General features: G+C 67.7%; 42 protein-coding genes. 31 read left to right on the top strand and 11 right to left on the bottom strand.

Going from position 1 to position 45,785, the window contains the following annotated elements; genetic code table 11:
* The 6 genes from gspK to AC6LKD_RS22465 form a co-directional block, all read right to left on the bottom strand.
* On the bottom strand, positions 1 to 516 hold a 516-nt coding region (gene gspK, locus AC6LKD_RS22490; RefSeq protein ID WP_498117498.1), incomplete at its 3' end, for a type II secretion system minor pseudopilin GspK.
* Positions 513 to 1,118 carry a PulJ/GspJ family protein gene (locus AC6LKD_RS22485; protein WP_498117497.1) on the bottom strand — a complete coding sequence of 202 codons (606 nt, stop codon included), beginning with the start codon at positions 1,116 to 1,118 and terminating at the stop codon, positions 513 to 515. The genes AC6LKD_RS22485 and gspK, both read right to left, overlap by 4 nt.
* 2 nt (positions 1,119 to 1,120) lie before the next feature.
* Entirely contained in the window at positions 1,121 to 1,522 is a 402-nt protein-coding gene (gspI, locus tag AC6LKD_RS22480; RefSeq protein ID WP_492275618.1) for a type II secretion system minor pseudopilin GspI, read from the bottom strand.
* A complete protein-coding gene (gene gspH / locus AC6LKD_RS22475; protein WP_492275619.1) occupies positions 1,509 to 1,997 on the bottom strand; it encodes a type II secretion system minor pseudopilin GspH in 489 nt (162 codons plus the stop codon). The genes gspI and gspH overlap by 14 nt, the downstream gene beginning before the upstream one ends.
* Positions 1,969 to 2,397 carry a type II secretion system major pseudopilin GspG gene (gspG, locus tag AC6LKD_RS22470; protein WP_013393308.1) on the bottom strand — a complete coding sequence of 143 codons (429 nt, stop codon included), beginning with the start codon at positions 2,395 to 2,397 and terminating at the stop codon, positions 1,969 to 1,971. Before gspG ends, gspH begins: the two co-directional genes overlap by 29 nt.
* Positions 2,398 to 2,530: 133 nt before the next feature.
* Positions 2,531 to 2,965 (bottom strand): hypothetical protein, encoded by a 435-nt coding sequence (locus AC6LKD_RS22465; RefSeq protein WP_498117496.1) that lies wholly within the window; start codon positions 2,963 to 2,965, stop codon positions 2,531 to 2,533.
* A 195-nt stretch (positions 2,966 to 3,160) separates the two neighbouring features.
* Between AC6LKD_RS22465 and AC6LKD_RS22460 the strand changes: the two genes are divergently transcribed.
* From AC6LKD_RS22460 to AC6LKD_RS22445, 4 genes are all read left to right on the top strand, one after another.
* On the top strand, positions 3,161 to 5,107 hold the full coding sequence (locus AC6LKD_RS22460; RefSeq protein WP_498117495.1) for a PhoX family protein: 1,947 nt from the start codon (positions 3,161 to 3,163) through the stop codon (positions 5,105 to 5,107).
* A gap of 185 nt (positions 5,108 to 5,292) precedes the next feature.
* Complete coding sequence (locus tag AC6LKD_RS22455) at positions 5,293 to 7,299, top strand: alkaline phosphatase family protein (RefSeq protein ID WP_498117494.1); 2,007 nt, start codon at positions 5,293 to 5,295, stop codon at positions 7,297 to 7,299.
* Positions 7,300 to 7,317: 18 nt separating this feature from the next.
* The gene (locus AC6LKD_RS22450) at positions 7,318 to 7,500 is read left to right on the top strand and encodes a hypothetical protein (RefSeq protein ID WP_013393312.1); all 183 of its coding nucleotides are present in this window, start codon (positions 7,318 to 7,320) and stop codon (positions 7,498 to 7,500) included.
* Between the two features lie 35 nt (positions 7,501 to 7,535).
* The gene (locus AC6LKD_RS22445; protein ID WP_013393313.1) at positions 7,536 to 9,707 is read left to right on the top strand and encodes a phosphocholine-specific phospholipase C; all 2,172 of its coding nucleotides are present in this window, start codon (positions 7,536 to 7,538) and stop codon (positions 9,705 to 9,707) included.
* Positions 9,708 to 9,710: 3 nt separating this feature from the next.
* Here AC6LKD_RS22445 and AC6LKD_RS22440 read toward each other — a convergent pair whose 3' ends face one another.
* Complete coding sequence (locus AC6LKD_RS22440) at positions 9,711 to 10,613, bottom strand: LysR family transcriptional regulator (RefSeq protein WP_013393314.1); 903 nt, start codon at positions 10,611 to 10,613, stop codon at positions 9,711 to 9,713.
* Between the two features lie 93 nt (positions 10,614 to 10,706).
* On the opposite strand from AC6LKD_RS22440, the gene ggt reads away from it, so the two are divergent.
* The 5 genes from ggt to AC6LKD_RS22415 all read left to right on the top strand — a co-directional run bounded on the left by ggt (position 10,707) and on the right by AC6LKD_RS22415 (position 17,720).
* Positions 10,707 to 12,335: a gamma-glutamyltransferase gene (ggt, locus tag AC6LKD_RS22435; RefSeq protein ID WP_492275621.1), complete on the top strand. Its 1,629-nt coding sequence runs from the start codon at positions 10,707 to 10,709 to the stop codon at positions 12,333 to 12,335.
* 36 nt (positions 12,336 to 12,371) lie between these two features.
* Entirely contained in the window at positions 12,372 to 13,883 is a 1,512-nt protein-coding gene (locus AC6LKD_RS22430; protein WP_498117493.1) for an ABC transporter substrate-binding protein, read from the top strand.
* A gap of 140 nt (positions 13,884 to 14,023) precedes the next feature.
* On the top strand, positions 14,024 to 14,968 hold the full coding sequence (locus tag AC6LKD_RS22425; protein ID WP_013393317.1) for an ABC transporter permease: 945 nt from the start codon (positions 14,024 to 14,026) through the stop codon (positions 14,966 to 14,968).
* Positions 14,965 to 15,843, top strand: coding sequence for an ABC transporter permease (locus AC6LKD_RS22420; protein WP_013393318.1), 879 nt, complete (start codon positions 14,965 to 14,967; stop codon positions 15,841 to 15,843). The genes AC6LKD_RS22425 and AC6LKD_RS22420 overlap by 4 nt, the downstream gene beginning before the upstream one ends.
* A 17-nt stretch (positions 15,844 to 15,860) precedes the next feature.
* Positions 15,861 to 17,720 carry a dipeptide ABC transporter ATP-binding protein gene (locus AC6LKD_RS22415; protein WP_041653435.1) on the top strand — a complete coding sequence of 620 codons (1,860 nt, stop codon included), beginning with the start codon at positions 15,861 to 15,863 and terminating at the stop codon, positions 17,718 to 17,720.
* An 80-nt stretch (positions 17,721 to 17,800) separates the two neighbouring features.
* Here AC6LKD_RS22415 and AC6LKD_RS22410 read toward each other — a convergent pair whose 3' ends face one another.
* Positions 17,801 to 18,478 carry a LysE family translocator gene (locus AC6LKD_RS22410; RefSeq protein WP_498117491.1) on the bottom strand — a complete coding sequence of 226 codons (678 nt, stop codon included), beginning with the start codon at positions 18,476 to 18,478 and terminating at the stop codon, positions 17,801 to 17,803.
* 151 nt (positions 18,479 to 18,629) lie between these two features.
* Between AC6LKD_RS22410 and AC6LKD_RS22405 the strand changes: the two genes are divergently transcribed.
* The 4 genes from AC6LKD_RS22405 (at position 18,630) to AC6LKD_RS22390 (ending at position 23,442) form a co-directional block, all read left to right on the top strand.
* On the top strand, positions 18,630 to 19,166 hold the full coding sequence (locus tag AC6LKD_RS22405; protein ID WP_498117490.1) for a YaeQ family protein: 537 nt from the start codon (positions 18,630 to 18,632) through the stop codon (positions 19,164 to 19,166).
* Between the two features lie 185 nt (positions 19,167 to 19,351).
* Positions 19,352 to 19,807, top strand: coding sequence for an RNA polymerase sigma factor (locus AC6LKD_RS22400; RefSeq protein ID WP_498117489.1), 456 nt, complete (start codon positions 19,352 to 19,354; stop codon positions 19,805 to 19,807).
* 34 nt (positions 19,808 to 19,841) lie between these two features.
* A complete protein-coding gene (locus AC6LKD_RS22395; RefSeq protein ID WP_498117488.1) occupies positions 19,842 to 20,828 on the top strand; it encodes a FecR family protein in 987 nt (328 codons plus the stop codon).
* 121 nt (positions 20,829 to 20,949) lie between these two features.
* Entirely contained in the window at positions 20,950 to 23,442 is a 2,493-nt protein-coding gene (locus AC6LKD_RS22390; RefSeq protein WP_498117487.1) for a TonB-dependent siderophore receptor, read from the top strand.
* Positions 23,443 to 23,533: 91 nt separating this feature from the next.
* On the opposite strand, the gene AC6LKD_RS22385 is transcribed toward AC6LKD_RS22390, so the two are convergent.
* Positions 23,534 to 24,640, bottom strand: a complete 1,107-nt coding sequence (locus AC6LKD_RS22385) for a hypothetical protein (protein ID WP_498117486.1) — start codon at positions 24,638 to 24,640, stop codon at positions 23,534 to 23,536.
* On the bottom strand, positions 24,633 to 25,274 hold the full coding sequence (locus tag AC6LKD_RS22380; protein WP_498117484.1) for a hypothetical protein: 642 nt from the start codon (positions 25,272 to 25,274) through the stop codon (positions 24,633 to 24,635). The genes AC6LKD_RS22385 and AC6LKD_RS22380 overlap by 8 nt, the downstream gene beginning before the upstream one ends.
* Positions 25,275 to 25,391: 117 nt before the next feature.
* On the opposite strand from AC6LKD_RS22380, the gene AC6LKD_RS22375 reads away from it, so the two are divergent.
* The 14 genes from AC6LKD_RS22375 to AC6LKD_RS22310 all read left to right on the top strand — a co-directional run bounded on the left by AC6LKD_RS22375 (position 25,392) and on the right by AC6LKD_RS22310 (position 40,866).
* Positions 25,392 to 27,104, top strand: a complete 1,713-nt coding sequence (locus AC6LKD_RS22375; protein WP_498117483.1) for a GGDEF domain-containing protein — start codon at positions 25,392 to 25,394, stop codon at positions 27,102 to 27,104.
* A gap of 62 nt (positions 27,105 to 27,166) precedes the next feature.
* Complete coding sequence (locus AC6LKD_RS22370) at positions 27,167 to 27,964, top strand: GntR family transcriptional regulator (RefSeq protein ID WP_207466564.1); 798 nt, start codon at positions 27,167 to 27,169, stop codon at positions 27,962 to 27,964.
* 17 nt (positions 27,965 to 27,981) lie between these two features.
* Positions 27,982 to 29,187 (top strand): ABC transporter substrate-binding protein, encoded by a 1,206-nt coding sequence (locus tag AC6LKD_RS22365; RefSeq protein WP_013393326.1) that lies wholly within the window; start codon positions 27,982 to 27,984, stop codon positions 29,185 to 29,187.
* Between the two features lie 2 nt (positions 29,188 to 29,189).
* Positions 29,190 to 30,062, top strand: a complete 873-nt coding sequence (locus AC6LKD_RS22360) for a branched-chain amino acid ABC transporter permease (RefSeq protein WP_059374344.1) — start codon at positions 29,190 to 29,192, stop codon at positions 30,060 to 30,062.
* 2 nt (positions 30,063 to 30,064) lie between these two features.
* Positions 30,065 to 31,036: a branched-chain amino acid ABC transporter permease gene (locus AC6LKD_RS22355; RefSeq protein ID WP_207466563.1), complete on the top strand. Its 972-nt coding sequence runs from the start codon at positions 30,065 to 30,067 to the stop codon at positions 31,034 to 31,036.
* Positions 31,029 to 31,784: an ABC transporter ATP-binding protein gene (locus tag AC6LKD_RS22350; RefSeq protein ID WP_498117482.1), complete on the top strand. Its 756-nt coding sequence runs from the start codon at positions 31,029 to 31,031 to the stop codon at positions 31,782 to 31,784. Before AC6LKD_RS22355 ends, AC6LKD_RS22350 begins: the two co-directional genes overlap by 8 nt.
* Positions 31,781 to 32,491 (top strand): ABC transporter ATP-binding protein, encoded by a 711-nt coding sequence (locus tag AC6LKD_RS22345; protein WP_498117481.1) that lies wholly within the window; start codon positions 31,781 to 31,783, stop codon positions 32,489 to 32,491. The genes AC6LKD_RS22350 and AC6LKD_RS22345 overlap by 4 nt, the downstream gene beginning before the upstream one ends.
* A gap of 2 nt (positions 32,492 to 32,493) precedes the next feature.
* A complete protein-coding gene (locus AC6LKD_RS22340; protein WP_498117480.1) occupies positions 32,494 to 33,762 on the top strand; it encodes a 3-isopropylmalate dehydratase large subunit in 1,269 nt (422 codons plus the stop codon).
* Entirely contained in the window at positions 33,759 to 34,259 is a 501-nt protein-coding gene (locus tag AC6LKD_RS22335; RefSeq protein WP_498117479.1) for a LeuD/DmdB family oxidoreductase small subunit, read from the top strand. The genes AC6LKD_RS22340 and AC6LKD_RS22335 overlap by 4 nt, the downstream gene beginning before the upstream one ends.
* Before the next feature lie 10 nt (positions 34,260 to 34,269).
* Positions 34,270 to 35,940, top strand: a complete 1,671-nt coding sequence (locus AC6LKD_RS22330) for a hydantoinase B/oxoprolinase family protein (protein ID WP_498117477.1) — start codon at positions 34,270 to 34,272, stop codon at positions 35,938 to 35,940.
* Positions 35,937 to 37,985, top strand: a complete 2,049-nt coding sequence (locus AC6LKD_RS22325; protein ID WP_498117476.1) for a hydantoinase/oxoprolinase family protein — start codon at positions 35,937 to 35,939, stop codon at positions 37,983 to 37,985. The genes AC6LKD_RS22330 and AC6LKD_RS22325 overlap by 4 nt, the downstream gene beginning before the upstream one ends.
* Positions 37,986 to 37,994: 9 nt before the next feature.
* The gene (locus tag AC6LKD_RS22320; RefSeq protein ID WP_498117474.1) at positions 37,995 to 38,603 is read left to right on the top strand and encodes a cysteine hydrolase family protein; all 609 of its coding nucleotides are present in this window, start codon (positions 37,995 to 37,997) and stop codon (positions 38,601 to 38,603) included.
* Positions 38,600 to 39,997 carry an FAD-dependent oxidoreductase gene (locus AC6LKD_RS22315; protein ID WP_498117473.1) on the top strand — a complete coding sequence of 466 codons (1,398 nt, stop codon included), beginning with the start codon at positions 38,600 to 38,602 and terminating at the stop codon, positions 39,995 to 39,997. The genes AC6LKD_RS22320 and AC6LKD_RS22315 overlap by 4 nt, the downstream gene beginning before the upstream one ends.
* 8 nt (positions 39,998 to 40,005) lie before the next feature.
* Positions 40,006 to 40,866: an isocitrate lyase/PEP mutase family protein gene (locus tag AC6LKD_RS22310; RefSeq protein ID WP_013393337.1), complete on the top strand. Its 861-nt coding sequence runs from the start codon at positions 40,006 to 40,008 to the stop codon at positions 40,864 to 40,866.
* Positions 40,867 to 40,876: 10 nt separating this feature from the next.
* Here AC6LKD_RS22310 and AC6LKD_RS22305 read toward each other — a convergent pair whose 3' ends face one another.
* Entirely contained in the window at positions 40,877 to 41,497 is a 621-nt protein-coding gene (locus AC6LKD_RS22305; RefSeq protein ID WP_013393338.1) for a chorismate--pyruvate lyase family protein, read from the bottom strand.
* A 289-nt stretch (positions 41,498 to 41,786) separates the two neighbouring features.
* Between AC6LKD_RS22305 and AC6LKD_RS22300 the strand changes: the two genes are divergently transcribed.
* The 4 genes from AC6LKD_RS22300 to AC6LKD_RS22285 all read left to right on the top strand — a co-directional run.
* Positions 41,787 to 42,677, top strand: coding sequence for a nitrilase family protein (locus AC6LKD_RS22300; protein ID WP_013393339.1), 891 nt, complete (start codon positions 41,787 to 41,789; stop codon positions 42,675 to 42,677).
* Between the two features lie 39 nt (positions 42,678 to 42,716).
* Entirely contained in the window at positions 42,717 to 43,883 is a 1,167-nt protein-coding gene (locus AC6LKD_RS22295; protein WP_013393340.1) for a substrate-binding protein, read from the top strand.
* A 53-nt stretch (positions 43,884 to 43,936) separates the two neighbouring features.
* Positions 43,937 to 44,770 (top strand): branched-chain amino acid ABC transporter permease, encoded by an 834-nt coding sequence (locus tag AC6LKD_RS22290; RefSeq protein ID WP_013393341.1) that lies wholly within the window; start codon positions 43,937 to 43,939, stop codon positions 44,768 to 44,770.
* Positions 44,763 to 45,785: branched-chain amino acid ABC transporter permease (locus tag AC6LKD_RS22285; RefSeq protein ID WP_498117472.1), on the top strand; the 1,023-nt coding region annotated here is incomplete at its 3' end. The genes AC6LKD_RS22290 and AC6LKD_RS22285, both read left to right, overlap by 8 nt.

Genomic DNA, 45,785 nt, shown 5'->3' with positions numbered 1-45,785 from the left:
CCCCGGCGGCGCCGAGGGCGCATCCGCCGGGGGCGCCACGGGCTGCGCGGCCGCCATGATCTCGACCATGCGCGCGGCCAGCGTGTCCGGCAACTGCAGCGTGCTCAGCAGCCGACGCAGCACCAGTTCCTGCTCGGGCTGCGGCACGCCATTGTTCGCCAGGTTGTAGAGGTTGTACTTGCCTTGCTCGTCCTGCACGCGGCCGGAGAACACGGCGACGCGCTCGTCGCCGGGCCGCTCGATGCGGGTGTCCAGCACCGGGGTGGCCCAGATCTGGTCGCCGCGGGTGGTCGATTCGCGCTTGCCGTGGTCGCGCACGATCAGGCGGGCCCAGTCTATGCCGCCCGCCAGCATCGCGCGCGCCTGGACCCGCGCCATCTCGTTTTCCACGCGCCGCGTGCTGGCGGTCTGGCGCTGGAACAGCCCGGTGGTCAAGGCCGCGACGATGGCGACGATGATGAGCGCGCTGACCACGGCGGCGCCGCGTTCGCGTCCGGTCGGGCGAGCCGGGCTCATGGCAGCTCCAGCATGCGGGTGTAGCGCTCTGGGACGGCGGGCGCGCCGCGCTCCAGCGCGATCTCCAGGCCGCTGGGAGAGGCGGCCAGGCTGGCTTCGCCATCCACCCAGCCGGTCCCCGGCACCCAGGCGCGCAGCTTCAGGGCCCGCGTGCCGGGCAGCAGCAGGATGCCGTCGCCCGCGGCCGGCAGCGGACTGCGCGCCGCCGACGGCCCGCTGGCGCGCCACAGGCCGTCCTTGCGCACCTGCCATTGCACGCGCTGCCACAGGCCGTTGCCGTCGGGATCGGGGCGCAGGATCTCGAACACCGGGCCGCCGCTGGCGCGCCGCAGCAGGCGCAGGCCGCTGGTGTAGGCCTGCGCGTCCAGGCCCGCCGGGTCGAAGCCGGGGCCGGTGTAGGACAGTTCGACATCGCGCGCCATCTGGCCCAGCGTGCGGACGATGGCATCGATGTCCTCGGCCTGTTGCTCGATGCGGTCGCGGGCGCCGGACACGCTGGCCAGGCCGCGCCAGGCCATCAGGCTGACCAGCGCCATCAGCGCCAGGGCCACCAGCACTTCGATCAGCGTGAAGCCGGCTTGGGATCGGGGAGGGCGGCGCATGGCTATCGCAGACTGGACAGCAGGCCGTCGAGCTGCAACAGCACGGTGTCCGCCTGAGGACCGGCGGCATGGCGCACCTTGACCGATACCTGGCGGAAGCTGCGGTTCATCGAATTCGTAAACTCCATCTCGCATTGCAGGGCCCGGCCGCCTTGCGGACAGGGCGCGCTGCGCGTGCCCGCGCGCGGCAGGGTCTGCTCCAGCCGTAGCTGGGTCAGCGCGTTCTGCGCGGCCAGCAGCGCCAGCGTCTTGTCCTGCAGGGCGCGGTTGTTCTCCGCCATGATTCCGGTCGCGCGCAGGGCGGCGCCCATGGCGACGGCGATGATGGCCAGGGCCACCAGCACTTCGATCAGCGTGAATCCGCGCTGCCGATCAGGCGGGCGGGGCGGCCTATTGAATTTCATAGCGGCCCGCGGCGTCGCGCTGCAAAGTGACGCGGGCATCGCCCGCGCTCAACGTCAGCGTGATGGGCGCGGCGACCCATTCCGTGTTGAACACCAGAGGCCGGTCCGGATCGAGCCGCAGCGCTACCGGCGCAGCCGACCACGCTTGCGGACGCAGCACCTCGTCGCGTTCCAGTCGGTCCGGCGGCAGGGGTCGGTCTTCCTCGGCGCTCAGGCCCGGCAGCCGTCCCTGGCGTTCGAAGGACCAGCCTTGGCCGTTGGCCAGCCAGCGGATGGCGCGGCCGTCGCTGCGCGCTTCGCTCTGGGCCACGGTGAAGGCGTCGGCCAGGCGCTGGGCGTCGCCGCGCAGCCTGTTTTCGCCGCGGCCCACCGACAGGCTCACCATGCTGGCCGCGATCGCCACGATCACCAGTACCACCAGGACTTCGACCAGCGTGAAGCCGCGCTCAGAGTTCCCAGGAACCGATGTCGGCATCGCCGCTTTCTCCGCCGGGCTTGTTGTCGGCGCCGAACGAGAACACATCGATATCGCCTTTGACGCCAGGGCTCAGGTATTGATAGGGATGGCCCCAGGGATCGTTGGGCAACTTGTCCAGGTAGCCGCGCCAGTTGGTCGCGCCGTCGGGTTTCTGCACCAGCGCGCGCAAGCCCTGCGCGGTGTTGGGGTAGCGGCCGTTGTCCAGGCGATACAGCTTCAGCGCCTGCATGATGCCGGCGATGTCCTGGCGCGCGGCGACCTGGCGGGCCTGGTCGGGGCGGTCCAGCACGCGGGGCACGATCAGCGCCGCCAGTATCCCCATGATCACAATCACCACCATGATCTCGATCAGGGTGAAACCTTGCTGGCGGGCAAGCCCGCGCGGTAGCTGACGCACTTGATGACTCCGGTCTTTCAGTAGAAGCGGAGGATTGTGGACATGAAATATGACAGCAATACTCACGGCGCCGCCAAATCCGCGCAGGCGCGTGCCGCGCGCACGGCATGCATTGCCGCGGGCGCGGCGATGCCTATTTTTCGCGCGATATGCCGGCAGGCGCGGGCAGGGCGGCCGGGGCGGGCAGGCGGCTGGCGCGCCCGGCCTGTTCCACCGTCACCGCGTCCGCGGCGACCTCGCGCAGCACGATGCCGGGGGCCACTTCGCCGCCCCTGCGCCAGGCCAGCGGCGGGCCGCCGTCGATGCTGAGCACGGCGGCGCCGTCGGCGCCTGCGGCGATCACGCCCAGCACGGTGATCTGCGTGCGCATGGCCTCGTCCTTGCCGAACCACAACGCGACCGGCGTGTTGTCCGCGGCGCGCGGCGCAGCTGCCGAGACCGCGGGAGGCAAGGCGCCAGCCTTCGGCGCGAGCAGGATCGACGCCCACACGCCCAGGCCGGCGGCCAAGGCCAACACGGCAAGTACGCGGAACGCGGCGGGCAGGGTCGGGCGCAGGGACAGGGGCATGGAACGAGTAGGGCGGGTTGCGACGCGGCCGACTATAGCGTTGCTACATGACAGGCTTGCGATGGCCTGCGGCATCCGCGCAGGCCTCGGCAGCCGCGGATGCCTGTCATCGTTCGTACATGCCCCGTGTCTAGCATGCCCTCAAGTCCGGATGCCCAAGCCGGGCAGACCTCCTCTCCAACAGGGAACACCCGCATGCAAGACCAGAACCAAGCCAATCGCCGCCGACTCCTGAAAATGCTGGGAGGCGCGCCGATGCTGCCGATCGGCGGCGTCAGCCTGGCCGCGCTGCTGGCCGGCTGTAATTCCAGCGATGATGACGATGACGACAGCGCGCCGCCCGTCACGCCGGTCACTTTCAAGTCCGCCGCCTTCACCTCCATGGCCGCGCCTTCGCTGTCCCAGCCGGAATTGATGGCGCGCACCACGGTCGCCTCGGCGCTGGAACTGACCTTCAGCGACGGCTCCAAACGCAGCGTCGAATTGGGCTACGAGCCTTTCTTCATGACGGGCGACCCCGTGCCGGACGGCAAGGGCGGCAACGTCATCGCCGGTGGCTACTACAACCTGGCGGGCGCGCCCATCGTCGACAACTCGGTGCCCGCCAAGGCGCGGCAGTTCTTCTCGAACTGTCCGGACGGCATGTCGCTGCTGTCCCTGTCGGAGCCGACCAAGGTGGCAGGCGTGGCCGGCAACGCGCTGTACGCGGTGGTGCAGTTCGAATACCAGTCCATGGACCAGGCCGGCAAGGACATGTATGGCCTGCTGCCGTCGCAGATCGCGGTGCTGACGCTGTCGCAGGACCCCAATACGGGCAAGCTCAGCCTGGTCAAGTACCACACCGTGGACACCTCGTCGGTGCACGGCCTGTGGATCACCTGTGGGGCCAGCCTGTCGCCCTGGAACACCCACCTGTCCAGCGAAGAGTATGAGCCCGACGCCACCACGGCCAAGGCTTCGACCTCGTTCCAGGCCTATAGCCAGAATCTCTACGGCGATCCGGCCAAGGCCAATCCGTACCACTACGGCCACATGCCCGAAGTCACCGTCAACCCGGACGGCACCGGCACCATCAAGAAGCACTATTGCATGGGCCGCATCTCGCATGAACTGGTGCAGGTCATGCCCGACCAGCGCACCGCGCTGATGGGCGACGACGCCACCAACGGCGGCCTGTTCATGTTCGTGGCCGACCGCAAGGCCGATCTTTCTTCCGGCACGCTGTATGTCGCCAAATGGACGCAGACTTCGGGTACTGGCCCGGGCGCCGGCACGCTGAGCTGGATCAAGCTGGGCCACGCCACCAGCGCCGAAGTGCAGGCGCTGGCCGACCAGTTGAGCGCCGCCGACATCATGGACGTGCGCACGACGGATCCGCTGGATGCCGCCTTCACCAAGATCCGCTATTCGGGCAAGGACAACTGGGTCAAGCTGCAGCCCGGCCGCAACGTGGCCGGGGCCTTCCTGGAAACCCACCGCTATGCCGCCATGGTCGGCGGCACGCTGGCCTTCTCCAAGATGGAAGGCACTACCGTCAACGTCAAGGACAAGATCGCTTACAGCGCGATGTCGCGCGTGGACAGTTCGATGACCGATGGCCTGTCTCCCGGCTTCAAGGTCGAAGGCCCGGCGGCCGGCGCGGTCTACCAGCTACATATGAAGGAAGGCCAGGTCGACACCGAGGGCAAGGCGATCGACAGCGCCTGGGTGCCGGTGGACATGGCGGCAGTGCCGGAACTGGTAGGCGTAGTGCTGGCGGCGCGCGACGCGCTGGGCAACACCCACGCCGCCGACAAAGTCTCCAACCCCGACAACCTCAAGTTCTCGGAGAAGCTGCGCACGCTGTTCGTGGGCGAGGACAGCGGCGGCCATGTCAACAACTTCCTGTGGGCCTACAACGTCGACACCAAGCAGCTGTCGCGCCTGCTGTCTTGCCCGGTGGCCGCGGAATCGACCGGCTTGCAGGCGGTGGACGAGATCAACGGCTGGACCTACATCACCAGCAACTTCCAGCACGCGGCCGACTGGCAAAGCGTGCACTCGGTGGTGCGGTCGACGCTGGAGCCCTTGGTCAAGGCCAACTACAAGGACGGCTTCGGCGCGTCGGTGGGCTATCTGACCGGCGTCAAGATCGGCGCCTAGGCCCGCGGCCTGCCTCTCGCCGCGGGGCGGCTTCCTTCGGGCAGCCGCCTTTTTTTGCGCATTCCGCGCAAAAGAATCCTGATCCGTCGATCAGGCTTTCTTCTCTTCGCTTCACGGGGCTTTCACCTTTGCTGGCCATCATGTGCCCCAGCGTAAAACCCTGTTCATGACAAGAGAAGAGAAGCATGCAAGCATTGAATTGGAGAAGATGGTGCGCGGCCTTGCTGGCGACCAGCGCCCTCGCGGGCTGCGGCGGTAGCGACGATGACGACGACACCGAAGCCCCGCCGACCCAGCCGCCGGTGACCCAGCCGGATCCGACGCCCGCCGACAAGGTGCTGTTCATCGGCGTCGACGGCCTGACCTACGACGCCATGCGTCGGGGTGTTGCCGACAAGTCCCTGCCGAACATGGCGCAACTCAACGCCACGCGCGCCTGGACCGGCGGCGTGACGGACGCGCCCACGCAGCAGCCGACGTTGCTGGCGCCGGGCTGGGCGACCTTGTTGACGGGCCAATGGGCCGACCAGCACGGCGTGCGCTACAGCGTGCAGGGCGAGACGCTGCAAACGCCGACCCTGTTCCAGCGCGTCAAGCAGGCGCGTCCCGAGGCGCGCAGCGCTGCCGCCTTCAATTCGACGGTGCTGGCCGGGCTCATCGCGGGCCAGCGCGACGCAGGCTATCTGCAATCGCTGACCGACTGTGCCGGCGCGGACGATTGCGTCGCCGCCCAGGCGCGCGACCGCATTACCGAAGGCTATGACGTGGTGGTGGCGCAGTTCGGCGCGCCGGAACGCGTGGCCTCGGAGAACGGCTTCGGCTCGGCCTATGACGGCGCGATCCGCCAGGCCGACGCGGCCATCGGCGTGCTGGCCAAGCAGATCGCCGATCGCAAGGCTGAGCACCCGGGCGAAAAGTGGCTGGTGATCGTGGCTTCCAGCCATGGCCTGGGCAAGACCGGCGCCAGCGATGGCCGTCCCATGTCCTCGAACAAGACCATCCTGCTGGCCGCGAACCAGCCCGCGCTGCTGGGCGGCAGCGCCGACGATGCTTCGTTCGACGGCTTGTGGGACAACAACTGGTACGCGCTGCCCAGCGCGGCCGACGTGGCGCCGACGGTGCTGGGCCACCTGAAAGCGTTGCCGGCCGCCGCCAACTACGACATGGCGGGCACCTCGCTGGCCGGCAAGCTGGCGCTGCGCCACACCGCCGCCCGTACCTCGACCGACAACAAGAGCGTGACCTTGAGCTGGGTGCGCGTGGGCGAACCCGCCGGCGACATCGTGATCAGCCGCGACGGCGCGGAAATCGCGCGCGTGCCCGGCACGGCCGCCGAGTACGTCGACAAGGGCTTCAAGTTCGAGACCGAAGGCGTGCACACGCTGAACTACAGCGTCGCTGTCGGCAACGCGGTCAGCGCCGCGCGCACAACGGTGGCCTACACCAAGCCGCTGCCGCTGCTGGCTTCGCTGCGCACCGGCCTGACGATGCTGTTCCCGTTCGAAGGCAATATGACCGACGTCGCCGCGGGCGGCGGGGCCATCACGCCGTTCGACGGCACGCAGACGCCGGCCTACGCCGATACGGGCGTGTTCGGCAAGATGTTCAAGAACGACCGCAGCGCGGCGGCCCTGGGCGGCTTCAAGCTGGACTACCCGGCAGGCATGCTGGACGCGGCCCAGGCCTTCACCATCGGCTTCTGGTACCAGTCCGACGGCACCGCCAACGACCGTTCCATCCTGGGCAACAAGGACTACAACTCGGGCGGCAACCCCGGCATCACCATCGCGCAATGGGCGGGCCCGGTGCTGTACTTCAACCTGGCCGGCGGCGGCTCGCGGGTCGACATCAACAACGTCAAGTTCACGCCGAACAAGCCCGTGTATGTCGCGATGACCGTGAACAAGACGGCCAAGACCCTGACGGCTTCCGTCTACGACAGCGAGCTGGGCTTCTCGCAGCGCACCATCGGCACCGGCTCGGTCGACCTGACCAAGATCGCCGGCGTCTACGGGCCGCACATCGGCCTGAATGAAGACGGACGCGGCACCTATGGCGTCTGCTGCGCCGGCACCAAGGGTCCCTACACGATGTATTTCGACGACCTGGCCTACTGGTCGCGCGCGCTCACCGAAGCTGAAGTGAAGTCGCTCGCCCTGTCTGGCAAGTCCGTTTCCGAACTGTTTCCCTGATGTACCGAGGATAAAAAAATGAGCATGTCCATGATCTTGCGCGGTTTCCTGCGCCTGGGCGCGGTGCTGATGCTGAGCGCCACGCTGGCCGCCTGCGGCGGCGATGACGGCGACAGCGACGGCGGCAAAGACCCCGGCACCGGCCAGCCCGAAACGCCGAAGCCCGAGCCGACCAAACCCGAATTGCGTTGCGCGCCCTGAGCCGCGCGCCCACCCGATCCATAGGAATAGAATCCGTGACGTTCGATAAAGACCAGGTCCACGCCGGCAAGCGCCGCTTCTTGCGCAACGCGGCCGCCTCGACCGCGGGCCTGACCGCGCTGTCCATGTTCCCGCCGGCCATCCGCCGCGCGCTGGCCATCCCCGCCAACAATCGCACCGGCACCATCAACGACGTCGAGCATGTGGTCATCCTGATGCAGGAAAACCGCTCCTTCGACATGTACTTCGGCACGTTCAAGGGCGTGCGCGGCTTCGGCGACCGCATCACCATCCCTCTGCCCGAAAAGCGCTCGGTCTGGGAGCAGAGCAACGGCACCCGCGTGGTGATGCCGTATCACCTGGACAGCACCCAGGGCAACGCCCAGCGCGTGGCCGGCACGCCGCACGACTACGTGGACGCGCAGATGGCCTGGGACGGCGGCCGCATGGACCACTGGCCGCGCTACAAGCAGAACCAGTCCATGGGCTACTACAAGAAGAAGGAGGTCGAGTTCCAGTTCGCGCTGGCCGAAGCCTTCACGCTGTGCGATGCCTACCATTGTTCGACCCACGGCGGCACCAACACCAACCGCCTGTTCCACTGGACCGGCACCAACGATCCGCTGTCCTTGGGCAACGGCCCCTCGACCCGCAACCAGTGGGACAGCCTGGGCGCCTCGTCCACCGGCTGGACCTGGAAAACCTATCCGGAGCGCCTGCAGGAAGCGGGCGTCAGCTGGAAGGTCTACCAGAACCTGCCCGAGAACTTCGGCGACAACCCGCTGGCCGGCTTCAAGCAGTACCGCCGCGCCAACGAACTGGCCGGCAACGGCGCCAACGGCGCGCCGTATCCGGCCTGGACGCCTTCGATGGACGGCGCCAACCCGCTGTACAAGGGCACGGCCAACACCATGCCCGACGGCGGCTTCCTGAAGGCGCTGCGCGAAGACGCGGTCAACGGCACGCTGCCGCAGGTGTCGTGGATCGTGGCTCCCGCCACGTATTCGGAGCACCCCGGCCCGTCCAGCCCGATCCAGGGCGCCTGGTACATCCAGGAAACGCTGGACGCGCTGACGGCCAACCCCGAGGTCTGGAGCAAGACCGTGCTCCTGATCAACTTCGACGAGAACGACGGCTACTTCGACCACCTGCCGCCGCCCGCCGCGCCCTCGCTGAATGCGGACGGTTCTATGGCCGGCGCCTCCACCGTCAACACCGATCTGGAGCGCCATACCCACGCCTCCGCCCAGGACGCCGCCGACGACCGCGTCTACGGTCCCGGCCCGCGCGTACCCATGTATGTGGTGTCGCCGTGGAGCCGCGGCGGCTGGGTCAATTCCCAGGCCTTCGATCACACCTCGGTGCTGCGTTTCCTGGAAGCCCGCTTCGGCGTGGCCGAAGACAACATCAGCCCCTGGCGCCGCGCGGTGCTGGGCGACCTGACCTCGGCCTTCAACTTCGCCACGCCCAACAACGAGAAGCTGCCCGACCTGAATCTGCTGACCCGCGCGGGCTCGGACAGCGAGCGCAGCGCGCAGGAAGCGCTGAAAGCCGTGCCGCTGCCGGATCCCAGCACCCAGGCCAAGCCGGTGCAGGAGCAGGGCGTGCGCTATTCCCGCGCCTTGCCCTACGAGCTGCACACCAGCGGCCGTGCCCAGCCCGACACGGGCGCCATGCGCCTGGTGTTTTCCAACACGGGCAAGCAGGCGGCGGTGTTCCACGTCTATGACCGCCTGCATCTGGACCGCTTGCCGCGCCGCTACACGGTGGAGCCGGACAAGCAGCTGGAAGGCAGCTGGGACACAGCGGCCGACGGCGGCAAGTACGACCTGTGGGTGCTGGGTCCCAACGGCTACCACCGCCATTTCGCGGGCGACCTGGCCCTGGCCCGCACGTCGGCGCTGGCGCCGGAGATCCGCGTCTGCTACGAAATCGCCAAGGGCGACGTCTACGTCAGCTTCATCAATGGCGGCAAGGCTCCCTGCACCTTCGAAGTCGCGCCCAACGCCTACTACGCCAACCACGAGCGCTGGAAGTTCACGGTGCCCGCGGGCGGCCAGGTCGAACAGCACTGGGCGCTGGAAGGCAGCCAGGGCTGGTACGACTTCACCGTGCGCCTGGCCGAAGACCCGGCCTACCTGCGCCGCTTTGCCGGCCGCGTCGAAACCGGCCGCGCCTCGGTGACGGACCCGGCGATGGCGCAGTAAGCCTCAGGCGGCGGTCTGCGGTTCGCGCGCCTGGAAGGCCTGGGCGCACGCTTCGCAGATCGCCGCCGTGATGCCCTGGCGCGCATGCTCGCGCCGCTCCAGCATGCCGATGGCGCGCGACATCGGCCCCAGGTCCTGCGGCAGGGTGAGAATCCGCAGTTCCGGGCTGTGCTGCCAATTGGAGCCGTTGATCAGCGGCAGCAGCGTCACGCCGACCTCCTGGCGCACCAGCTCGACCAGCGTCTCGATGGCGTTGAGTTCCAGGAATTCGTTCAGCGGCACGCCCAGCCGCCGCAGCAGCCGGTCGATCTGCAGGCCGGTGCGCTGGGTGCGGTCAAAGCGCAGGAAGGGGTTCTGCGCCAGCACCTGGCGCGCGTCCGCGCCGGGCGCCGAGCGCGGCGCGATCACCACCAGTTGCTCTTCATATAGTGCGGTCCAGCGCGTGCTGGCCATTTTGCGTCCGGCTTCCACCAGGAAGGCCGCGTCCAGCTCGCCGTCCTCGACCTTGCCCGCCAGCTCGCTGGCCTTGCCCGACAGGATGCGCACGTCCAGCTTGGGGTGCTGCTTCTTCATGCCGGACACCACCTTGGACAGGGTGCCCATGCAGGACACGATGCTGCCCACGGAGACCGATCCGGCCAGTTCGCCGGGCACCGTGCGCGGCAGCCGCATGCGGTCGTAAAGATCCAGCAAGTGCTTGATTTCCGGCAGCAATTCCCGGCCGGCGGCGTTCAGGATGGCGAGCCGGCCGCTACGGTCGAAGAGCTCGCGGCCCAGTTCCGCTTCCAGGGAACGCATCTGGAAGCTGACGGCGGCCTGGGTCAGCGCCACCTGTTCGGCCGCTTCCGAGAAGGAACCGTGGTGCGCGACCGCCAGGAAAGTGCGCAGAAAGCGGATGGTACTCACAAAAATCTCTTTTATGACGGAACAAAATTTCAAATTGATTTAATTAAAGCACGGGAGTAACTTCGGCCGCTTACCCGTTATGAGACTAGCGCCATGAAATCCTTCGACTGGGGCAACCCGTATCCTTCCGTCCGCATTCCGCTGTTCGCCCGCAATGTGGTGTCCACGTCGCACCCGCTGGCGGCGCAAGCGGGGCTGCGCATGTTGCTCAAGGGCGGTAACGCCGTGGACGCCGCCATCGCCGCGGCCGCCACCATCGTCCTGGTCGAACCCGTATCCTGCGGCCTGGGCGGCGACTGTTTCGCCATCGTCTGGGACGGCAAGGAACTGCATGGCCTGAACTCGTCGGGCGTCGCCCCGGCGGCCTGGAGCACCGAATACTTCAAGCGCAAGCATGGCGTGGGCCCCAACGGCCTGGCGATCCAGCCCAAGCGCGGCTGGGACGCGGTGACGGTGCCGGGCGTGGTGGCCGGCTGGGCCGCGCTGCATGAAAAGCTGGGCAAGCTGCCGTTCGAGCAGCTGTTCGAACCCGCCATCGAAATCGCCGAGCGCGGCTACGCCGTGCCGCCGGTGGTGGCGCACAAGTGGGCCGCCGCGGCCGAGGAACTGAAATCGCAGCCGGGCTATGCCCAGGCCTTCCTGCCCGAGGGCCGCGCGCCCAAGGTCGGCGAACACTTCCGTTTCCCGGACGCCGCCAACACGCTGCGCCGCATCGCCGCATCCAAGGGCCGTGACTTCTACGAAGGCGAACTGGCCGAGCGCATCGCCGCCTTCAGCCAGGAATGCGGCGGCGCCATGACGCTGGAAGACCTGCGCAACTACCGCCCGGAATGGGTCAAGCCCATCTCCAAGTCCTATCGCGGCTACGAGCTGCACGAGATCCCGCCGAACGGGCAGGGCATCGCCGCGCTGATCGCGCTGGGCATCGTCGAACGCTTCGACATGGCCGACATCCCGGTGGACTCGGTGCAATCGCAGCACATCCAGATCGAAGCCATGAAGCTGGCTTTCGCCGACCTGTACAAGTATGTGGCCGACCCGCGTTCCATGCAGGTGACGCCGGAACAGATGCTGTCCGACGCCTACCTGGACAGCCGCGCCAAGCTGATCCGCCTGGACCGCGCCACCCATTTCGAGGCGGGCCGTCCGCACGCCGGCGGCACCATCTACCTGACCGCCGCCGACGAGAACGGCATGATGATCTCGTTCATCCAGTCCAACTACATGGGCTTCGGTTCGGGCGTGGTGGTGCCGGGCACCGGCATCAGCATGCAGAACCGCGGCGTGGGCTTCTCGATGGATCCGAAGTCGGCCAACGTGGTCGAAGGCGGCAAGCGTCCCTTCCACACCATCATCCCGGGCTTCCTGACCCGCGGCGGCAAGCCGGTCATGAGCTTTGGCGTGATGGGTGGCGACATGCAGCCGCAAGGCCACATGCAGACCGTGGTGCGCATGCTGGACTACCACCAGAACCCGCAGGCCGCCTGCTGCGCCCCGCGCTGGAAGGTCAACCGCGATTTCACGCTGGACATCGAGACCAATATGAGGGCTTCTACCATTGCGGGCCTGAAAGACCTCGGACATGCTTTGAAGTCGGTCGACGATCCGTACATGGATTTCGGCGCGGGCCAGTTCATCTGGCGCATGTCCGAAAACGACAACGAGCTTGGCTACGTCGCCGCCAGCGACAGCCGGCGCGACGGTCAGGCGGTCGGCTTCTAAACACCCAGTATTGCAGCCTCAAGGGGAAAAAACACAATGAAACGCTTGACCTTGATCTTCGGCGCCAGCTTGCTGGCGCTGGCCGCCGGCGCGGCCAGCGCCCAGAACATCCGGATCGGCCTGCAGGAAGATCCGGACGTGCTGGACCCGCACCGCGCGCGCACCTATGTGGGCCGCATCGTCTTCACCTCGCTGTGCGACAAGCTGGTTGACATCGATCCCAAGCTGCACTTCGTGCCGCAACTGGCCACCTCGTGGTCGTTCAGCCCCGACAACAAGGTGCTGACCTTCAAGCTGCGCGCGGACGCGCTGTTCCATGACGGCTCCAAGTTCGACGCCGCCGCGGCCAAGGCCAACCTGGAACGCGCCATGTCCCTGCCGGACAGCCTGCGCAAGGGCGAGCTGGCCTCGGTGGAGAAGGTCGATGCGCCTGACGCCACCACGCTGGTGCTGACGCTCAAGAAACCCGACGCCACCTTGCTGGCGCAACTGTCGGACCGCGCCGGCATGATGCTGTCGCCCAAGACCTTCACCGAGGACGTCGCCGCCGTGGGCCGCAAGCCGGTCTGCTCCGGTCCCTACAAGTTCGTCGAACGCATCCAGAACGACCGCATCGTGCTGGAGAAATTCGACCAGTACTACGACGCCAAGGACTTCGCCTTCAAGCGCGTGACCTTCCTGCCGATTCCGGACACCACCGTGCGCCTGTCCAACCTGCGCGCCGGCGACCTGGACATGCTGGAACGCCTGAATCCCTCCGACGTGCCGCAGGTCAAGAGCGACGCCAGCCTGACCTTCGCGCCGATTGCCGGCCTGGGTTTCCAGCAATTCATGTTCAACGTGGCCAACGGCAAGCGCGCCGAAGACAACCCGTTCAAGAACAAGCTGGTGCGCCAGGCGTTCCAGTACGCCATCGACCGCAAGGCCATCAGCGAAGTGGCCGGCGGCGGCATCTTCGATCCCGCGCAGCAGCCGTTCCCGCCCGCCAGCCCCTACCACAGCGACAAGTTCCCGCCGACCCAGCGCGACGTTGCCAAGGCGAAGGCGCTGCTCAAGCAGGCGGGCTTCGACCGCGTGAAGGCCGAGGTCATGTTCGGCAACAACACCACGACTTCGTCGATCGCCGAGATCGTGCAGGCCATGGCGTCCGAGGCGGGCTTCGACCTGTCCTTGCGCCCGACCGAGTACGCGGCCCTGCAGAAGGAATCGGCCGGCGGCAACTTCCAGGTCGTGATGCTGGGCTGGTCGGGCCGGGTCGATCCGGACGGCAACATCCACGCTTTCGTCACCTGCAAGGGCGCGCTGAACGACGGCCACTATTGCAACCCGGAAGTGGACAAACTGCTGAACGAAGCCCGCACCGTGCCGGACGAAACCAAGCGCAAGGCGATCTACGACCAGGCGCAGACCATCATCCAGGACGAATTGCCCGGGGTGTATAACTACTACCAGCCCTGGCCCTTCGCCATGGCCAAGAAGGTCAAGGGCTTCACTCCCTATCCTGACGGCATGATCCGCCTGAAAGGCGTGACGTACGCGCAGAAGTGATCGCGGCGCGGCAGTCACGCGCCGCGCCAGCCGGACGCCAGTGCCTACAGGCCTTGGCGTCCGGTTGTTGTTTGCGGCGGCAGGGTCCCGCGGTTTGATCCGCGCGCCCCGTCCGCCGTTCCTGTCTTACGGTTTCTCATATGCTTAAACTCATCTTGCGCCGCGTGCTCGTCGCGATACCGACACTGATACTGGTGTCGATGATCGTCTTCATGCTGCAGAAAATCCTGCCCGGTGATCCGGTGCTGACCCTGGCCGGCGAAGAGCGCGATCCGGCCGTCCTCGACTACCTGCGGGATAAATACCGCCTCAACGATCCGCTGCCCGTGCAGTACGCCGCCTGGGCCGCGCAGGTCGTGCAAGGCGATCTGGGCAAATCGCTGCGCACCGACGTTCCCGTCACCACGCTGATCGGCCAGAAGCTGCCGGTCACGCTGCAGCTGGCCGCCATGGCCATGTTCTTCGCGCTGATCATCGGCATCCCCATGGGGATACTGGCCGCGGTGCGCAAGGGCAAGCCGATCGAAATGGGCGCCAACATCGCCGCGCTGTCCGGCATGTCCATCCCCAACTTCTGGCTTGGCATCATCCTCATCATGGTGGTGTCGGTGCAGTGGAAGCTGCTGCCGGCCTCGGGCTATGTGTCGCCGTCCGAGGATTTCTGGCTGTCGATCAAGACCATGCTGATGCCGTCGCTGGTGCTGTCCACGGCCATCGCGGCTTATCTGATGCGCCATACCCGTTCGGCCATGCTGGAAGCCTTGTCGGCCGATTACGTGCGCACCGCGCGCGCCAAGGGCGTGTCGCCGCGCAGCGTGGTGCTGCGCCACGCCTTGCGCAATGCGCTGATGCCCATCGTCACGCTGGTGACGCTGCTGTTCGGCGAACTGCTGGCGGGCGCCGTGCTGACCGAGCAGGTCTTCACGATTCCGGGCTTTGGCAAGCTGGTGGTCGACGCGGTCTTCACGCGCGATTACGCGGTGGTGCAGGGCGTAGTGCTCTGCGTGGCGGTGGGTTTCATCATCATGAACCTGCTGGCCGACATCCTGTACATCCTGGTCAATCCCCGCCTGAGGCACTCATGAGCGCAATTCCTGCAACGGCCGCAGCCGTCACGCCGCCCCGCAGCCGCAACCGCGCCTGGGGCAAATTCAAGCGCAACCACATCGCCATGCTGGGCCTGGGGATCGTGCTGTTCTTCGTTCTGCTGGCCATCCTGGCGCCGCTGATCGCCAGCCACGATCCCTTCCAGACCAGCTTCACCACCATCCGCAAGGCGCCTTCGGCGTCCTACTGGCTGGGCACGGACGAGCTGGGCCGGGACATTTTCAGCCGCATGGTCTACGGCGCCCGCGCGTCGCTGATGGCGGGCCTGGTGTCGGTGCTGATCGCGCTGGCGGTGGGCGTGCCTTTTGGTCTTGCCGCCGGCTATTTCGGCGGCTGGACCGACAGCATCATCTCGCGCGCCACCGAAGCGCTGTTGGCGATTCCCTTCCTGATCCTGGCCATCGCGCTGGCCGCCTTCCTCGGACCCAGCCTGACCAACGCCATGATCGCCATCGGCGTCTCGGCCGCGCCCAAGTTCATCCGGCTCACGCGCGGACAGGTGCTGGCGGTCAAGAACGAGGACTACGTGCAGAGCGCGCGGGCCCTGGGCGCGTCCGACCTGCGCATCATCGGCCGGCACGTGTTCCCCAACGTCATGCCGCCGCTGATCGTGCAGGCCACCATCACCATCGCCACGGCCATCATCGCCGAGGCCAGCCTGTCGTTCCTGGGCTTGGGGCTGCAGCCGCCGAACCCGTCCTGGGGCTCGATGCTGAACACCGCCAAGAACTTCATGACCCAGGCGCCCTGGATGTCGATCTTCCCCGGATCGGCCATTTTCCTGGTGGTGCTGGGCTTCAATCTGCTGGGCGACGGCCTGCGCGACGCGCTCGATCCGCGTCAGGAAAAGTAATCACCATGGCAACAACAATGGACCCCAAGCGCGTCGTCCAGGTCAATGACCTGACCGTGCGCTTCAAGACCCCCGAGCGCACCGTGGAAGCGGTGCGCAAAGTCTCCTTCCACGTCGACCGCGGCGAAACCCTGGCCATTGTGGGCGAATCCGGTTCCGGCAAATCGGTGACCTCGCTGGCGCTGATGCGCCTGGTGGAATACGGCGGCGGCCGGATCGTCAACGGCGGCATGCTGCTGCGCCGGCGCAATGGCGACGTGCTGGACCTGCTCAACGCGCCCGACAGCACGCTGCAACGCGTGCGCGGCGCGGACGTGGCCATGATCTTCCAGGAGCCCATGACGTCCCTGAACCCCAGCTTCACGGCCGGCAACCAGATTGCCGAAGCCTTGCAGCTGCACCAGGGGCTGGACGCAGCCGCGGCCCGCGCCGAGACCCTGCGCATGCTGGAGCGCGTGCGCATCCCGGAGGCCCGCGCCATCCTGGACCGCTACCCGCATCAGTTGTCGGGCGGCATGCGCCAGCGCGTCATGATCGCCATGGCGCTGTCGTGCAAGCCCCAGCTGTTGATCGCCGACGAGCCGACCACGGCCCTGGACGTGACCATCCAGGCCCAGATCCTGCAATTGATCCGCCAATTGCAGGAAGAGATGGACATGGGCGTGATCTTCATCACCCACGACATGGGCGTGGTGGCCGAGGTGGCCGACCGCGTGCTGGTCATGTACCGCGGCGACAAGGTGGAAGAGGGCGGCTCGGACCAGGTCTTCGCCCGTCCGCAGCACGCCTACACGCGCGCGCTGCTGTCGGCGGTGCCGCGCCTGGGCGCCATGCATGGCACGGACGAGCCTGCACCGTTCCCGCTGCTGCGCGTGGACGACGCCAAGGCTCCGCCGCAGGCGGCCTCCGCGCCGGTCGCGGCGCCGTCCACCGTGCGGCGCGAAAACGGCCCGGTGCTGAAGGTCCGCGACCTGACCACCAGCTTCGACATCACCGGCGGCATCCTGGGCCGGGTGCAGAAGCGCGTGCACGCCGTGGAAAAGGTCAGCTTCGACCTGTATCCCGGCGAGACGCTGTCGTTGGTGGGCGAGTCCGGCTGCGGCAAGACCACCACCGGGCGCTCGCTGCTGCAACTGGTCAAGAGCAAGGCCGGCAGCATCGAATTCGACGGCAAGAACATCGGCGCGCTGCGCGGCAGCGCCATGCAGACGCTGCGCCAGCACATCCAGTTCATCTTCCAGGATCCGTTCGCCTCGCTGGACCCGCGCATGACGGTGGGCTATTCCATCATGGAACCCTTGCTGATCCACGGCGTGGCGCGCGGCAAGGCGGCGCAGGACCGGGTGCGTTGGCTGATGGACAAGTGCGGCCTGCTGCCGGAAATGATCGACCGCTATCCGCACGAATTCTCCGGCGGCCAACGCCAGCGCATCTGCATCGCGCGCGCCCTGGCGCTGAATCCCAAGGTGGTGATCGCCGATGAATCGGTGTCGGCGCTGGACGTCTCGATCCAGGCGCAGATCGTCAACCTGTTGCTGGACCTGCAGCGCGAGCTGGGCGTGTCGTTCCTGTTCATCTCGCACGACATGGCGGTGGTCGAGCGCGTCAGCCACCGGGTGGCGGTGATGTACCTGGGCCAGATCGTCGAAATCGGCCCGCGCCGGGCCATCTTCGAGAATCCGCAGCATCCCTATACCAAGAAGCTGATGGCGGCGGTGCCCATCGCCGATCCGCAGCGCCGCCACCGCGAGCGTTCGCTGCTGGTCGACGAGATCCCCAGCCCGATGCGCAAGCTGGGCGACGATCCGCTGGTCGAGCCTTTGGTCGCGGTGGGCGAGGGCCATTTCGTGGCCCGCCATCCTATCGGGGTCTACTGAGGCACAAGGTCGCTGGCGGCCAGCCGGCGACCGGAAACATCCGCGCCGCTGCCCGCGGGGGCGTCCCCGGGGAGCTGAAGCTAGCGCTTCTCCAGTGCCAGCTTCAGCCCGAAGGCGATGAATACCGCGCCCGTCATGCGGTCCAGGCCGCGCATCACGGCAGGGCGCGACAGCCAGCGCGCCAGCGGCCGCGTCGCGGCCACCAGCACTGCAAACCACAGTATGCCCAGCACCGCGTGGATGCCTGCCAGCAGCAGGCTGAAGCGCAGCACATTCTCACCCGCGGGGATGAACTGCGGCAGGAAGGTGATGTAGAAGATCCCGATCTTGGGATTGAGGGCATTGGTCAGGCAGCCCCGCACGAACCAGTTGCCGGCGCTGGCGGCCGTGGCCGGCGCGGGCCGGGCGGCATCGGGCGCGGCCTGCTTGTAGGTCTGCTTGTCGGCCTGTTTGCCGGTCTGCTTCCCGGCCCAGGTGCCCCACAGCAGTTTCACGCCCAGATAGAACAAGTACAGCGCCGCGCAGAGGCGCAGCGCGTCGTAGGCCAGGGTCGACACCAGCAGCAGTGACCCCAGGCCGAACGCCGCCACGGCGCCCCAGGCCAGGCAGCCTGTGGCCACGCCCAGGCCGGCCATGAGGGCGCGGCGGCTGCCTTCCACGGCGGCGGTGCGCAGCACCAGGGCGCTGTCCATGCCGGGCGTGACGGTCAGGATGGCAGCGGCCAGGGTAAAGGCGAGCAGGGCGGCGGTGGCGGTCATGGGCGGGGTCCGGTGGCGGGCGCAGCAGGGCGCAGGCGGCCAGTGTAGCGCCGCCGGGGCGCCGCGCGCAGCCGCCTGTCCCCGTGCCGCAGCGCCGCAGGCGTTATCATGGCGGCCTTCAGCAATTCGCCACATTCAACGGATTTACGCCATGGCCCTGCGCGCCACCATCTACAAGGCCGAGCTCAACGTCGCCGACACCGACCGCCACTACTACGGCAGCCACTCGCTGACGGTAGCCCGCCATCCCTCGGAAACCGACGAGCGCATGATGGTGCGGCTGGTCGCCTACGCCCTGCATGCGCACGAGGAACTGGCCTTCACCAAGGGCCTGAGCGACACCGACGAGCCCGACCTGTGGATCAAGGACCTGACCGGCGCGGTCAAGCTCTGGATCGAAGTCGGCCAGCCCGAGGAACGCCGCATCCTGCGCGCCTGCGGCCGTGCCGAAGAGGTCATCGTGTACTGCTACGGCGGCTCCGCCAGCAAGATCTGGTGGGACGGCGTGAAGAACAAGCTGGAACGCACGCGTAACCTGAAGATCGTCAACCTGCCGTCGGAGCAGACCAGGGCCCTGGCGCAGCTGGCCGAGCGCACCATGCGCCTGAACGCCAACATCTCCGACGGCGTCGTGTATTTCTCGGCCGACAAGGGCGAGGTCAGCGTCGAGCCGGAAACCTGGCGCTGACGCCAGGGTGAGGAAGGGCGCTCATGCCGCTGGGTGAGCGCGGGCTGGTCGGGGCTGCAGCGCCGCAACGCAGATTTTTTTGAAATGAGAGTTGTTATCATTTATGATGCAGCCTGTTTCGACTGCTCCCGCCGCCAGTGCCGATTCCCCCCCAGCCCAGTACCTGGCTCGCCAAGTACGCAACGATGTTCCGCGACTGGACGCGCCGCAGCGAGCATCCGCAAGAGGCGGAGGATGCGCTGCAAGAGGCCGCGCTGGGCATGCTGAAGCGGCAGGGGGCCGCGCTGGCCGACCCTTGTGCCTACTTGTATCAGGCCAGCCGCAATAATCTCGTGAGCAATCTGCGCAAGCTCGGCCAGCGCGCCGGCGTGCCGCTGCACGACCTGGCCGAACATGAACATCCGCAGTCGGCCGATGTCACTGTCGAACTTGATGGCATTCAGCTCGCGCATGCGATCGACGCCGCGTTGCGGCAGTTGCCCGAGAAATGCCGCCAGGCATACATCTGGCACCGCATCGACGGCTTGACCCAAGCCGAGGTCGCAGCCCGGATGGGGCTTTCACTCAATACCGTCGAACGCTATATCATGCGTGCCATGCGCCATCTGCGTGATGTCCTGCAAAGCGGTGTCTCGGGCTGAATCCGGCCTAATACTTCCCCCGATGAACGCTCCCTTGGATCCTCGCCTCTACAACGACCCTCGCGACGCCGCGGCGGCGTGGTTCGCGCGCGTGCGGTCCGGACGCATGGGCGACGCGGACCGCCGGGAATTCGACGCATGGTTGCAGGCCGACCCGGAGCACCGCAAGGAGTATGCGCTGCTGGAACAACTCTGGGATAGCACGGGCCAAGCGGGACATGAGCGCTTGCGCGCATTGGCCGGCGTGCCGCCAGAATCGTCTGGAAGATCTTCCGGACGCGGGCGCCGCGCGCTGCTGGGCTGGGCCCTGGCCGGCGCTGGCGCGCTGGCCGTTGGCGGCTTCGGCATAGGCATGCGCTGGCAGAGCCCCGCGAACTTCGAACAGGTCTTGACGAGCGCACATGGGCAACGCCGCACCGTGCTCCTGCCCGACCGCTCTTCCATTGACATGAATACGGACAGCCGGGCCGTGGTGCGTTTTTACCCGGACCGCCGCGAGGTCGACCTGGAAGTGGGCGAGGCCAGCTTTTCAGTGTCCGCGGATGCGTCGCGTCCCTTCATCGTGCATGCAGGCCGCGCGACGGTGCAGGTGACCGGCACGCGGTTCAATGTCCGCAGGCGGGACGACGCCACCGAAGTCGCGGTAGCCGCGGGTTCGGTCGAAGTCCGGGCCGGTGGCTGGGCGTTCTGGCGGCGGGAAACTCTGGGGCCGGGCGAAGGGCTGCTGGCGAGCCGCGACGGGCTCACGCCGGCTGCGGCCGTCGATGTCGCCTCCGTCACGGCCTGGCGCGAGGGGCGACTCGTATTCAACAATACGCCGTTGCCCGTGGCCGTAGCCGAGTTGAACCGCTACGCGCCTTTTGTCATACGGCTGGAAGGCGCGCGGCTGGCGCAGGTCAGAGTATCAGGCACCTTGAATGTGGACTCTCCCGGCAGCCTGCTTGGGCTGTTGCCCCGCATTGCGCCGGTGCGCGTGCGGACTGACGAGGAAGGCGGTCAAGTCCTGACGCCGGCACCGTAGTTTCAAATTATTACAAAAGGCGCGCGCTGGCGCTTCAGGGATTTCCATCGTTTCGCACTCGTTATCGATGAGTGCCGGCTTGCGACCGCAGCCGCGTTGAACCCGTTGGAACAAATCCCTCATGTCCCCTGTGTCTTTCCGCTCCCGCCGCCAGCCCGCGCGCGCCCGCTTTCTGCTGGGACGGCTGTCCCTCGCCCTGATTTCCCTGGCGGCCGTTCCCGCCGTTGCGCCGGCCGCCGAGACTGCTGTCATCATCAATTCGGCCCGGCAACCTCTGCATGAGGCGCTGGTCGAGGTCGGACGCCAGATGTCCATGGAACTCCTGTACGACCCTGCGCTGGTGGCCGGCAAGACCGCGCCGCCCGTCGCCGGACGGCTGACGGCGCAGCAAGCGCTGGACCGCTTGCTGGCTGGCAGCGGCCTGATCGCCGTGGTAGAGAACGGCAAGGCGGTGATCGAACGCGAGCCGGACAATCTGGATGCCGCCACGCTGTCGGCCATCACGGTGACCGCTCGGCGCGCCGAAGACGGCACCACCGAAGGCACCGGCTCCTATACCAGCCGCGTCACCAGCACCGCGTCCAAGACCGATCTGGCCTTCCGCGAAGTGCCGCAGTCCGTGTCGGTGGTCACTCGCCAGCAGATCGAAGATCAGCATCTCGTCAGTGTCAGCGACGCGCTGGAGCAGGCCGCCGGCATCACGGTGCAGCGCGCCAACTACAACTCCTTCAATTTCTATTCCCGCGGCTTCCAGATCACCAGCATGCAGATCGACGGCGGAGCGCCGCTGGCATTGGGCGCGTACACCTACGACGCTGGCCAGGATCTTGCGTTCTACGACCGGGTCGAAGTCATGCGCGGCGCGTCGGGCCTGCTGGGCGGCATGGGCGATCCGGGCGGCATCGTCAACCTGGTGCGCAAGAAGCCGCTGGCTGAATCGCAGGTGATCGTGGAGGCGTCCGCAGGTAGTTGGGACAACTATCGAAGCATGATCGACGTCACGGGTCCTTTAGGTTTTGACGGGCGGCTGCGCGGCCGTGCCGTGGCGGTGTACGGAAACAGCGACTCCTTCCTGGACAACCGGAGCACGGAATCGCCCCAGGTGTATGGCGTGCTGGAAGCGGATCTCACGCGCAACACATTGCTGACGGTGGGTGGCAGCTACACGAAAAACCGTGAGCGCGGCAATGGCGATGGTGTGCCGCGCTACGCCGACGGCCGGGACCTGGGCCTGTCGCGCTCGGCTTCGCTGACCCAGCCGTGGGCGCTGGCCTCGACCGAAACCAGGCAGATGTTCGCCCAGCTCGATCAGCGTTTTTCGGATCGCTGGCGGCTCAGGCTCAATTACACGCAAGAGCGCAGCGACACGCGTTCGACCACCGCTTTTGCCTATGGCGCCATCAGTCCGCTGGACGGTTCGGGAGCCACCTGGGGCGGCGGCCGCTATGTCATGGACAACAAGCAGGACCTGTTCGACGCCAATCTCAGCGGCGGCTTCGATTTGTTCGGGCAGAGCCATGAGATCCTGTTGGGCGTGGACTGGCAGCGCGTGGAGGGCACGTGGAATACCGGCAAGCCGGTGGACAACTGGATGGTGCCGGTCAATGTGTTCGACCGCAACGCCTGGAATCCAGACATGAACGTGCCGCTGACCACGCGCTACGAACCCTGGGGCCAGGAGCAAAAAGGCCTGTATGGTCTGCTGCGCTTCAACCCGACCTCGCGCCTGCACCTGATCGCCGGCGCCCGCGTGAGCCGCTACAAGTTCTTCCAGACCGTTTCGAACCGGAAGGACGCCAGCTCCAGTTGGGCGGTGACTTCGCGCACGGACTATGAGGAACCGAGCAAGACCACGCCCTATGGCGGGATCATCTATGACCTGGACGACGCCTGGTCGGCCTACGTCAGTTATTCGGCCATCCACAAGCCGCAGGGTTTGCTGAAATCCGGACCGGCGCCAGGCACGTCGCTGCCCGCCATCAGGGGGAAGAGCTACGAAGCCGGCATCAAGGGCGAACTGATGGATGGCCGCCTCAACGCCACGCTCAGCCTGTTCAATGTCGAACGCACCGGCACTGGCGTGATCGATCGGCGTTACCCGGAATCCTACGACGTCTGGGCGGGCAGTTGCTGCTACCAGGCGCAAGGCAAGGTCGTGAGCCGCGGCGTGGACCTGGAGATAGGCGGCGAGGTCACGCCGGGCTGGGAAATCGCGCTGGGCTACACCTTCAATAATTCCAAGGACAAGAGCGACGATACGGTGTTCAGTTCGATCACCCCGCGGCATCTATTCAAATTCTCCACGGCCTATACGCTGCCGGGCGCGTTGTCGCGCTGGCGCGTCGGCGGTAATGCCGTCATGCAGAGTTCCACTTTTGTCTCCGGATCGGTCTATGCGCCGGATGGCAAAGCCTCGCCCTACAAGTTCACCGAGTCCGGCCACGCCGTGTTCGGCCTGATGGCGCAATACCGGTTCGACCCCAGCTGGACCCTGACGCTCAACGCCAACAACGTGTTCGACAAGGTCTACTACGAACGCGTAGGCGGGGCGGATGGCGGCAACTGGTATGGCGCGCCGCGCAACTGGATGCTGACGCTGCGCGGCACGTACTGAGCGGTTGCGTGGTCTGCGCCGCCCGCCGACCCTGCTGACGACCTGGTGGGGCTTGGCGGCGGATGTGCCACCGCGGGCGGGCCTGAACGCCTCAGCCGCAGGCGTCGGCGGCCTGATTCGCGGGATCGGCGCAGGCGCGCCAGCGGGCCTCGTCCATCGCAGGCAACAGCAGCACGCGGCTCATCGGATCGGAATACCAGAAGATCCTGCCAGGCCGGTCGCGCATGGCCTGCCAGACGCGTTCCTGGGCGTCAGCTGCGAGCACTGAGCGGCCTTGCGCGTCGGTCACGCCCTGGGCCAGGACGGTCTGCGTGTCCGGATTCCAGGACTGCATGTCCGGGTCGTCCAGCGGCACCTCGTCGGCGATGCTGACGATGCGCCAGTCATTGCCGGGAACCTCGGTGGACAGCTCGTTCAACTCTTCCCGGCGTAGCGGATAAGGGCGGGAGTCGCGGGAGGCATGCGCGACATCGGCGTAGGATTTGCCGCGATCCCCGGGGGAGTAGCGGCGCACATAACGCTGCTGCGGCCGGCCTTGGCCATCATAGGTCTGGACCTGGAACGCGCCGCCCTGCGAGGTGGTATCGATGGCGCGCAGCAGGCGGCCCGCGGCGTCGCGCGCGTAGAAGCGGCCGGCGGCCGGTTCCTGCTTGTCGTCGCAAGCCTCATTGATGAAAGCGGTGAGCGCGCCGCTGGTGTCACGCTTCAGGCAGGTCTGGCGGCTCGCCTCGTAGGCGGCGGGCCGGCGGACCGAGGTTTGTTCGTACTCGACCACGCGCGTCAGGGCGCCGGCGCCGTCGTACTCCAGCGTGTAACCGCCCGACAGGAAGGGCGCGGCGTCGCCGCGCCGGGGGATGTCGTAGGACTCCGCGCGGCACAGCCGGCCGTCGCCGTCGAAGTAGAGCCTGGTGGGCGCCCGTTGGACGCTGTCCAGCCGGTAGGCGGACCAATCGACCTGGTCCATCCAGGTCCGGGGCAGCGGATCGCCGGTTTCCTCGACCCAGACGGGCTGGTTGCGGGCGGCAACGCGTTCGCCCTGGCGGCCCAACAGCACGCGGTCGCCGCCCAGGCCGACCGCGACGGGCACGGCCTTCAGCGCCACCGGCGCGGTGAAATCGACGGATGCGGGGCCGCAGGCCGCCAGCGCGGGGCCGGCATGCGCAACGGCCGCCAGCATCAGGACCAGTCGTTTATGCATATTGCAGCATGTCCATGAACTTCAGCAGATCCCAGAATTCCTTGGACACGCCGCCCAGCCGCAGCTTGCCGTCATGGTCCTCGAACAGCAGGAAGGGGTAGGCGCCGCGCTCCAGGGTGCCGGGAGCGGGCAGGCGGTAGGGCTTGAAGACTTCCGGGTCCTTGAAGAAAGGCTCCAGCCGGCCGCCGCCGTCCACATGCATGTAACGCACGCGTAGTACTTGTTTCTGATACTTGGCCTGCGCTTCCGGGTATGCGCCGCCATCGCCCGCCACCACGGCGTCGGCCAGGGCGGCCAGGAAGATGCGCTGGAAGCCGGCGTAGTGGATCTCGCCACTGGTGGAGTCGCCGGGCGCTTCGGCCAGCGTTTTGACCAGCTGGGTGGCGCGAGAGCCCGGCACGATGGTCTGCGCGAACAGGGTGTCGATGTCGGCCTTGGCCGGATCGGGCGATTGCCGCAAGCGCTGCAGGTCGGCGCGGAAGTCCTCCAGCCACTGCCGGTAGCGCGCATTCTCCGCCTGGCGGTCGAACGCCTGGGCGCTGGCCGCGCCGCAGTAGAGGGTAATCAGGAAGGCCAGCAGCAGGAGCCAGGCGCCTTGCAGCCAGCCGGAGCGCACGGGGATAGGGTGTTCCATAGGCCGGTGATCATATCGTTCAAAATGCTGCTATTTTGGTGCAGAGCGTGACAAAATGTCAGTCATGGCCACCGGCATGGCCATGTCGATGAACCCAGTGTTGAGTCAGGTCCAGACATGCCAGCAACAGGTGACGTTCCCCCTGCATGCGCGCCCGCCGGCGGCGCGGAAAATGTGCAAACCGGGCTCGACGGTCCCCTGGACCGGCTCGCCCGTCTCGCCCAGCGGCATTTCGGCGTGGACATGGCGCTGGTGGCCTGCAGCGACGCCGACGGCGTCTGGCAGGCCCAGGCAGGCGCTTTGCCCGCGGCCGCAACCGAGGCCGGATCCCTTCCTTTCTCCGTGGACTGTCCACTGCGCGCCGCCGATGGGCGCCGGCTGGGTACGTTCCGCTTGCTGCACGGCCAGCCGCGGGACTTCAGCCACGAAGACCTGGACGCCCTGCATGATTTTGCCGAACTGGCTGTCGCCGCCGTCGAGAAGCGCCAGGCGCTGGCGGCGGAGCGGGCGGCGGAAGACAGTTGGCGCACCGAGGCGCGCAATCTGTCCCTGGCCATCGCCGGCAGCGGCACGGGCGTCTGGGACCGCAATGTCGTCACCGGTGAAATCACCTATTCGCAGGGCTGGAAGGCCTTGTTGGGTTACGCCGAATCCGAGGTCACCAACCGCATCGAAGACTCCTACAAACGTCTGCACCCGGACGACGCCGACTACGTGCGCGCCGCCATGCAGGCGCATTTCGAGGGCAAGACCGAAAGCTACGAGGTCGAGCACCGCATCCTGTGCAAGGACGGCAGCTACAAGTGGATCTGCAGCCGCGGCAAGGTCGTCAGCCGCGATGCGCAGGGACGGGCCTTGCGCATGATGGGTACCACCACCGACATCAGTGCCATGCGCGCGATGTCGGAGCGCCTGCGGCGTACGGCGGACCTGCTGGTCAACCTGACCGACGCCGTGCCCGGCATGGTGTTCCAGTGCGGCCAGCGGCCGGGGGGCGGGTCGCGCTTCCTGTATGTCAGCGCCGGCATCTGGGACATGTTCGAACTGACGCCCTACGATGTCCGCACCAGCCCGGCGGCCATCGAGCAGCGAGTTCACCCCGACGACCTGGCCACCTACCACGCCTCGCTGCAGGCCGCGGCCGCGGCGCAGACGCCCTGGCATATGGAGTTCCGCGTCTGCCTGCCGCAGCAGGGCCTGCGCTGGCGCCAGGGCGAGGCCAGCCCGCGCATGGGGGCCGACGGCACCGTGGTGTGGCACGGCTTCGTGACCGACATCACGGACCGCAAGCGCGCCGACTTCGAACTGCGTGAACTCGCCGCCACCGACGCCCTGACCACGCTGCCGAACCGCCGCCACTTCATGTCTCGCATCGCGGCGGAACTGGCCCGGATCAAGCGGCAGGGCAGCGATTGCGCCGCCGTGCTGATGTGCGACCTGGACCATTTCAAGCGCATCAACGACACCTGGGGCCACGCTATCGGCGACGGCGTGCTGCAACATTTCGCCAACACGCTGCGGGCCCAGTTGCGGGCGGTCGACCTGGTGGGACGCATTGGCGGCGAGGAGTTCGCCGTGGTGCTGCCGGACACCGACATCGAACGCGCCCACGCCTTCGCCACGCGGGTGCAGCAGCGCATCGCGGCCGCGCCGTTTTCGCTGGGCGATGACCGGCATATTCCGCTGACGGTCAGCATCGGCATCTCCACCATGCACACTCTGGACGCCGACGCGGAGCTTGCGCTCAGCCGCAGCGACCGAGCCTTGTATTACGCCAAGCAGCGCGGGCGCAACCGCATCGAGTCCGCGCCCTCAGTGTTTTCCCGATAGAACAACCGCCAAAGCTATTTGTTCCATTGACGGTACATTAGGACACTCCTAGAGTTCCCGTCATGGGAACCTCACTACCTCTGCCGAAGTACCACCAGATCTACCTCGTCCTGCGCGAGCAGGTGCAGGAGGGGCGTTTCGATCAGGACGGAGTCCCCGGCGAACATGCGCTGGCCGACCAGTTCGACGTGGCCCGCATCACCATCCGCAAGGCCATGGAGATGCTGGTGGCCGACGGGCTGGTGTCGCGCCGGCCGGGTTTGGGCACCTGGCCGCTGCGCGCGCCGCCGAATCCCGTCAGCGGGTCCAAGGCCAATCCGCCGCAGAAGGCGCACCTGACCGGCCTGCTGGAAAACATCGTCAACATGGGCCTGCGCACTTCGGTGCAGGTGCTGGACAGCACCCTGGTGTCGGCGCCGCCCGTGGTGGCCGAGGCGCTGGAGCTCGCGCCCGGCGCGCCGGTGCACAAGAGCCTGCGGGTGCGCAGCACCGAGACCGGGCCGCTGTCCCACATCACCACCTACGTGCCGCAGGCCGTGGCCGACTTCACCCGCGCAGACCTGGAGCGCGAACCCTTGCTCATGCTGCTGGAAGCGGCCGGCGTGGAGTTCGGCGGCGCCACCCAGACCATTTCGGCGCGCCTGGCCGACGCCCAGGTGGCCCGTCATCTGGACGTGGCCGTGGGCTCCGCGCTGCTGGCCGTGACGCGCATCGTGCGCGACGTGAACGAACGGCCCGTGCAGCTCTTGCAGGGCCTGTACCGGCCGGACCGTTATCAGTATCAGTTGCAGCTGTCACGCGTCGGCAGCATCGACGCCAAGGTATGGGTCAGCGAAGAGCTGTCCGCCCAATTCCATTGAACCCTCGGAGATCGCCCATGAATTCGCGCCGCACTTTCCTCTATCAATCCGCCGCTGCCGCCGCAATGGTGTCGGCCCCGTGGGTGGTCCGCGCCCAGGGCGCCAAGCCGGTGAAGGTCGGGATCCTGCATCCGGTGACGGGCGCGCTGGCCTATTCGGGCCAGCAATGCCGCCTGGGCGCCTTGCTGGCGATCGAGGACATCAACAAGGCCGGCGGCATCAAGTCGCTGGGCGGTGCGCCGCTGGAAGCCATGCTGGGCGATGCGCAGTCGCGGCCCGAGGCGGGGTCGGCCGAAGTCGAAAAGATGAACGAAGCGGGCGTGTCCGCGATCGTCGGCGCCTACGCCTCGGCGATCTGCCTGGCCACCACCCAGACCGCCGCCAAGTACAACCTGCCGCACGTGGTGGACGTAGGCGTGGCCGACCAGATCGTCGAGCGCGGCCTAAAGAACACCTTCCGCTTCGGCCCGGGCTACCGCGCCTGTAGCGAACGCGCCATCACCGACCTGGCGGCGCTCAACGACGCGGCGGGCAAGCCGGCCAAGACCGTGATGATCGTGCACGAGGATTCGCTGTTCGGCACCGGCACCGCGGCACTGCTGTCCAAGGCGCTGCCGCAGCACGGCTTCGAGGTCAAGGACGTGGTCAAGCACCCGAACCCGACCCGCGACTTCAACAACATCGTGCTGCGCATGAAGTCGCTCAATCCGGACATCGTGATCCCGGCCAACTACTACAACGAATACGCCTTGCTGCTGCGCGCCATGAAGCAGCAGAAGGTGCAGCCCAAGGCGATCTACTCGGTGCTGGGCGGCGCGGCCTCCAGCTACAAGTTCCTGAAGGAATTTCCGGACATCGCCAATGGCATTCTCGATTGCAACCACTGGTTCAACCCCAAGGACGCGCGCGTCGCCCCGCTGAAGGCGCGTGTCGAGGAGAAGGGCGCCTACTTCAGCTACGAAGTTTTCATGACCTACACCTCGGTGCTGCTGCTGGCCGATGCGCTGGAACGCGCCAAGTCGGCCGACCGCGCCGCCATCATCGACGCGCTGGCCTCCAGCACCTTCTCGAACCACATCATGCCCTACGGCCCGACCCAGTTCGTGAACGGCCAGAACACCGGCGCGCAGCCCTTGCTGACGCAGGTGATCGGCGGCGACATCAAGGTCGTCATCCCGGCCGACTACCGCCAGGCGGACGCCATCTTCCCGCTGAAGGCCTGAGCGTGCTCGATCCCGCCATCCTCTTTTCCTCGGTGCTCAACGGCCTGACCACGGGCGCGGTGTACGCGCTGATCGCCCTGGGCCTGACCTTGATCTACGGCGTGCTGCACATCATCAACTTCGCCCATGGCGCGGCGCTGATGGTGGCGCTGTACGCCGTGTACCTGCTGAAGGACCGCCTCGGCATCGATCCCTACGCCGCCTTGCCGCTGGTGGTCGCCGGCATGTTCGCGCTGGGCTATGCCTTGCAGCGCTACGTGATCAACCGCGCCAGCCATGGCAAGGACGAGAACATCCTGCTGGTGACGCTGGGGCTGGCCATCGTGCTGGAAAACCTGGCGCTGGTGTGGTTCAAGTCGGACACGCGCACCATCGACACCGCCTACACGCTGTCCACGGTGGAGATCGGGCCGGCCATGATCGCCTTGCCCAAGATCATCGCCTTCTGCGGCGCGCTGGCGGTGGCGGCGGTGCTGTTCTGGATCATCCGCAGCACCGACCTGGGCAGGGCGATCCGCGCGGTGGCCAAGGAAAAGCAGGGCGCCAAGCTGATGGGCATAGACGTGGAGAAAGTCTACGCGCTGTCGTTCGGCATCGGCATGGCCTGCCTGGGCGCGGCGGCCTGCTTCCTGCTGCCGGCTTACTACGTCAATCCGCAAGTGGGTGGCGGCTTCGTGCTGGTGGCCTTCACCATCGTGGTGCTGGGCGGCATGGGCAGTTTCGTCGGTGCGCTGGTCGGCGGCCTGTTGATCGGGGTGGTGGAGTCCATCGGGGGCCTGTTCCTGGGCGACTCGCTGGGCCAGATGGGCATATTCGCGATCTTCATCGCGGTGCTGCTGTTTCGCCCGCAGGGGCTGTTCGGGGCGAGGGGCTGAGCATGGGCAAGGATCTTTTGACTATCGCGCTATTCGGCGCGGCGCTGGCCGCCGCCGCCGCACTGATGAACTCGGGCGTGGCGCTGACCTTCGTGATGATGTCGCTGTATGCGGCCCTGCTGTCGCAGGCCTGGAACATCCTGGGCGGCTACGGCGGCCAGCTATCGTTCGGCCACGCGCTGTTCTTCGGCGTGGGCGCCTACGCCCAGGCGCTGGGCCAGCTGAACCTGGGCATCAATCCCTGGCTGGTCTTGCCCATGGCCATCGCGCTGGGCGCGCTGGTCGGCCTGGCGGTGGGCGGGCTGACGTTCCGCTACGGACTGAAGGGTTCCTACTTCGCGCTGGTGACGCTGGCCTTCGCCGAGGTGTTCCGCATCCTGGCGCTGTCGGTGTCCTTCACCGGGGGCGGGGTGGGGCTGATGGTGCCGCTGCAGGAAGGCGTGGCCAACATGCAGTTCGGCTCGCGCCGCGGCTACATCTATCTGCTGTTGGGCTTTGTGCTGCTGGCGCTGGTGGTCACTGCATGGCTGCGCCATTCGCGCTTCGGCGCCTACCTGCAGGCGGTGCGCGACAACGAGGACGCGGCGCGCGCCATCGGCGTGAATCCGCTGCGGGTCAAGCTCGGCGGCATCGCGCTGTCGGCGGCCTTCATGAGCGCGGCGGGCGCCTTCTACGTGCAGGTGTTCCAGTACATCGACCCGGGCATTGCGTTTGGCTCGGCCGTGTCGGTGGAGGCGCTGGTCGGCGCCATCGTCGGCGGCCTGGGCACCCTGTGGGGGCCGGTGCTGGGCGCGGTGACCCTGCATGCCCTGAGCGACCTGACGCGCAACCTGTTTGGCGAATTGCCGGGCATCAGCATGGTCATCTACGGCGTGGTGCTCATCGTGATCGTCATGTTCCTGCCGCGCGGCATCACCGGCAGCGGTCAGGCGCTGGGCCGTTTGTTCAGTGCCAAGGAGCGCGCCCGTGTCTGAGATCCTGCTGCAAGCGCGTAATCTGTCCATCACCTTTGGCGGCCTGAAGGCGGTCCAGGACGTCAGCCTGGACGTGCGCCAGGGCTCGCTGACCGCGCTGGTCGGCCCCAACGGCGCGGGCAAGACCACGCTGTTCGGCCTGCTGTCCGGCTTTCTCAAGCCGGGTTCCGGCTCGGTGCATTTCGCGGGCACGGACATCACCGGCCGTCCGCCGCACGAATCGGCGCGGCTGGGGCTGACCCGCACCTTCCAGATCGTGCAACCCTTCGGCGCGCAGACCGTGCGCCAGAACATCGCCGTGGGCGCGCATCTGCGCCTGGGCAACCGCCGCGAGGCGCTGGAAGCGGCGGAACAAGTGGCAGCCCGGGTCAACCTGCAAGCCTTGCTGGACCGGCCGGCGGCGGACCTGACGGTGGCGGGGCGCAAGCGCCTGGAACTGGCGCGCGCGCTGGCCACGCGGCCGCGCCTGCTGTTGCTGGACGAAGTACTGGCGGGGCTCAACCCCAGCGAGATCGACGAGATGATACCGGTGGTGAAAAAGCTGGCCGACGACGGCGTGACCGTGCTGATGATCGAACACGTGATGCGCGCGGTGATGAGCCTGGCCGAACACGTGTGGGTGCTGGCGCAAGGCCGCCTGATCGCCTCGGGCACGCCCGGCGAGGTCACCCGCGATGCGGCGGTGGTCGAGGCCTATCTGGGCCAGGGCGCGGCGGCCAGGCTGGCCGCGCAAGGAGCGCCGGCATGAGCGCGCTGCTGGAAGTTCAGGGATTGCGTGCGGGCTATGGCCGCATGGAAGTGCTGCGCGGCGTCGACCTGCGGGTGGACCAGGGCGAGATCGTGGTGCTGTTGGGCAGCAATGGCGCCGGCAAGTCCACGCTGAACAATACGGTCTGCGGCCTGTGCCGGCCCTGGGGCGGCACGGTGCGCTTCGAAGGGCAGGACCTGACTGGCCGCCATTACCGCGACGTGGTCAAGGCCGGCCTGATCCAGGTGCCGGAAGGTCGGCGCGTGTTTCCCAACCTGAGCGTGCGCGAAAACCTGGAGCTGGGCTCCTTCACCCGGGCGCGCGAGCGCCGCGCCGCCAACCTGGAGAAGGTGCTGCACATCTTCCCGCGCCTGCGCGAACGCCTGGCGCAACTGGCCGGCACCATGTCGGGCGGCGAACAGCAGATGCTGGCGATCGGCCGCGGCCTGATGGCCGAGCCGCGCCTCCTGATCCTGGACGAGCCCTCGCTGGGCCTGTCGCCGCTTATGGTCGAAGAGCTGTTCGGCCTGATCGGACGCCTGCATGGCGAGGGGCTGGCGATCCTGCTGGTGGAGCAGAACGTGGGCCAATCCCTGGAAATGGGGCAGCGCGCCTACGTGCTGGAAAACGGGGCAGTGCGCTATAGCGGCGCCTGTCCGGAACTGCTGGCCAGCGACGACGTGCGCCGGGCCTATCTCGGGATGTAGCCATGGCCAAGCCTCAAACGCTGGCCCAGAAGCTGATTGCGGCGGCCTGCGGTCGCGCTTCTGTCGCCGAGGGCGAAATCGTCACCTGTGCGGTGGACCTGGCCATGTTCCACGATTCCAGCGGCCCGCGCCGCCTGCAGCCCATGCTGCAGGAGTTGGACGCCACGCTGTGGGATCCGTCGAAGATCGTGCTGGTCATCGACCATTACGTGCCTGAATCCGACGACGAGTCGCGCCGCATCGTGCGCATCGCGCGCGATTGGGCGGCCGAACAGCAATTGCCCAATGTCTACGATTCGCTCGGCATCTGCCACGTGGTGGTGCCGCAGCACGGCCATATCCGGCCCGGCATGTTCTGCGTCGGCGGGGACTCGCATTCGCCCACGGGCGGCGCGTTTGGCGCCTATATGTTTGGCATCGGCAGCACCGAGATGCTGGGGGTGGCCGTCACCGGTCAGATCTGGGTGAAGGTGCCGCAGACCCTGATGATGCGCTGGAACGGCCGCCTGTCTCCGGGCGTCACCGCCAAGGACATGATGCTGCGCATGATAGGCCGCTACGGCATGAACGGCGGGCGCTACCAGGCGGTGGAATTCTGCGGCGAGGCGGTGCGCGCCTTGTCGATGCAGGAACGCATGACCCTGTCCAACATGAGCGCCGAACTGGGATCGCAGGTCGGCCTGATCGCTCCGGATGAAACCACCGTGGCCTATTTGCGCGAGGCAGGCGTCACGGACGAAATCGATCTGGCGCGCTGGCGCAGCGACCAGGGGGCGCAGGAGGAGTGGCACGACTTCGATGCCGCAGCGCTGGCGCCGCAGGTCGCCGCGCCGCACAGCCCGGCCAATGCGCGCGACGTAGGCCAGTATGGCGACGTGCCGGTGCAGGTGGCCTACATCGGCGCTTGCACCGGCGCCAAGCTGGAGGACCTGCGCGCCGCGGCCGGCGTGCTGCGCGGCCGTACGCTGGCTGCCGGCATGCGCCTGATGGTGGCGCCGGCCAGCCAGCAGGACCAGCGCCAGGCCGAGCAGGAAGGGGTGATGCAGGTGCTGCGCGAGGCAGGGGCGGAGGTACTGGCGACCTCTTGCGGCGCTTGCGCGGGCTATGGCGGATCGATCCCGGACGGCGCCAGCGTCATCGCCACCACGGCACGCAACTTCAAGGGGCGCATGGGCTCCGAAACCGCCCAGGTCTATCTGGCTTCGCCCTACACGGTGGCGGCCTCCGCCGTCGCCGGGCGCATCGCCGACCCCCGGGAGTTCATGGCATGACCAAGCAGTCTACGACGCACCGCGTCTGGCGCGTGGGCGCGGATATCGACACCGACGCGCTGGCGCCCGGCGCTTACATGAAATTCGGCATCGACGAGATCGCGCGCCATTGCCTGCAGCGGGTGCGGCCCGAGTTCGCCGGCAACGCGCAGCCGGGCGACGTGCTGGTGGCGGGTCCGAACTTCGGCATCGGCTCCTCGCGCGAGCAGGCCGCCGCGGCCCTGGTGCGGCTGGGCATCGCCGCGGTGGTGGCGCCGTCCTTCAATGGCCTCTATTTCCGCAACGCGTTCAACGTAGGCCTGCTGCTGCTGACTTGCGAACAGGCCGAAACCCTGCAAGAGGGCGAACGCATCGCCCTGGACCCGGTCGCCGGCTGCATCCGCCGCGCCGCGGGCGAACCTGCGGAACTGCATTGCGACACCGTGCCCGCCTTCCTGCTGGATATGGTGCAGGCGGGCGGACTGCTGAATCTGCTGAAACAGCGCAAGACTCATTAGGAATCACATCATGCTTGATCCCGTCACACTCGCGGTCCTGAAGGGCCGCCTGGAACAGATCGCCGACGAGATGGACGCCACGCTCTACCGCAGCGCGTTCAATCCCATCATCGCCGAAGCTCACGACGCCTGCCACGGCATGTACGACGCAGCCACCGGCGCCACGCTGGTGCAGGGCAAGTCCGGCCTGCCGGTGTTCGTCGGTGCGATGGCCTTTGCCGTCAAGGCCGCGGCCAAGGCGGCCGCCGGGCGCGGCGGCATGGTGGACGGCGACGTCTGGCTGTTCAACGATCCCTACGAAGGCGGCACCCACGCCAACGACTTCAAGCTGGTGCGGCCGGTGTTCCGCGGCGGCAAGCTGTTCTGCTTCCTGGCGTCGGCCGCCCACTGGCACGACGTGGGCGGCGCGGTGCCGGGCAACTACAACCCGGCCGCCACCGAGTGCTGGCAGGAGGCGGTGCAGATTCCGCCGGTGCGCATCGTGCGCGCGGGCGTGCTGGACCTGGACGTGCTGGCCATCCTGCAGGCCAATACCCGCTTGCCCGACAGCCTGTGGGGCGACCTGAACGGCCAACTCGCGGCGCTGGAACTGGGCGCGGGCCGGCTGGACAGCCTGCTCGACGAATACGGCGACGCCACCGTGCTGGAGTCCCTGGGCACCCTGCGCGAACGCGCCCGCCGCCTGATGCGCGACCATATCTCGCGCCTGCCCGACGGCGAATATGCCTTCGAGGACATGCTGGACAACGATGGCGTGCGCGACCAGCCGCTGCGCATCGCGCTCAAGCTCAGGATCCAGGGCGACAGCCTGACGCTGGATTTCACTGGCACCTCGCCGGCCTGCGCCGGCCCGGTGAACATCTCGCGCGCCACCGCGATCGCGGCCTGCTACGTGGCCTTGAAGCACCTGTTCCCGGACGTGCCGGCCAACGCCGGCGTGCTGGACGCGGTGGACGTGGTGCTGCCGGACGGCCTGGTGATCTCGGCGGACCGGCCGCGCCCGGTCGGCGGCTATACCGAGACCATCCTGCGCATGATCGACGTGATCTTCTGCGCCATGGCCCAGGCCGAGCCCGCGCGCGCGCTGGCGCAGGCCTACGGCACCATCAACGCCTTGTCGATCGCCGGCTACCGCAGCGATGAAGCGCGGCGCGGCCAGCGCTGGGTGATGTTCAGCTTCTTCGGCGGCGGCCATGGCGGCCATTCGGACGGCGACGGGCTCAGCCACGGCAACGCGCCCATCTCCACCGCGACGATCCCGCCGCTGGAAATCCTGGAAGCGGCCTATCCGGTGCGCTTCACGCAATGGGCGTTGCGTCCCGATTCGGCGGGCGACGGGGCGCATCGCGGCGGCCTGGGCGCCATCTATGAAATCGAGTTGCTGGAAGACAGCGCCGAGGCCTTCATCTTCGGTGAACGCGGCAGGAGCGCGCCCAAGGGCATCGCCGGCGGCAAGGAGGCGGCGTTGAATGTCTTCCGCTACCAACAGGACGGCGGCTGGCAGACCCCGCCCATGAGTTCGAAGATGCTGGGCATACAACTCAAACGCGGCGACCGGGTGCGCCTGGAAACGCCCGGCGGCGGCGGCTACGGCGAGCCTGCCGCGCGATCCGAAGCGGCGCGCGAGCACGACCGCAAGATGGGTTACGTAAGTGGAAATCTGAAGGAGCAGTCGGCATGAGCGCGGCACAAGGTTTGGTCGTAGGCGTGGACGTGGGCGGCACGTTCACCGATATATTCGTGCTGGACGAGGCGGGCGGCAGCGCCCGCGTGGTCAAGGTGCCGTCCACGCGCGGCGAGGAAGCGCGCGGCTTCATGAACGGCATCGCCCGCGTGGCGGATGGCGCCAACGCCATCGCCACCATCGTGCATGGCACCACGGTAGGCACCAACGCGCTGCTGGAGCGCAAGGTGGCGCGCACCGGCATCATCACCACGGCGGGTTTCCGCGACGTGCTGGAAATGCGCCGGCGCGACCGGCCCCAGACCTGGGGCCTGCGCGGCAATTACGAACCGATCGTGCCGCGCGACCTGCGCCTGGAAGTCGAGGAGCGGGTGCTGGCGGATGGCACCGTGCATACCCCGGTGAACCTGGCCCAGGTCGAGGCCGCGGCCCGGCAACTGCTGGAGCAGGGCTGCGACGCCGTCTGCCTGTTCTTCGTCAATGCCTATGCCAACCCGGTCAATGAGGCGCAGGCCGCGGCCTGCGTGCGTGCGCTCTGGCCCAACGGCAATGTCACCGCGGCTACCGAGGTGCTGCCCGAGATCCGCGAATTCGAGCGCTGCTCCACGGCCGTGCTCAACGCGTCGCTGCAACCGGTGGTCGGTGGTTACCTGACGCGGCTGGAATCGGACCTGAAGGACAACGGCTTTGGCGGCGAACTGCTGGTGGTGCAAAGCAACGGCGGCGTGATGTCGCGCCAGACGGCCTGCGACGTGCCGGTGCGTACCGCGCTGTCGGGCCCGGCCGCGGGCGTCATTGCCTGCGCCGCCATCGCGCGCGCCGCGGGCTTTCCCAACGTGGTCAGCGGCGACATGGGCGGCACCTCGTTCGACGTGTCGCTGGTGGCGGACGGCGAGGCTTCGTTGTCGGCGCAGACCGCCATCGACTTCGGCATGGTGGTGCGCGCGCCCATGATCCAGATCGAAACCATAGGCGCAGGCGGCGGTTCGATCGCCAGCGTGGACGCGGGCGGTCTGCTGCAAGTGGGCCCCGAGTCTGCCGGCAGCGTGCCGGGCCCAGCCTGCTACGGCCGGGGCAACACCCGGCCCACTGTGACTGATGCCAACGTGCTGCTGGGTCGCATCGCCGCCGAGCGGCCGCTGGGCGGCGGGCTGCTTGCCACCATGGATGTGGCGCTGGCGCGGGCCGCCATCGAAGCGCATGTGGCCAGGCCGCTGGGGTTGGACGTGCATGCCGCGGCCGAGGCGATCCTGACCGTGGCCAATGCCAAGATGGCGGGCGCGATCCGCGTCGTGTCGATCGAGCGCGGCCACGATCCGCGCAAGTTCGCCTACATGCCGTTTGGCGGCGGCGGCGCGCTGCACGTTTGCGCCATGATGAACGAGGTCGACGCGGCCCGCGGCATCGTGCCGCGCTATCCCGGCGTCACTTCGGCCCTGGGCTGCGTCATGGCCGACATGCGCCACGATGGCGTGCAGACCCTGAACGTGGCGCTGGCCGCCCTGGACGCGGACGACCTGCTGGCGCGCATCGACAGCCTGGCGCTGGCCTGCCAGGAAAGGCTGGATTCCGCCGGCGTGGGTTTCGAGGGCATACGCGAGAGCATCGAGCTGGACATGCTGTACGTCGGTCAGAGCCATACCGTGCGGGTGGAAATCGGCCGCGACGAATTGAACCGCCCGGGCATAGGCGCCTCCTTCGAACGCGCCTACCGCGCTGCCTTCGGCCGCAGTCTGGAAGGCATTGCGGTACGTATCCTGAACCTGCGCTATGCGCGCATCGGCCAGCGGCCCAAGTTCGATCTGGCGCTGCTGGCGCCCACCAGCACCGTGATGCCGGCCGCGCTGGGCACGCAGGCCGTCTTCCACGGCGGGCAATGGCATGACGCCGTGCGCTACGCGCGGCTGGACCTGCCGGTGGGCGCGGAAGTGGCGGGGCCCGCCATTCTGGAACAGCCGGACACCACGATCTGGATCGAGCCCGGCTTTGCCGGCCAGGTCGATTCCCTGGGCAATCTGCTGATCGCCCGCCAGGCCGCATAGGAGCGCACGATGACTGCTTTTGATCCCCGCAGTACCGCGCTGGTCGTCATTGACCTGCAGAACGATTTCCTCGCGCCAGGCGGCGCCTACGACCGCGGCGGCGCGGTCAGCCCGCAGGCGCGCGCCTTGCCCGCCCGCGTGGCGCCGGTGGCCCGCGCACTCAAGACGCGCGGCGGGTTCGTGGCGGCCAGCCAGTTCACACTGTGGCCGGACGCGCATGGCGAACCCATGATTTCGCCCCACCTGAGGCAGTTGCGTCCGTTCCTGCGCAAGGGCGATTTCGTGGCCGGCTCCAAAGGGCAGGGCAACGTGGCCGAGCTGGACGGCCTGGTCGATGTGTCGGTCTGGAAGGTGGCGTACTCCGCTTTCTTCAACACCCAGCTGGATTGGGTGCTGCGGCGCGCGGGCATCTCCAGCGTGGTGATCGCGGGCATCGTCACCAACGGCGGCGTGGCCAGCACGGCGCGCGACGCTCACATGCGCGACTACCACGTGGCGGTGCTGGCCGACGGTTGCGCCGCGCCCAGGCCGGCCATGCACGATGCCGCGCTGGCGGATCTGCGCACGGTGGCCGACGTGCTGTCCTGCCAGGACTTCCTGGACAGGCTGGCCTCGTGAGCGCGCCGCAAGTCCTGCGGGGCGCCGCGCCTGGCGCGGATGCGATGCATGTGCCCGTGGCCATCATCGGCGCCGGCGCCTGCGGCCTGACCGCCGCCTTGCGGCTGGCCGACGCCGGCATCGAGAGCGTGCTGATCGAGCGCGACGCCGCGCCCAGCGGTTCCACCGCCTTGTCTTCCGGCTTCATCCCGGCGGCTGGATCGGCCGCGCAGCGGACCGCCGGCATCGAGGACGACGCGCAACGCTACGCCGCGGACATCCTGGCCAAGACCGGCGGCACAGCCGCGCCGCATCTGGTCGCCGCCTACGCGGGCGCGTCCGCGGCCGCCGTCGACCACCTGGCGCGCCACGGTCTCGCGTTCGAGGTGCTGGATGGCTTCCTGTACCCGGGCCATACCGCTCGCCGCATGCACACCTTGCCCGAGCGCACCGGCGCAGCCCTGGTCGCCGCGCTGGAGCGTGCTGCCACCGGGGCCGGCGCCTATCTGCTGACCCGCGCCCTGGCGCGGAAAATCTGGACGGACGATGACGGCCGCATCACGGCGGTCGGCTGCGAACGGCCGGACGGAACCATCGACGTGATCGGCTGCGACGTGCTGATCCTGGCCTGCAACGGTTTTGGCGGCAATGCGGCGATGGTGGCCGAGCATCTGCCGGCCATGCGCGGGGCCGTCTACGGCGGCCACGCCGGCAACGACGGCAGCGCCATCGAGTGGGGCGCGCAGCTGGGCGCGCGGCTGGCGGACCTGGGCGGCTATCAGGGCCACGGCTCTTGGGCCACGCCCCAGGGCGCGCTGATTTCCTGGGCCGTGATGATGGATGGCGGCGTGCAGATCAATGGCGCGGGCCAGCGGTTCCACGACGAGACGCATGGCTACTCCGAGGCTGCGGTCCATGTGCTGGCGCAGCCTGGCGCGGTGGCCTGGAACGTATTCGACGACCGTACGCTGGCGCTGGCGCGCAGCTTCCCGGACTTCGTGCAGGCCGAGGCAGGCCAGGCGCTCAAGACCTGCGCCGACCTGGCGGCGCTGGCGGCCCTGATCGGCTGCGACGAAGCGACGTTGAACCAGACGCTGGATGGTGTGGCGGCGGGCGTCGCCGACGCATACGGGCGGCGCTTCGAGCGCGCGCTGCAAGCGCCTTTCCACGCCATCAAAGTGACGGGCGCGCTGTTCCATACGCAAGGCGGCCTGGACATCGATGCACATTGCCGCGTGCTGGACCAGGCGGGCAACGCCTTGCCCAACTTGCTGGCCGCGGGCGGCGCGGCGCGCGGCGTTTCGGGCAATGACGTAGCCGGCTACCTGTCCGGCAATGGTCTGCTCAGCGCGGTGGCCGGCGGCCATATCGCGGCGGCGACCGCCGCCAGCCTGCTCGGGCGCGAACTCGCTTAGGAATCGATATGAAGCAAACCCTGAAGACACAGCTGGCCGGCGGCGCCGTGCTGGCTCCCGGCGTCTACGACGCCTTGTCCGCCCTGATCGCCGAACAGGCGGGTTTTGGCGCCCTGTACCTGTCCGGCGCGTCGATCGCATACACGCGGCTGGGCCGCTCGGACATCGGCCTGACCACGTACAGCGAAGTCGAGGACACGCTGGCCCGCATTACCGAACGGGTCGCCACGCCCGTCATCGTGGACGCTGACACGGGCTTCGGCAACGCCTTGAACACGCAGCGCACGGTGCGCGGCCTGGAGCGCGCCGGCGCCGCCATGATCCAGCTGGAGGACCAGACCTTTCCCAAGCGCTGCGGCCACCTGGACGGCAAAACAGTGATTCCCGCCGCCGAGATGCGCGGCAAGCTGCGCGCCGCGGTGGATGCAAGGACCGATGCGTCGACACTGATCTTGGCACGCACGGATGCGCTGGCGGTGGAAGGGCTGGAGGCTGCGCTGGACCGGGCGGAATCGTATCTGGAAGCCGGCGCCGATGCGCTCTTCATCGAGGCGCTGCGCACGCCCGAACAGATGCAGGCGGCATGCAGCCGCTTTGCGCAGCGCGTGCCGCTGCTGGCCAATATGGTGGAGGGGGGCAAGACCCCGGTGCAAAGCGCCGATGCCCTGACCGCGTTGGGGTTCCGCATCGTCATCTTCCCGGGCGGCACGGCGCGCGCTGTGGCGCACACCTTGCAGGGCTACTACGCCAGCCTGCGCGCGCACGGCACCACCGCGCCGTGGCGCGAGGGCATGCTGGATTTCGACGGCTTGAACGCCGTGATCGGCACGCCCGAGCTGCTGGAGCGCGGGCGCCGTTACGAGGGCTGAGGCCGCCGCCTCAGCGCGGCGTGCGCTGGTGCGGCACCAGCGGTGGCACCGGCTGGTCGGCGACCAGTTGCCAGAACGCCGGCAGGAAGCATTCGGCCACCAGCAGCGGCTGGCCCTGGCGCCAGAACACCGAGCGGCGCGCCCAGATGCGGCCGGCGTCCGGATCGCGCTGCCCGGCGGGCAACACGCCCAGCGCTGTGGCATGGAACGGCACCGGCGCGGCCAGCCGGCGGCAGGCGAACGGCGAGCGCACCACCGTGCTGTCGTGGTATAGCATGTCCGCCAGCGGGCGGGTCAGCAGGCGGCGCATGCCTTGCCAGGCGCCGTGCGACGCGCGCAGCGGCGTCAGGCTGCGGGCGGGCACGCTGTCCACGCCGTTCACCGACATCAGCACCTCGCGGATCCATACTGGCGTGCCGGGCGCGATGCCCATCGCCCGGGCTTCGTCCGGCGGCGCGCCATCCGCGTACTCGGCCAGCACGCGCAGGCGCACCTGGCCGACCTGGCGCAAACCGGCGGTCAGCGCGCCAGGGCGGAACAGCCAATGGCGCGGGGCAGGGGGCAGGATGGGCGGCGCGCTGGCCAGCCAGCCTGCGGCAAGAGGGGGATGGTGTGCTGCGGGTTTGCTCATGGCTGCGTATTATGCCAAGCCGGGCGGAACGGCCCAATGCGTCGCAATGACGCAGCGCCAAGTGGCGCGGGCCGGCGGGCCTGTCCGTCGTCCGGGAAAGCACTTATTGTCCCAGGAACCCGCGTCTCCCTATCATTCGCACACGGTCAACATTGACCAGAACGGCTCGCAGTACCCCGCAGCAATGATTGCTGCCTGAACATACAGTCTTGGCTATAGAAGCCCCCGACTTGCACGCAATGCGTGGTCGGGGGCTTTTTCGTTTTCAATTTCTGAATATGGAGTTCGCATGCAAGCGTCGGATCCGCAACGTTCCCCCGCCTCCGTGACCTGGGTGGCCAGCGTGCAGATGGAGCCCGCGATTGGCGAAGTCGCCGCCAACATCGCCCGTTCCGTCGAACTGGTGGAGCTGGCCGTGGCCCAGGGCGCGCGGCTGGTGGTACTGCCGGAACTGGCCAATACGGGCTACATGTTCGAAAGCCGCGAGGAAGCCCATGCCTTGGCCGAAGCGGTCCCGGAAGGCCCCAGCTCGCAGGCATGGATCGCGTTGGCGCAGCGTCTGGGCATCTATCTGGTGGCGGGCATCGCCGAGCGCGCGGGCGGGCGACTCTACAACTCCGCGCTGATCGCGGGGCCGGAGGGCTATCTGGGCACCTACCGCAAGCTGCATCTGTGGGGCGATGAGAACCTGTACTTCGAGGCCGGCGACCTGGGCTTGCCGCTGTTCGACACCGAGCTGGGCCGCATCGGCGTGGCCATTTGCTACGACGGCTGGTTTCCCGAGGTCTACCGGCTGCTGGCGGTGCGCGGCGCGGACATCGTAGCGGTGCCGACCAATTGGGTGCCGATGCCGGGACAGACGCGCGACGGACCCGTCATGGCCCACGCGCTGACCATGAGCGGCGCCCACAGCAACGGTCTGACGGTGGTTTGCGCCGACCGTGTCGGCACCGAGCGCGGCCAGCCCTTCGTGGGTCGCAGCCTGATCGTGGGTTCGCAGGGCTGGATGGCGGCAGGACCGGCCAGCATCGATCAGGAAGAGGTGCTGCTGGCGCCCATAGACGTGCCGGCCTCGCGCCGGGCGCGCCAATTGAACGATTTCAACCACGTGCTGCGCGACAGGCGCCGCGATATCTATGACGAGCAGTTGGGCGCCGCCGCAAATCCGCGGCAACGCTAAGCGACGGTCCCCGGCCGTTTCCCCCCAAGGAGAAAACCCATGAAGAGCCTATTCAATAGCTGCCGCATTCGCCTGTCGTTTATCGCACTGCTTACCGCCGCGGGCGGCGTCCATGCCGCGGAACCGCTGCGCATCGGCGTGCCGGTCGGTCTGTCCGGCGCCAACAGTGTGGTCGCGCCTGGCGTGGTGCAGGCCTCGCAACTGGCCGCCGACGAGATCAACGCGGCTGGCGGCATCCTGGGCCGCCAGATCGTGCTGGAGATTGCCGACGACGCCTCGGGCGCGGTCGGCGCGCAGAAGGCCTACGACACGCTGGTGTTCCAGAAGAAGGTCGACGCCATCATCGCCATGGAAACCAGCGCGGCGCGCAATGCCGCGCTGCCCATCGTGTCGCGCGGCAAGGTGCCCTATATCTACACCTCGTTCTACGAAGGGCGCTCCTGCAACCGCTGGCTGCACGTGAACGGCTGGGTGCCCGAGCAGCAGGTGGCGCCGGTGGTCGATCACTTCATGCAGGACCGCAAGGCCAAGACCTTCTTCCTGGTCGGCAGCGACTATGCCTTCGGCCGCGGCATGCTCAAGTTCACGCGGGAATACATCGAAAAGCAGGGCGGGCGCGTGGTGGGCGAGGAGTACCTGCCGATCGACGGCTCCGACTGGACGCCGGTGGTGTCCAAGATACGCTCAGCCAACCCGGACGCGCTGATCAGTTCGACAGCCGGCGGCGGCCCCAATGTCAGCCTGGCCAAGCAGGTCAAGGCGGCGGGCCTGTCCATGCCCTACGGCAACCTGGCGATCGACGAGGGTACCGCCAAGACCATGGGCGATACGGCGGTGGGCATGTACATGTCGGCCTCGTATCTGACCAGCATCGACACGCCGCAGAACCGAAAATTCCTGGACGGCCTGAAGGCGAAGTTCGGCAACGACGCCAAGACCGCCAACGAATTCTCCGCGCCGCAGTATGAAGCCTTCTACCTGTACAAGGCGGCGGTCGAAAAGGCCGGCGGCACCGATGCGCCCAAGGTGGTGCAGGCGCTGAGCGCGGTCACGTTCGACGGCCCGCGCGGCCCTGTGACGATGGACCGCCAGCGCCACGCGGCGTTGACCATGCGCCTGGGCCAGGTGCAGCAGGACGGCTCCATCAAGATCCTGCAGACCTTCGACAAAGTCGATCCGGGCGCGCAATGCCCCGACTTGAAGTGACGATTGCGTCATGACACGCGCCGCCGGCCATGCCGGCGGCGCCGGAGACCGATATGGGTTTGCTGCTGGACATCCTGAGCACGGCCGCCATGCTGTTCATCGTGACGGCCGGGCTGATGATCATCTTTGGCGTGATGAAGATCGTCAACTTCGCGCATGGCGCGATTCTCACCCTGGGCAGTTATGCCAGCCTGGTGGTGACGCAGCTGGGGCTGAATCCCTGGCTGGCGCTGCCGTTCGCCCTGGCGGTGGGCGTGCTGGTGGGCATGGGCGTGGAGCGCCTGATCGTGCAGCCGCTGTACAAGCGGCCGCTGGATGCGATCTTAGCTACCTGGGGTTTGGGCATCGTGATCGGCCAGCTCATCACCATGGCGTTCGGGCGCGAAGTGAAATTCGCGGATTCGCCCATCCATGGCGCCGTGTCCTTCCTGGGCATCGAGTATTCGGCATACCGGCTGTTCCTGTTGCCGGCGGCGCTGCTGATATATGCCGCGATGGCGCTGCTGCTCAGCGGCACGCGCTTCGGCGTGCGGACGCGGGCGGTGATCATGAACGAGGACCTGGCGCGCGGCCTGGGCATCAACGCCGAGCGCATCCGCTTCACCACTTTCGGCCTGGGCGCGGGGCTGGGCGCGCTGGCCGGCGCGCTGATCACGCCCTTGTCCAGCGTCGATCCGAACATGGGATTGCCCTGGCTCGTCAGCGCCTTCATGCTGGTGATGGTGTCGGGTCATTCGATTACCGCGCTGCTGTTGACCTGCCTGGTCTATGGCGCTTGCCAGGTGCTGGTGAGCGTCTACGTCAGCCCGATCCTGGGCGGCGTCACCATCGCCGTGCTGGCCGCGCTGACGCTGCGCCTGCGTCCCCAAGGATTCGCCCATGACTGATCGCGCATTGACTCAACAGACGCTGGCCGGCGGCGCCGCCGATTCTGCGCGGACGTCGCGCAGCCGCAGCCTGCTGGGCCTGGCCGGACTGTGCCTGGTCCTGACGGCGGCGGGACCCTGGCTGTTCGATACTTACATGCTGAACGTGCTGATCAAGGCGCTGTTCTTTGCCGTGGCGGCGGTGACCGTGGACGTGTTGTGGGGCTACACCGGCTACCTGACCTTCGGCCAATCCGCCTTTTTCGGCGTGGGGGCCTATGCCGCGGGTCTGGCCTTTACGCACTACGGATTCTCGCCGGCGATAGCGGCGCTGGCCGCCCTGGCGGCCGTGGGCGCCGCGGCGCTGCTGGCGCTGGTGACCGGCTGGCTGTCGTTCTACCGCGGCGCTTCGCCGTTCTTCGCCACGGTGATCTCGCTGGTGCTGCCTATCGTACTGATGCAGTTGGTGCTATCTGGCGGGACCTTTACCGGATCGTCGTCTGGCCTGACCGGCTACGAGACCTTCGACCTGTCCCTGGAGGCCTGGTATGTGATCGCGGCGGGCGGCTTGTCTGTGGTGGCGCTGCTGGCCTGGGTGGTGGTGCGCAGCGATGGCGGCCGTATTCTGGTGGCGCTGCGCGACAACGAGGCGCGCTGCAGCTATCTGGGATTGAACACCGCGCACTGGCGCATTGCACTGCTGGTGGCCTGCGGCGCGGTGGCCGGCCTGGCGGGCTTTGGCTACGGCGCGTTCAGCGGCGTGGTAGCGCCCGAGCTCACGGGCTTCGTCTTCGGCACGGAGCTGATCATCTGGGTGGCGCTGGGCGGACGCGGCACCATCTGGGGGCCGGTACTGGGCGCCATCCTCATCAATGTCGCGGGTTCTTATCTCAGCGGCAACATGCCGTTCGTCTGGCAACTGCTGCTGGGCGTGACCTTCGTCCTGGTGATCCTGTTGTTGCCGCGCGGGCTCCTGCCCCTGCTGACGGCGCCCTGGCGCGGACGGGCAGCGAAGGGGGCCGCGCCCGTACTGGGC

Source organism: Achromobacter sp. D7-1 (assembly GCF_059760445.1).
The sequence above is the reverse complement of the archived record's forward strand: the minus strand, read 5'-3'. Positions and strand labels throughout refer to the sequence as shown.

Bases quoted from the DNA above. Each gene is read 5' to 3' on its own strand.
- AC6LKD_RS22415 (WP_041653435.1), top strand. From the start codon at position 15,861: ATGGACCCCAAGCGCGTCGTCCAGGTCAATGACCTGACCGTGCGCTTC.
- AC6LKD_RS22345 (WP_498117481.1), top strand. From the start codon at position 31,781: ATGAGCGCGCTGCTGGAAGTTCAGGGATTGCGTGCGGGCTATGGCCGC.
- gspH (WP_492275619.1), bottom strand. From the start codon at position 1,997: ATGCCGACATCGGTTCCTGGGAACTCTGAGCGCGGCTTCACGCTGGTC.
- AC6LKD_RS22450 (WP_013393312.1), top strand. From the start codon at position 7,318: ATGAGCATGTCCATGATCTTGCGCGGTTTCCTGCGCCTGGGCGCGGTG.
- AC6LKD_RS22410 (WP_498117491.1), bottom strand. From the start codon at position 18,478: ATGACCGCCACCGCCGCCCTGCTCGCCTTTACCCTGGCCGCTGCCATC.
- AC6LKD_RS22300 (WP_013393339.1), top strand. From the start codon at position 41,787: ATGCAAGCGTCGGATCCGCAACGTTCCCCCGCCTCCGTGACCTGGGTG.
- AC6LKD_RS22370 (WP_207466564.1), top strand. From the start codon at position 27,167: ATGGGAACCTCACTACCTCTGCCGAAGTACCACCAGATCTACCTCGTC.
- AC6LKD_RS22380 (WP_498117484.1), bottom strand. From the start codon at position 25,274: ATGGAACACCCTATCCCCGTGCGCTCCGGCTGGCTGCAAGGCGCCTGG.
- AC6LKD_RS22330 (WP_498117477.1), top strand. From the start codon at position 34,270: ATGCTTGATCCCGTCACACTCGCGGTCCTGAAGGGCCGCCTGGAACAG.
- AC6LKD_RS22325 (WP_498117476.1), top strand. From the start codon at position 35,937: ATGAGCGCGGCACAAGGTTTGGTCGTAGGCGTGGACGTGGGCGGCACG.
- gspI (WP_492275618.1), bottom strand. From the start codon at position 1,522: ATGAAATTCAATAGGCCGCCCCGCCCGCCTGATCGGCAGCGCGGATTC.
- AC6LKD_RS22485 (WP_498117497.1), bottom strand. From the start codon at position 1,118: ATGCGCCGCCCTCCCCGATCCCAAGCCGGCTTCACGCTGATCGAAGTG.
- AC6LKD_RS22425 (WP_013393317.1), top strand. From the start codon at position 14,024: ATGCTTAAACTCATCTTGCGCCGCGTGCTCGTCGCGATACCGACACTG.
- AC6LKD_RS22430 (WP_498117493.1), top strand. From the start codon at position 12,372: ATGAAACGCTTGACCTTGATCTTCGGCGCCAGCTTGCTGGCGCTGGCC.
- AC6LKD_RS22385 (WP_498117486.1), bottom strand. From the start codon at position 24,640: ATGCATAAACGACTGGTCCTGATGCTGGCGGCCGTTGCGCATGCCGGC.
- AC6LKD_RS22405 (WP_498117490.1), top strand. From the start codon at position 18,630: ATGGCCCTGCGCGCCACCATCTACAAGGCCGAGCTCAACGTCGCCGAC.
- AC6LKD_RS22375 (WP_498117483.1), top strand. From the start codon at position 25,392: ATGCCAGCAACAGGTGACGTTCCCCCTGCATGCGCGCCCGCCGGCGGC.
- ggt (WP_492275621.1), top strand. From the start codon at position 10,707: ATGAAATCCTTCGACTGGGGCAACCCGTATCCTTCCGTCCGCATTCCG.
- AC6LKD_RS22340 (WP_498117480.1), top strand. From the start codon at position 32,494: ATGGCCAAGCCTCAAACGCTGGCCCAGAAGCTGATTGCGGCGGCCTGC.
- AC6LKD_RS22310 (WP_013393337.1), top strand. From the start codon at position 40,006: ATGAAGCAAACCCTGAAGACACAGCTGGCCGGCGGCGCCGTGCTGGCT.
- AC6LKD_RS22320 (WP_498117474.1), top strand. From the start codon at position 37,995: ATGACTGCTTTTGATCCCCGCAGTACCGCGCTGGTCGTCATTGACCTG.
- AC6LKD_RS22305 (WP_013393338.1), bottom strand. From the start codon at position 41,497: ATGAGCAAACCCGCAGCACACCATCCCCCTCTTGCCGCAGGCTGGCTG.
- AC6LKD_RS22465 (WP_498117496.1), bottom strand. From the start codon at position 2,965: ATGCCCCTGTCCCTGCGCCCGACCCTGCCCGCCGCGTTCCGCGTACTT.
- AC6LKD_RS22390 (WP_498117487.1), top strand. From the start codon at position 20,950: ATGTCCCCTGTGTCTTTCCGCTCCCGCCGCCAGCCCGCGCGCGCCCGC.
- AC6LKD_RS22455 (WP_498117494.1), top strand. From the start codon at position 5,293: ATGCAAGCATTGAATTGGAGAAGATGGTGCGCGGCCTTGCTGGCGACC.
- AC6LKD_RS22365 (WP_013393326.1), top strand. From the start codon at position 27,982: ATGAATTCGCGCCGCACTTTCCTCTATCAATCCGCCGCTGCCGCCGCA.
- AC6LKD_RS22355 (WP_207466563.1), top strand. From the start codon at position 30,065: ATGGGCAAGGATCTTTTGACTATCGCGCTATTCGGCGCGGCGCTGGCC.
- AC6LKD_RS22420 (WP_013393318.1), top strand. From the start codon at position 14,965: ATGAGCGCAATTCCTGCAACGGCCGCAGCCGTCACGCCGCCCCGCAGC.
- AC6LKD_RS22335 (WP_498117479.1), top strand. From the start codon at position 33,759: ATGACCAAGCAGTCTACGACGCACCGCGTCTGGCGCGTGGGCGCGGAT.
- AC6LKD_RS22460 (WP_498117495.1), top strand. From the start codon at position 3,161: ATGCAAGACCAGAACCAAGCCAATCGCCGCCGACTCCTGAAAATGCTG.
- AC6LKD_RS22290 (WP_013393341.1), top strand. From the start codon at position 43,937: ATGGGTTTGCTGCTGGACATCCTGAGCACGGCCGCCATGCTGTTCATC.
- AC6LKD_RS22400 (WP_498117489.1), top strand. From the start codon at position 19,352: ATGTTCCGCGACTGGACGCGCCGCAGCGAGCATCCGCAAGAGGCGGAG.
- AC6LKD_RS22295 (WP_013393340.1), top strand. From the start codon at position 42,717: ATGAAGAGCCTATTCAATAGCTGCCGCATTCGCCTGTCGTTTATCGCA.